The 41,397-nt window shown below is 70.9% G+C and carries 38 protein-coding genes, 1 rRNA gene and 1 riboswitch (1 of these 40 only partly in view); of the genes, 13 read left to right on the forward strand and 26 right to left on the reverse strand.

Annotation, left to right across the window (positions count from 1 at the left end; translation table 11 throughout):
• Together ACFYW7_RS29700 and ACFYW7_RS29705 are read right to left on the reverse strand one after the other, a co-directional pair.
• On the reverse strand, positions 1-164 hold the beginning of the coding sequence (locus ACFYW7_RS29700) for a HipA family kinase (protein ID WP_389507890.1). 610 nt of this gene lie to the left of the window's left edge; the window shows 164 of its 774 coding nt (coding positions 1-164); its start codon is at positions 162-164; its stop codon lies off the left edge, out of view.
• Between the two features lie 219 nt (positions 165-383).
• A complete protein-coding gene (locus ACFYW7_RS29705; protein WP_389507892.1) occupies positions 384-1,364 on the reverse strand; it encodes a teichoic acid biosynthesis protein C in 981 nt (326 codons plus the stop codon).
• 282 nt (positions 1,365-1,646) lie between these two features.
• On the opposite strand from ACFYW7_RS29705, the gene ACFYW7_RS29710 reads away from it, so the two are divergent.
• A complete protein-coding gene (locus tag ACFYW7_RS29710) occupies positions 1,647-2,096 on the forward strand; it encodes a Rieske (2Fe-2S) protein (protein WP_389507894.1) in 450 nt (149 codons plus the stop codon).
• A gap of 11 nt (positions 2,097-2,107) precedes the next feature.
• Here ACFYW7_RS29710 and ACFYW7_RS29715 read toward each other — a convergent pair whose 3' ends face one another.
• Complete coding sequence (locus ACFYW7_RS29715; protein WP_389507896.1) at positions 2,108-2,746, reverse strand: cysteine hydrolase; 639 nt, start codon at positions 2,744-2,746, stop codon at positions 2,108-2,110.
• 225 nt (positions 2,747-2,971) lie between these two features.
• Here ACFYW7_RS29715 and ACFYW7_RS29720 point away from each other — a divergent pair, with 225 nt between their 5' ends.
• Positions 2,972-3,439 (forward strand): pyridoxamine 5'-phosphate oxidase family protein, encoded by a 468-nt coding sequence (locus tag ACFYW7_RS29720; protein ID WP_389507898.1) that lies wholly within the window; start codon positions 2,972-2,974, stop codon positions 3,437-3,439.
• A 22-nt stretch (positions 3,440-3,461) separates the two neighbouring features.
• On the opposite strand, the gene ACFYW7_RS29725 is transcribed toward ACFYW7_RS29720, so the two are convergent.
• Positions 3,462-4,364 carry a LysR family transcriptional regulator gene (locus tag ACFYW7_RS29725; protein WP_389507900.1) on the reverse strand — a complete coding sequence of 301 codons (903 nt, stop codon included), beginning with the start codon at positions 4,362-4,364 and terminating at the stop codon, positions 3,462-3,464.
• 75 nt (positions 4,365-4,439) lie between these two features.
• On the opposite strand from ACFYW7_RS29725, the gene ACFYW7_RS29730 reads away from it, so the two are divergent.
• On the forward strand, positions 4,440-5,375 hold the full coding sequence (locus ACFYW7_RS29730) for a DMT family transporter (RefSeq protein ID WP_389507902.1): 936 nt from the start codon (positions 4,440-4,442) through the stop codon (positions 5,373-5,375).
• A 42-nt stretch (positions 5,376-5,417) separates the two neighbouring features.
• On the opposite strand, the gene ACFYW7_RS29735 is transcribed toward ACFYW7_RS29730, so the two are convergent.
• The gene (locus ACFYW7_RS29735) at positions 5,418-6,749 is read right to left on the reverse strand and encodes an aminotransferase class I/II-fold pyridoxal phosphate-dependent enzyme (RefSeq protein ID WP_389507904.1); all 1,332 of its coding nucleotides are present in this window, start codon (positions 6,747-6,749) and stop codon (positions 5,418-5,420) included.
• Between the two features lie 35 nt (positions 6,750-6,784).
• Here ACFYW7_RS29735 and ACFYW7_RS29740 point away from each other — a divergent pair, with 35 nt between their 5' ends.
• The gene (locus ACFYW7_RS29740) at positions 6,785-7,474 is read left to right on the forward strand and encodes a pyridoxamine 5'-phosphate oxidase family protein (RefSeq protein ID WP_389507906.1); all 690 of its coding nucleotides are present in this window, start codon (positions 6,785-6,787) and stop codon (positions 7,472-7,474) included.
• A 271-nt stretch (positions 7,475-7,745) separates the two neighbouring features.
• On the opposite strand, the gene ACFYW7_RS29745 is transcribed toward ACFYW7_RS29740, so the two are convergent.
• From ACFYW7_RS29745 to ACFYW7_RS29755, 3 genes are all read right to left on the reverse strand, one after another.
• The gene (locus tag ACFYW7_RS29745; RefSeq protein ID WP_389507908.1) at positions 7,746-8,717 is read right to left on the reverse strand and encodes a DMT family transporter; all 972 of its coding nucleotides are present in this window, start codon (positions 8,715-8,717) and stop codon (positions 7,746-7,748) included.
• Between the two features lie 203 nt (positions 8,718-8,920).
• Entirely contained in the window at positions 8,921-9,931 is a 1,011-nt protein-coding gene (locus ACFYW7_RS29750; protein WP_389507910.1) for a DMT family transporter, read from the reverse strand.
• Positions 9,932-10,081: 150 nt separating this feature from the next.
• Positions 10,082-10,666, reverse strand: a complete 585-nt coding sequence (locus tag ACFYW7_RS29755; RefSeq protein ID WP_389507912.1) for a Clp protease N-terminal domain-containing protein — start codon at positions 10,664-10,666, stop codon at positions 10,082-10,084.
• Between the two features lie 300 nt (positions 10,667-10,966).
• Here ACFYW7_RS29755 and ACFYW7_RS29760 point away from each other — a divergent pair, with 300 nt between their 5' ends.
• Complete coding sequence (locus tag ACFYW7_RS29760) at positions 10,967-11,395, forward strand: SRPBCC family protein (RefSeq protein WP_389507914.1); 429 nt, start codon at positions 10,967-10,969, stop codon at positions 11,393-11,395.
• Between the two features lie 108 nt (positions 11,396-11,503).
• Here ACFYW7_RS29760 and ACFYW7_RS29765 read toward each other — a convergent pair whose 3' ends face one another.
• On the reverse strand, positions 11,504-12,151 hold the full coding sequence (locus tag ACFYW7_RS29765; protein WP_389507916.1) for a PadR family transcriptional regulator: 648 nt from the start codon (positions 12,149-12,151) through the stop codon (positions 11,504-11,506).
• Between the two features lie 309 nt (positions 12,152-12,460).
• Between ACFYW7_RS29765 and ACFYW7_RS29770 the strand changes: the two genes are divergently transcribed.
• Genes ACFYW7_RS29770 through ACFYW7_RS29780 form a run of 3 tightly spaced genes read left to right on the forward strand, consistent with a single transcriptional unit; the run spans position 12,461 to position 14,581 of the window.
• A complete protein-coding gene (locus tag ACFYW7_RS29770; RefSeq protein WP_389507999.1) occupies positions 12,461-12,823 on the forward strand; it encodes a MarR family winged helix-turn-helix transcriptional regulator in 363 nt (120 codons plus the stop codon).
• Positions 12,820-14,253, forward strand: coding sequence for an MFS transporter (locus ACFYW7_RS29775; RefSeq protein ID WP_389507918.1), 1,434 nt, complete (start codon positions 12,820-12,822; stop codon positions 14,251-14,253). The genes ACFYW7_RS29770 and ACFYW7_RS29775 overlap by 4 nt, the downstream gene beginning before the upstream one ends.
• Positions 14,254-14,287: 34 nt before the next feature.
• Positions 14,288-14,581 carry a DUF1330 domain-containing protein gene (locus ACFYW7_RS29780; protein ID WP_389507920.1) on the forward strand — a complete coding sequence of 98 codons (294 nt, stop codon included), beginning with the start codon at positions 14,288-14,290 and terminating at the stop codon, positions 14,579-14,581.
• A gap of 312 nt (positions 14,582-14,893) precedes the next feature.
• On the opposite strand, the gene rph is transcribed toward ACFYW7_RS29780, so the two are convergent.
• From rph to ACFYW7_RS29795, 3 genes are all read right to left on the reverse strand, one after another.
• Entirely contained in the window at positions 14,894-17,494 is a 2,601-nt protein-coding gene (gene rph, locus ACFYW7_RS29785) for a rifamycin-inactivating phosphotransferase (RefSeq protein WP_389508001.1), read from the reverse strand.
• Positions 17,495-18,217: 723 nt separating this feature from the next.
• Positions 18,218-19,090 (reverse strand): RNA polymerase sigma-70 factor, encoded by an 873-nt coding sequence (locus ACFYW7_RS29790; protein WP_389507923.1) that lies wholly within the window; start codon positions 19,088-19,090, stop codon positions 18,218-18,220.
• The gene (locus ACFYW7_RS29795; protein ID WP_389507926.1) at positions 19,087-19,662 is read right to left on the reverse strand and encodes a carboxymuconolactone decarboxylase family protein; all 576 of its coding nucleotides are present in this window, start codon (positions 19,660-19,662) and stop codon (positions 19,087-19,089) included. Before ACFYW7_RS29795 ends, ACFYW7_RS29790 begins: the two co-directional genes overlap by 4 nt.
• Positions 19,663-19,977: 315 nt before the next feature.
• Between ACFYW7_RS29795 and ACFYW7_RS29800 the strand changes: the two genes are divergently transcribed.
• Positions 19,978-20,787 (forward strand): PhzF family phenazine biosynthesis protein, encoded by an 810-nt coding sequence (locus tag ACFYW7_RS29800; protein ID WP_389507928.1) that lies wholly within the window; start codon positions 19,978-19,980, stop codon positions 20,785-20,787.
• A gap of 139 nt (positions 20,788-20,926) precedes the next feature.
• Here the strand turns inward: ACFYW7_RS29800 and ACFYW7_RS29805 are convergent, their stop codons facing one another.
• Entirely contained in the window at positions 20,927-21,727 is an 801-nt protein-coding gene (locus tag ACFYW7_RS29805) for a CPBP family intramembrane glutamic endopeptidase (protein ID WP_389507930.1), read from the reverse strand.
• A 184-nt stretch (positions 21,728-21,911) separates the two neighbouring features.
• Between ACFYW7_RS29805 and ACFYW7_RS29810 the strand changes: the two genes are divergently transcribed.
• Positions 21,912-23,678 carry a substrate-binding and VWA domain-containing protein gene (locus tag ACFYW7_RS29810; RefSeq protein ID WP_389507932.1) on the forward strand — a complete coding sequence of 589 codons (1,767 nt, stop codon included), beginning with the start codon at positions 21,912-21,914 and terminating at the stop codon, positions 23,676-23,678.
• A gap of 281 nt (positions 23,679-23,959) precedes the next feature.
• On the opposite strand, the gene ACFYW7_RS29815 is transcribed toward ACFYW7_RS29810, so the two are convergent.
• Positions 23,960-25,477: a glutamate--cysteine ligase gene (locus ACFYW7_RS29815; RefSeq protein ID WP_389507937.1), complete on the reverse strand. Its 1,518-nt coding sequence runs from the start codon at positions 25,475-25,477 to the stop codon at positions 23,960-23,962.
• 541 nt (positions 25,478-26,018) lie between these two features.
• On the opposite strand from ACFYW7_RS29815, the gene ACFYW7_RS29820 reads away from it, so the two are divergent.
• Both ACFYW7_RS29820 and ACFYW7_RS29825 read left to right on the forward strand, forming a co-directional pair.
• Complete coding sequence (locus ACFYW7_RS29820; RefSeq protein WP_389507939.1) at positions 26,019-26,603, forward strand: hypothetical protein; 585 nt, start codon at positions 26,019-26,021, stop codon at positions 26,601-26,603.
• A 373-nt stretch (positions 26,604-26,976) separates the two neighbouring features.
• Complete coding sequence (locus ACFYW7_RS29825) at positions 26,977-27,183, forward strand: DUF5999 family protein (protein ID WP_328556777.1); 207 nt, start codon at positions 26,977-26,979, stop codon at positions 27,181-27,183.
• Between the two features lie 134 nt (positions 27,184-27,317).
• Here ACFYW7_RS29825 and gcvP read toward each other — a convergent pair whose 3' ends face one another.
• Positions 27,318-30,203 (reverse strand): aminomethyl-transferring glycine dehydrogenase, encoded by a 2,886-nt coding sequence (gene gcvP / locus ACFYW7_RS29830; protein WP_389507941.1) that lies wholly within the window; start codon positions 30,201-30,203, stop codon positions 27,318-27,320.
• 178 nt (positions 30,204-30,381) lie between these two features.
• Positions 30,382-30,477, reverse strand: a riboswitch (glycine riboswitch).
• A 114-nt stretch (positions 30,478-30,591) separates the two neighbouring features.
• Here gcvP and ACFYW7_RS29835 point away from each other — a divergent pair.
• A complete protein-coding gene (locus tag ACFYW7_RS29835) occupies positions 30,592-30,963 on the forward strand; it encodes a PRC-barrel domain-containing protein (protein ID WP_389507943.1) in 372 nt (123 codons plus the stop codon).
• Here the strand turns inward: ACFYW7_RS29835 and ACFYW7_RS29840 are convergent.
• From ACFYW7_RS29840 to rrf, 11 genes are all read right to left on the reverse strand, one after another.
• Positions 30,885-32,390, reverse strand: a complete 1,506-nt coding sequence (locus ACFYW7_RS29840) for a DNA polymerase IV (RefSeq protein WP_389507945.1) — start codon at positions 32,388-32,390, stop codon at positions 30,885-30,887. The two genes, ACFYW7_RS29835 and ACFYW7_RS29840, sit on opposite strands and share 79 nt — an antisense overlap.
• Positions 32,391-32,464: 74 nt before the next feature.
• Positions 32,465-33,139 carry a MerR family transcriptional regulator gene (locus ACFYW7_RS29845; RefSeq protein WP_389507947.1) on the reverse strand — a complete coding sequence of 225 codons (675 nt, stop codon included), beginning with the start codon at positions 33,137-33,139 and terminating at the stop codon, positions 32,465-32,467.
• A gap of 218 nt (positions 33,140-33,357) precedes the next feature.
• Positions 33,358-33,831, reverse strand: a complete 474-nt coding sequence (locus ACFYW7_RS29850; RefSeq protein WP_006123076.1) for a bifunctional nuclease family protein — start codon at positions 33,829-33,831, stop codon at positions 33,358-33,360.
• 86 nt (positions 33,832-33,917) lie between these two features.
• A complete protein-coding gene (locus ACFYW7_RS29855; RefSeq protein ID WP_389507949.1) occupies positions 33,918-34,673 on the reverse strand; it encodes a MerR family transcriptional regulator in 756 nt (251 codons plus the stop codon).
• Between the two features lie 41 nt (positions 34,674-34,714).
• Positions 34,715-35,671, reverse strand: a complete 957-nt coding sequence (locus ACFYW7_RS29860; protein WP_389507951.1) for an FHA domain-containing protein — start codon at positions 35,669-35,671, stop codon at positions 34,715-34,717.
• A gap of 61 nt (positions 35,672-35,732) precedes the next feature.
• Positions 35,733-36,578 carry a DUF881 domain-containing protein gene (locus ACFYW7_RS29865; protein WP_389507953.1) on the reverse strand — a complete coding sequence of 282 codons (846 nt, stop codon included), beginning with the start codon at positions 36,576-36,578 and terminating at the stop codon, positions 35,733-35,735.
• Positions 36,579-36,583: 5 nt separating this feature from the next.
• Complete coding sequence (locus ACFYW7_RS29870; protein WP_006376801.1) at positions 36,584-36,916, reverse strand: small basic family protein; 333 nt, start codon at positions 36,914-36,916, stop codon at positions 36,584-36,586.
• The gene (locus tag ACFYW7_RS29875; protein ID WP_389507955.1) at positions 36,913-37,821 is read right to left on the reverse strand and encodes a DUF881 domain-containing protein; all 909 of its coding nucleotides are present in this window, start codon (positions 37,819-37,821) and stop codon (positions 36,913-36,915) included. Before ACFYW7_RS29875 ends, ACFYW7_RS29870 begins: the two co-directional genes overlap by 4 nt.
• A 98-nt stretch (positions 37,822-37,919) precedes the next feature.
• On the reverse strand, positions 37,920-40,415 hold the full coding sequence (locus ACFYW7_RS29880; RefSeq protein ID WP_389507957.1) for a sugar phosphate nucleotidyltransferase: 2,496 nt from the start codon (positions 40,413-40,415) through the stop codon (positions 37,920-37,922).
• A gap of 116 nt (positions 40,416-40,531) precedes the next feature.
• A complete protein-coding gene (locus tag ACFYW7_RS29885) occupies positions 40,532-41,140 on the reverse strand; it encodes a CDP-alcohol phosphatidyltransferase family protein (protein ID WP_389507959.1) in 609 nt (202 codons plus the stop codon).
• Between the two features lie 162 nt (positions 41,141-41,302).
• Positions 41,303-41,397 (reverse strand): 5S ribosomal RNA (gene rrf, locus ACFYW7_RS29890); the annotation flags it as partial.

A 41,397-nucleotide genomic window follows, 5' to 3' on the forward strand; every position in this document is an offset into this window, starting at 1 on the left:
AGTTCACCGCAGACGACCTCCGCGACAAGCGTCTTGCGCCCCTGCCCCGCGCCGGTGAACTTCATGACGTACGTCCCGAGGTCGTCGCCCTCGACGAGTCCCGGCAGCGAACCGCCCTCACGCAGGGGCGTGATGTAGCGGGTCGCGGTGACGCTTCTTAGCATTTTCCGGGGCCAATCGGCTCGACAGCCTGACAATCCACAACCGAATCCAAGCATGTCTGCGCCGGGGAATCGGACACGAGCGGCCGCGGGGAGATCCGGGGAGTCTCGACCGACAGCCGACACGCCCCCTCCCCGCGGCCGCCCGGCCCTCACGGTCCGTGCCCCCGCTTCCGGCATCCGGCACGAGGCGAGGGACAACCGCCGCCGGGCGGACCTGGCTCAGATCAGCACGTTCTTGTAGAAGATGCTGGAGCGTCGGTCCTTCTCCACGCCGGTGGCGAAGCCGAGGAAGAGACGTGCCTCGCCGGCGTCGGTGCGGTAGACCGCCATACCTTCGGGCTCGCGCCACCAGAGCGTGGAGCCGGCAGTGCTGGGCACCGGGCCCTGCTTCACGACGCCCGTGTTGATGTCGATGCTGTAGAGGAGGGTGTCGCCGTCGCCCACGGGTTCACCCTCGCCGGGGTAGTGGTCACCCGTCAGGAAGTACACGTACGAGCCGTAGAGGGCGTAGCCCTGCGCCTTGCCGGGGAACGAGGGCTGCGCGAAGTCGACCAGTGGCGAGGCGATGTTGCGCGTCTGGAAGTCGGAGAGGGGGTACACGGCGAAGCGCTTGCCGGCGGTGGTCCGGTAGCGCACGATCACGCGTTCGTAGACCGGGTCGACGTTGCAGGTGTACTCGCTGGCCCCGGAGATCGGCTGGTAGGCGGCCGAGGCGGCCGGCGAGCCCAGGGTGGTGCCGGCGGTGTAACGGACCGGCGTGAGCGCGGTGCCGAACCCGGTGTCGGCGTCCCTGGCGCACTCGACCCACAGGTCGGTGCCGGACCCGCTGGGCAGCGCGGCGAAGGAGACGCCGTGGCCGAAGCCGTCGAGGTGCATGTACGAGATGAAGTTCCCGTCGAAGTCCATCTTGTTGATGCACAGGTCACCGTCGAGTTCGGTGCTGCCCGTGCGCTTGGTCGCCACGAACAGGAACTTGTTCACCCAGTCGAAGGCGAAGCTCTGCTGGACGCGCGCACCGTGCGTGTCCTTGGACCGGAACAGGTCGTACGAAGGCTTCTCGAGATCGAACCGCTTGGTGGCGGCCACGGCGGCGGAGGCGGTCTGCGCGCCGACACCGAGCCCGGCCGCGGCGAGCACGGCGCCGGCGCCGGTGCGTATGAGTCCGCGGCGGGAGAGGGGGAGGTCGGGCATGCGGTTCATGGGGGGCCTCCAAGATCACGAACAACGTAGGAGCAGGTGATGCTATCCGGTGCGGTCCCGGACGTTCACCTGCCCGGAGCCCGGTGCGAAGCCCGGCCCCAGGCACCGAAGTTGACGATCGGGGACATCGCCCCGCCACGGCCGGCCGGTTCGTGGATCGCGCGGCCCCGCTGTGGAGAGGCTGTCGATCCGGTCAAGAAGTCTCCATGAGCTGAACAGCGCGCACGACAGGAACGTACTTCTGTGGAGATCCACATCGTGTCCGCTGAAGGGAAAGCCAGCATGACCAGCGAATCGCTTCACCCCGCACAGGCACCGGCCCGGCGCACCGTCGTGGCGGCCGTCGGCGCGGCGGGGATCGCCGTCGCGCTGACCGCGTGCGGGGCGGACGACAAGGCCTCCGACAGCGTGGGTCCCGGCAACGGCGCCGCGGGCAACGCGGCCGGCACGGAACTCGCCAAGACAGCCGACATCCCGGAGGGCGGCGGCAAGGTCTTCGCCGACCAGGGCGTCGTGGTGACCCAGCCGACGGCCGGCACCTTCAAGGCCTTCTCGTCCAAGTGCACCCACCAGGGCTGCGCGGTCAAGGGCATCGCGAACGGTGTCATCACCTGCCCCTGCCACCAGAGCGAGTTCTCCGTCACCGACGGCAGCGTGAAGAAGGGGCCCGCGACGAGCCCGCTGCCCGCCGCCGAGATCACCGTCGACGGTGGCTCGATCAAGCTGGCCTGACCGCGCGAACGTCAGCGGCGATGCCGCTCGAAGCAGGCGAGCACGTCGTCGGCCGTCGTGATCGTGGCGACCAGGGCGAGCGTGTTCCTGATCATGGCGGGGGTGTACTCGGCGGGCACCCCCGCGATGGCGTCCGCGGGCACGACGACCGCGTAGCCGCGGTTCACGGCGTCGAACACGGCGTTGGGGACGGCGATGTTGGCGGAGACCCCGGTCACGACGAGGGTGCGGCAGCCCAGGTTGCGCAGCAGCGGATCGACGTCGGTGCCCGTGATCGGCGACAGACCGTGCAGGCGCCGTACGACGATGTCCTCCTCGGCGACCTCGACGGGCGGCGCGATCAGCACCGCCGTCGTCCCGGTCAGCTGTCGTACGGGCAGCCGCTCGGCCGCGCGGAACAGCCGGGCGTTGTGATTGGCGCCGCGACCGTCCGGACGGCGTTCGGCGACCGCGTGGATCACCTGGACCCCGCACGCGTGCGCGGCGTCGACCAGCCGGGCGACCCGGGCGAGCGCCCCGGACGAGCGGGCCTCCTCGGCGAGTTCCGGTAGCGCGCTGTCCGGGCCCACGACACCCTGTTGACACTCCACGGTGAGCAGCACCGTGGTGGCGGGGTCGAGGAGTGCGCCGAGTTGCTCGAACGACGGCATGACTCTCCTTGTCGTCGTGGGTCGGGGCGGGCGAGGGTAACGACCATTGCGTGAGGACGGAAGACGCCTCATGCTTTTCTGACGGAACGTCAGAAGAACTCGACCGGTTCGGAACCGGCCGGTCCGTGGACCGGTCTCGACCCGGTCGGGTCGCGGGGCGGCCCGGGGCGGGCCGTCGGCACAGCTCGGCACGACAGGGCCGACACACAGAGGAAGAGGGACCGCATGGCCGTCACTCAGCGCAGGGGCCGGAAGATCATGATGACCCCCGGTGAACTGGACGAGTTCCTCACCACCCAGCGCACCTGCCGCGTCGCGTCCGTGTCCAAGGACGGAGTCCCGCACGTGAGTGCCCTCTGGTTCGCCTGGGACGGCACCTCGCTGTGGCTGTACTCGGTGGTGCGCAGCAAGCGCTGGGTGCAGCTGCGGAACGACCCGCGGGTCGCCGTGGTGATCGATTCCGGTGAGGAGTACGGGGAGCTGCGGGGCGTCGAGCTGTCCGGCACCGTGGAGTTCGTCGGCGAGTTCCCGCGCACCGGGGAGCTGTGCGCCGAACTCGACGTCCCGGAGACCCTGTTCGCCCGGAAGAACTTCGGTCTGGAGGAGATGCCGCACGACGGACGGCACGCCTGGATGCGGCTGACCCCGGACGCGATCGCCTCGTGGGACTTCCGCAAGCTCCCCCCGATGTAGCCGAACGGCCGCCCGGCCCGCCCTACTCGACGGCCTCACCGGCTCTGCGCAAGGCGTCCACCGCCGCCCTGATCGAGGGGCGGCGGTCGGCGTCGGCCCGCCACACGACGTAGACATGACGACGGACGCGCTGTCGCACCGGCACCGTCACGACCCCTTCGGGCATCGGCCGGCGCCCGAGGAGGGGGGCCACGCACACGCCGAGCCCGGCGGCGACCAGGGCGAGCTGCGTGTGCGTCTCCGCGGCACGGTGCCCGATGCGCGGTTCGACGCCCTTGGAACGCAGCGTGAACATCAGCCACTCGTGGCAGAACTCGCCCTCGGCCCAGGTGATCCACTCGTCGTCGGCGAAGTCGCCGAGGTCCACCTCCTCGCGGTCCGCGAGCCGGTGGCCGGCCGGCATCGCCACGTCGGCCGGGTCGTCGAGGATCGACGCCTTCACCAGGCCCTCGGGCAGCGGCATCGGCTTGTTGTGCCAGTCGAGCACGACCGCGAGGTCGAGGTCCCCGCGCACCACTCCCGCGACCCCGGCCTCCGGTTCCAGTTCGCTGGAGCGCACGCGCAGCCCCGGGTGCCGGGCGCGCAGGTCGGCGAGCGCGACCGGGAACAGTCCGCGCGCCGCGGTCGGGAACGCCGACAGCCGCAGCTCGCCGGCCACCTGACCGCGCTGCGCCTCCAGGTCGGACTGCGCGAGCTCGACCTGGGACAGGATGCGCGCCGCGTGCTCGGCGAGCAGCCGCCCGGCGTCGGTCAGGCGCACTCCCCTGCCGTTCTTCGCGAGCAGCCGCTGTCCCACCTCACGCTCCAGCTTGGACAGCTGCTGGGAGACGGCCGAGGTGGTGACGTGCAGCCCCTCGGCCGCGCCGCTCACCGAGCCGTGCCGGGCGAGGGCGTCGAGGGTGCGCAGACGCTCCAGATTCAACATGTAAGCAATGCTACGAGATATCGGTTGAATATTCTCGCTTGTGCTACGAGATTGTTCTGCCTCATTGTTGCCCCCATGAGCACCGTCACCCCTCCTCGAGCCGCCGCGCCGACCCGCGTGGAACCGCGCCGCCGCTCCGCCCTCGACTGGCGGATCCGTTTCGGCGTCCTCTCGCTGATCTGGGGCTTCAGCTTTCTGCTCATCAAGGTCGGCACGGAGGGCTACGCGCCCTTCCAGGTCACCTTCGGGCGGCTGCTGTTCGGGACGGCGGTGCTCGCGGCGGCGATGGCGGTGAAGCGCGAGCGGCTGCCGCGCGGGGCGCGGACCTGGGGCCACCTGGCGGTCGCGGCCTTCCTGCTGAACGCGCTGCCGTTCTCCCTCTTCGCCTACTCCGAGCTGACCATCCCCTCCACGCTCGCGGGCATCTGCAACGCGACCTCGCCGCTGTGGGGCATGGCCCTCTCCCTGGTCGCCCTCTCCGAGGACCGGCCGACCCGGGTCAGGGTCGCCGGTCTCGGCCTCGGTTTCCTCGGCGTCCTGACGGTGCTCGGCGTCTGGCAGGGCTTCCACGGTCTGGACGCCACGGGCACGGTGATGGCCCTGCTGGCGTCGCTCAGCTATCCGGTCGGCTGGATCTACATCCGCCGGACGCTGGCCGGAACCGGCGGCTCACATCTGTCGATGACCGGCGCCCAGCTGCTCCTGGCCACCGCTCAACTGGCTCTCGTCACGCCTCTGTTCACCACCCTGCCGAGCCATTTCGCCGTGGTGCCGCTGCTCGCGATCGTCGCCCTGGGAGCCCTCGGCACCGGTCTGGCCATGCTCATCCAGTACGGCATCGTCGCCGAGGTCGGCCCGACGACGGCCCAGATGGTCACGTACTTCATCCCGGTCATCGCCACCGCCGCCGGAGTCGCGATCCTGGGCGAGTCGCTGGCCTGGTCGACGCCGGTCGGCGCGGTGATCGTCCTCGCGGGAGCGGCCCTCACCCAGGCGAAACCGCGCCGCTGACCTCCCCGCTCCCGCCGCCCGGGCCCCGGGAGGGCCCGCGCCTCAGACGTAGCGGCGCGCGGGTGCCGGCCCCACGGCGGACGCGACGGCGTCCGCGAGCGGCCCGATGTCCTCGCGCCGCAGTGTCGAGACGGTGACCCGGACGCCCGGCCGCGAATGCATCCGGAACCGCGCCCCGGGCGCGACCGCCCAGCCGGAGTGCAGCAGCCGGGCGACCGCCCCGGTCTCGTCCGGGACGGGAATCCAGACGTTCATGCCGCTGCGCCCCCGCGCCTCGACACCGCGCGCCTCCAGCGCGTCGATCAGCGCGTCGCGGCGCCACCCGTACGCGCCGGCCACGGCTCCGGCGTCGACCGCGGCGGTGGTCCACAGCCGGACCACGGCCTTCTGCAGCAGACGGCTCACCCAGCCGGGGCCGAGCCGCTGCCGTCCGTGCACCCGGTCGACGGTGACGGGGTCGCCGGTGAGCACGGCGAGCCGCAGGTCGGGCCCGTAGGCCTTGGCGACGGAGCGCACGAAGGCCCAGCTGCGCGTGACCCCGGCGAGCGGATGCAGGGGCAGGTCGACGATCCGGTGGCCGTGGTCGTCCTCGATGAGCAGCGTCTCCGGATGCTCGGCGAGCACGGAGCGCAGGGCACGCGCGCGTTCGGCGGTGACCGCCGCGCCGGTCGGGTTCTGCGCCCGGTCGGTGACGATCAGGGCCCGCGCCCCGGCCGCCAGCGCGCGCCGCACGTCCTCGGGAAGCGGACCGTCGTCGTCGACCCCGACACCGACCGTACGCAGCCCGAGCGCCGGGGCGAGGTCGAGCAGGCTGCCCCAGCCGGGATCCTCCACGGCCACCGTGTCGCCGGCCTTGAGATGGACCATCAGCACTCTCTCGATGGCGTCGAGCGATCCGGAGGTGACGACCACGGGCCCCGCGGGCACCCCGTCCGCGTCGAGGCCGGCGCGGGCGAGCCGCGCCAGGTCCGGCTCGACCGCGTCCTCGCCGTACTGCACGGGACGCCGGTCGGACTCCCGGGCCGCCGTCGCGAAGGCCTCGGCGAGCGGGGGCAGCAGGGCGGGGTCGGGATTGCCGTCGGCCAGGTCCCGCACGCCCTCGGGGACCTCGACGCGAAGGTACTCGCGCCCGGTGGTGGCAGGCTTCGGGCGCACCCGGCTGCCCCGACGCCCGGCGGTCTCGATGACCCCGCGCTCGCGCAGCGTGCGATAGGCGGCCGCGACCGTGTTCGCGTTGACCCCGAGATCTTCGGCCAACTCCCGCATGGGAGGCAGCGGATGACCTGGTTCCAGCTGCCCCGCCCCCACCGCCCGCTCGACGCTGGCGGCGATGTCGGCTGCGCGACGCCCTTCGATCCGATACTCTCCTAGCACAAAATAGATTATGCACTAGTGCAATGGAGAAGGCAATGCCGGAGACGAGTACCCAGCCGAGGACGACGCCGTCCGCTGCCTACACGCCGACCGACCGCACCGTCCCCACCCGCTCCAAGGAGCGTGCCGCGTACGACCACGAGGTGGTGCACGCGATACTCGACGAGGGGTACGTCTGCCACCTCGGCTTCGTGCGCGACGGCGCGCCGGTGGTCCTGCCCACGCTGTACGCACGGGTCGGCTCGCGGCTCTACGTGCACGGCTCGACGGGTTCGCGCCCGCTGCGGATGACCGGCCAGGCGGATCACGGCCTCGCCGTCTGCCTGACCGTGACCCACGTCGACGGACTGGTGCTGGCCCGTTCGGCCTTCCACCACTCGATCAACTACCGCTCCGTCGTGGTGCACGGCACCGCCCACCAGGTGACGGACCCGCAGGAGCGGCGGCTGGCGCTGGACGCGCTGGTCGACCAGGCCGTCCCCGGCCGCTCGGGCGACTCCCGCCCGGCCAACGCCAAGGAACTCGCGGCCACCGCCGTCATCCGCCTGGACCTCGAGGAGGTCTCCGCGAAGATCCGCGGCGGCGGCCCGAACGACGAGCCCGAGGACCTCTCGCTCCCCCACTGGACCGGAGTGCTGCCGCTGGCCAAGGGGTACGGCGCTCCGATCCCGGCGGACGACCTGGCACCGGACATCGAGGTGCCCGGCTACCTGACAGCCCTGTGAGTCGCCGTCCGCCCGCCGGTCCGGTCCCCGGGCCGCCCGCCCGACGGCCCGGCAAGGCCTCGGCCGCCCGACCGCACGCCGGCCGGCCGGCCCGCCGCCGGCTCCAGGAGCCGCCCGCTCCCGCACGGCGGCGGCGGGGCGCGAGCCGATCGTCCGGGACCTGAGTCGGCGCATCCCGGAGGCGGGCTCGGGCCCGCCCCCGGGATCGGGCGGGCACCGGTCCTTGCCCGGACCGGCGTCCGTCCCACCTCGGACCGGCGCCCGTCCGTCCTCACACGAGCACGGACTCCTTCTCGGGCGCCGGGCGCCGTTCGGCCCCGGCGGCCCGGGTCTCCGCCACCGCGAGTCCGGTGACCGATCCGAGCATGAGCAGCGTGCCGGCGAGGGTCGGCGGCGTGAGTCGCTCACCGAGCAGACCGACGGCGAGTACGGCCGCGCTCACCGGCTCCAGGAGCATGATCACGGACACCGTCGCGGAGCGGACGACGGCGGCACCGGCGAAGAAGAGGGCGTAGGCCAGTGCCGTGGGGACAGCGGCGATGTAGACCAACAGGGCCAGCAGGTGGGCGGGGTGCGCGGCCTGCGGGACGAGCCCCTCGGCGAGCCCCAGCGGCAGCAGACAGACGGTGGTGACCGCGAACGTCCACACGGTCGTACCGGCCCCGTCGACGCGACCGTCACGCCCCCACCAGCGGGTGAGCAGCGTCATCGCGGAGTAGCCGGCCGCCGAGAGAACGGCGAGCGCGACCCCCGAGGGGCGTACCGTCGCCCCCTCTCCGCCGAGGACGAGCACGCCCAGTCCGGTCAGCGCCCCGGCGACGGCGACGCCCCCGCCGCGGCCGAGCCGTTCTCCCATGGACAGGCGGGCGCCCAGCGCGATGAGCACCGGGCCCGCGCCCAGCGTGACCACGGTCGCCACCGCGAGGCCCGTCGCCTCGACGGCGGCGAAGTAGGCGGTCTGGAAGACGGCCAGCCCGAGACCGGTCAGCCCGATCCGCGACAGCCTGCGGCGGATCGGCTCCCGCACGGCGGGGCGGACGGCACCCCGGCGCGGGCGCAGGCGCACGGCGAGCAGCAGGGCGAGTCCGCCCGCGCAGCGCCAGAAGGACAGGGCGATCGGCCCCATGTCACTGGCCCGGTAGACCAGCGACGCGGCCGCGCCCGCGGTGCCCCAGGCGGCACCGGCGACGATCAGATAGAGCAGGCCTCGCCCGACGGGCAGGCCGACAGCGGTGTTCGACACGTGTTCTCTCCGCAGATCCGCAGAAGTTCGGGAAGGGACCACGTCGCCGCCCGTGCCACGCGGGCAGGGGCGTACGGAAGGTCCTCGGACTTCTTCTGCGGGCGGCGCCGTTCCGCCCGGCACGGAGCCGGGCCGGGTGTCCGGTCCGCCCGCCTCAGGCGGCGGGAGGCGGAAGAACGAGCGTCATAGGCATGCCCAGCACCTTAGACCGCCGTTCCCTGAGCGGCCAACTCCCGCTCGGCGTCGTTCGGCCCACTGGCGACGGGCTCCTGCGAGGGCTTCGCCGGGGCCGACGACTGCGCGATGAAGGCGCCGAGCAGGACCACCCCGCCTCCGACGATCTGCGGCGCCGAGAGGTGCTCACCCAGCAGCACCCAGGCCAGGACGGTGGCGATCACCGCTTCGAGACAGGCCACGACGCCCGCGACCTGCGGGGAGAGCCGGCGCACGGAGAGGACGCCGGTGCCGTACGCGAGGACCGTGGCGATGAGCACGATCCAGCCGAGGAGCAGCGAGGCGAGCACGGACGTGCCGTTCATGTCGGCGCTGCCGCCGAGCACGGACCAGTCCATGGTCCAGGGGCGCGCCACCGCGGTCAGCACGAGCGTGCCGACGATCAGCCCGTACGCGATCACGCCCAGCGGATCGGGTGCCGCGTCCCCCGCGTCGCCGCCCTGGTCGGACAGGACGAAGTAGCCGACCTGGCAGCAGGCGGCGCCCAGCGCGAGCAGGAGCCCTACGGCGTCGAAGCTCAGCCCGGACCACACCTCCACCACGCAGGCGAGTCCGCCTACCGCGAGGACGACACCGAGGGCCGCGCCGCGGGTCACGGGCCGCCGCTGCACGAAGCGCACCCAGCCGAGGACCAGCGCGGGGGCGAGGTACTCCACGAGCAGGGCGACGCCGACGGGGATGCGGGAGATCGCTGCGAAGTAGCAGGCCTGGACGCCTGCCACGCCGAGCAGTCCGAACCCGGCGAGCAGCGCGGGGCGCCGTGTCACCAGCCCCCGGTGCCGCACGGCCAGCGGCAGCATGACGAGGGCCGCGCCCGCGACCCTCAGCCACACCACGTGGAGCGGGTCGAGGCCTGCCTCGATCAGCGGTTTGGCCGCGACGCCCGATCCGCCGAAGGCGACCGCCGAGCCGAGCGCAAGGCCCAGTCCGACGCCTCTTCCGCGGTTGCCCTGACTCCCCTGAGACGTATGCACGGGCACATGATGACAGGCGACGACATGACCGTCATCCCCGATGACACCTGTCTCATCGACTGGACTCCCGCATCCGGTCCCGACGAGGCCCGTCGGCCACGCGCGCGAGACCGCCGGTCCGGCCCGCCGGGACCCGGCTCCGCGCCCTCCGGAACCTCAGCGGCCCGCGTCGCCCGGGGCCACCCGCCCCGCACAGCCACGCTCGACGCGCTCGAGGAGCGGGGGGAGATCGACCCCGGCGCGCCGGAGCACCTCGACCGCCCGGGACCGGGGGTCGGAGACGAGCGCGGCGAGCAGGTCGAGACCACGGGCCCGTTCGTCGCCCCGCAGTACGGCGCGCTCGTACGACTCCCCCATGGCACCGGCCGCCACCGGGGACCAGCCCTCCTCCGCCACCGCGAGGGCGGCACCGGAGTCCTCGACGGTGCCCTGCCAGCGCAGCCCGTACCCGATGCTGCGCTGGACGAGGTAGCCGAGCAGCCGGGCGACCTGCGCCCCGCCGTCGAAGACGGCACGCACCTCGGGGTCCGACTCCAGCAGCGAGTGCAGCAGGTGGGCCGTGTCGATCTGCCGATCCCCGTCCCGGAGCGCCCTTCTGCGCGCGCCGGAGACGACCGGGGCCAGCTCCGCGCCGAGTCCGGCATCGACGTCGGGGCGGTTCCGGCCGCCGTCACGGGCGGACTGCCGGGGGATACGGGACGACACAGCCCCCACCTCATCAGTCACGCGATGCCGGGTCATCCCCGGCAGGCAGCATCTTCACGTCCCACGCAGGTTGGGCAACCCTGCGCGGATTCTCCTCCTTGCGGATGAGTTCACGCCGATTCCCCCCTTCGAGCGCGCGCCGCCTTGCCATCTCCCCCGCGCGCGAGGAAGGGGATGGACCGCCCACCGCTCGACCACGGCCTCGGCGCGTCCCCACCCGCCACCCTCCACCCGATTCTGACGGTTCATCAGTATTGAATGTTCCAGGGCCTGCGGCTACGTTCCGCGAGACCGTAGCTGCGCCGGGCGCAGCGCCCGACACGAAGAGGTGGTCGCATGGCCGAAGTCAGCGCGGAAGCACGCATCGAGGCGCCCGCCGAGAAGATCTGGGCCCGGCTGACGGACTGGTCCGCGTACGGCGAATGGAACGCGACGCACACCGGTTTCCCGAACGGCGGCCCGGAGAGGTTCGAGGTGGGCGGCACCTTCGCGGAGAACATGAAGCTCATGGGCTTCCCGGCCGAGGTCGCCTGGACCATCGAGGAACTGGAGCCCGGCCGCACGCTGGCCATCCGCGGCAAGGGCCCGATGTCGGTCATCGTCTTCACGCGCTACACGCTCACGCCCGACGGTGAAGCGACGTCCGTGCGCATGGACGGGGAGTTCACGGGTGCGGCCGTGTCGCTGATGGCCGGCAAGCTCAAGGACTCGGCGACGGCCGCCCTCGACGAGTCGCTGCGCAAGTTGGCCGGGCTGGTGGCCTGACCCTCCCCCGCCCGCGCGTCACGGGAGGCGGCACCCGACGCCCCGTACGCGGAGAGGCGCCCCGTGGAAACGCTTCCGCGGGGCGCCGGCAGATACCACAGCACGCCCTCAGTCCTCGTCGGCGAGGATCAGGTACAGCTTCTTGCGGGCTTCGTTGATGACCGCCAGCGCCTTGTCGCGCTGGCCCTTGCTGCCGGTCTTCCAGACCTGGCCGAAGGCCTCCATGAGACCGAAGCCGGCCTGCCGGATCTCCTGCAGCGACTCCCAGTCGACCCCGCGCCCGGCTTCTTCCCAAGGCGCCTCGGGGCCCTCGTCGGCCGCGCTGCGGCCGGACTCGGCGAGCGAGAACAGCTTCTTGCCGCCCTCGGCCTCGCTGGTGATCAGACCCTCGTCCTCCAGCAGCTGAAGGGTCGGGTACACCGAACCCGGACTGGGCTTCCACGCCCCGCCGCTGCGCTCGGCGATCTCCTGGATCATCTCGTAGCCGTGCATCGAGCGGTCCTTGAGCAGGGCGAGGATCGACGCTCGCACGTCACCGCGCCGCGCCCTCCCCCGCGGTCCGCCCCGGCCGCCGCGCCCACCCCAGGGACCCGGGCCGAAGCCGGGTCCACCGAAGCCGGGACCGCCGGGACCACCCGGCCCGAAGGGCCCGAAAGCCCCGCGCCGCCCCTCGAAGGGACCCCGGCCGCGATGACCGGGTCCGCCGTGATGTCCGTGTCCTTGTTCGTATCCGAAGTCTTCTCCACGGGAACGCATCGCCATCACTCCATTCCATCGTTGATCGGTCGCGATGCGTCAACGATATATCGGTACTGTTCTTATGGCAACCCTGCACGTCGTTGCGGGTTCATCGGCCAGGACCAGCGCGGCGGCGGCCTCCGAGACGTCACCGGCTCCCGGCGGTCGAGGCCGCCCGCACCGGTCGGCCATTTCCATAAACTATGAATATAAAAGGGCTATGCTTCGAGCATGAGTCGTCAAGACACCGCTCCCGGCGCGTCCGCCGCCATCGGGGCAGCCCTCTACGGCCTGGCCACCAGGGCCGCGAGACGCCTGCCCCGGGACATGAGCCTGACGTCCGCCGCCACCCTGGCCACCCTGGACCGGACCGGCCCGCGGCGCATCACCGATCTGGCCGCGGCCGAGGGCGTCACCCAGCCCGCGATGACCGCCCTGGTCCGGGTGATCGAGGAGTCCGGCCTGGTCGAGCGGCGGGGCGACGCGTCCGACAAGCGGGTCACGCTGGTGTGCCTGACCGAGGCCGGCGCCTCCTATGTCCGGACGCGGCGCCAGGCGGGCGTCCACGCGTTCGAGCGGTTGATCGGCGGGCTCAGCGGCGACGAGGTCGAGGCGCTGGTGGCGGCCCTTCCGGCGCTGAAGCATCTGGCAGAGCTCGAGAGCCAGGACCGCGAAGGGCCCAAGCAGTGACCGGGCAGCCGGTCGGCGGGGTCTCGGTGAAGGCGTTCCCGGTGGCGCGTTCCGAGACACGGCTGCTGGTCCCCGCCCTGACGTTCATCGCTCTGGTCGTGGCGGCGGTCGCCAGCCTCGGGACGCCGCTCATCACCAGCGTGGCGACCTCGTTCCACGTCTCGCTCGGCAGCGCGCAGTGGACGCTGACCGCCGCGCTGCTCAGCGGCGCCGTCGCCACGCCGGTCCTGGGCCGGCTCGGAGCCGGCCCGCACCGGCGGGCCACGATCCTCGCCACGCTGGCGGTCGTCGTAGCCGGCAGCACGCTCACCGTGCTGCCGCTGCCGTTCGCGTGGCTGCTGGCCGGCAGGGCGGCCCAGGGTGTCGGGCTCGGGCTGACGCCGCTGATGATGGGCGTGGCCCGGGACCACCTCCCCGAGGAGCGCGGCGCGGCCGTGATCGCCCTGATCTCGGTGGTCTCGATCATCGGGGCCGGCGTCGGCTACCCCCTGGCCGCGCTGCTCGCCGAGCTCGGCGGGGTACGGGCCGCCTACGGCCTCGGCCTGGTCGTCACCGCCGCCGCCCTCCTGACCGCGTGGCGCTCCGTGCCCGAAGCCCCCGAAGGGCGCTCCGCCCACGTGGACGTGGCAGGCGCGGTCGTCCTGGCCGCCGCGCTGCTCCTGGTGCTGTTCCTCGCCGGCGAACGGAATCTGTGGAGCCGGCACCTCGCCGTGGCGGCGGGCCTCGCCGTCGTCGCGGTGGTGCTGCTCTGCGTCTGGGCCGTCGTCGAGCTGCGCGGCACGACGCCCCTGGTCGATGTGCGGGCGGTGCGGCACCCGGCGGTCGCCGGGGCGAACGTCGCCATGTTCGTCGGCGGGATCGGCATGTACCTCCTGCTCACGCTCATCACCCGGTACGCGCAGACGCCGCACGGCGCCGGCTACGGCTTCGGGCTGACGACCTTCGTGGCGGGGCTGGTCCTCATCCCGTTCTCGGTGCTGGGGTTCGTCGCCGGCAAGCTCACACCGCGGGTCCGGACGCGGATCGCCGACCCCCTGCTCCTGGCCGGCAGCGCCGTCGTGGTCGGCGGCGGGTTCGCCCTGTTCGCGGCGGCCCGGTCGGACCTGGTCGAACTGTTCGCGGCGATGGGCGTGCTCGGCTTCGGCGTCGGCGGCTTCTCGGCCGCCATGCCCGGCGTCATCCTGGCCGTCACCCCCAAGAGCGAGACGTCGAGCGCCATGAGCTTCAACTACGTCGTCCGCAGCGTCGGGTACTCCCTGGGCAGCGCCATCGGCGGCCTGGTCCTCGCCGCGGGCACCGGCCCCGGCCACCTCTTCCCCGACGACAGCGCCTACACCACCGCGGCGCTGGTCGGCATCGGCGCCATGGCGATCACGACGCTGACGAGCCTCGCTCTCGCCCGCCGACGCTCGTCCGAGACCAACCCGTAAGTCAGATGCACTCATCCCGAACACTGGAGGTTCCATGCCCAAGGGCTACTGGGTCAGCGCCTACCGCACCATTTCGGACCCCGAGAAGCTGGCCGCCTACAACAAACTGGCCGGTCCGGCCGTCAAGGCCGGGGGCGGTCGGGTCCTCGTCCGTGGCGGTCGGGTCGTGGCACACGACGCCGGAACCGCCGAGCGCACCGTCCTGATCGAGTTCGACAGCTTCGAGCAGGCCGTCGCGGCGCACGAGAGTGCGGCCTACCAGGAGGCGCTGGCCACCCTCTCCGACGGCGTCGAGCGTGACTTCCGCATCGTCGAAGGCATCGGCTGACCGAGGTCCCGTCGGATCTTCGGTGAAGATCCGCAAGGAGGACCGCGCCGACCACGTCCACGGGGGCCGAGCGGGCGACGCGCCCTTTGCGGGCACGCGACAGGGGGCGTCCCCGGCACCGCCGCGAACGCGGGGCCGCACCCTGTTTCCCGCCCTCACCCGCGACGCCCGCGCCCCCGTCCGCCCCCGGCCCCCTTCGCCGACCCGCTGCCCTCCGACCCGCCGGCCCTCCGACCCGCCGGCCCTCCGGCCCTCCGGACGGGACGACCTTCTCCCGCCGGAAGTCACGGCCGGGGTCTCCCGCGCGGCCGGTCAGGGAAGGATCTCGACGTAGCCGTCGGTTCCGTGCACTCGGATCCGCTGCCCGTCCCGGATCAGCCGGGTGGCCCGCTCCACGCCCACCACGGCCGGCAGTCCGTACTCCCGGGCGATCACCGCGCCATGGGTCATCTGGCCTCCCACCTCCGTCACCAGGCCGGCGATCCCGACGAACAGCGGCGACCAGCTGGGGTCCGTGAAGGCCGTGACCAGGATGTCGCCCGCTTCGAGGTCGGCGTCCGCCATGTCGAGGACGACGCGGGCCCTGCCCTCGACCGTCCCGGCGGAGACCGCCAGACCGCTCAGGGCCCCGGCCGGCACGTCGTCGCGCCGGTACGCGCCGGTGAGTGCCTCACCGTCCGAGGTGAGAACCCTGGGCGGTGTGAGCGCGTGGTACGACCGGAACTCCTCCTTGCGCCGCTGGACGAGTCCGCCGTCCACCCGGTTCGAGCGCACGACGTCGTGGAGCTCGTGGAACGTGAGGTAGAAGACGTCTTCCTTCTCCTGGAGCACACCGGTCCGCACGAGGCGCTCGGCCTCCTCCAGCAGGGCTCGCTTGTAGACGAAGTAGCGGCTGACGATGCCGTACTTCGGGTACTCCCGGTAGCCGATGAAGCTTCTGACCTGGTCGATCATCCGCTTGACCTCGTCGGCCCTCCGGTCCCCGTCCGGCAGGTCCCGCAACCGCGCCAGGACGTCCTGCTCCTTCTGCCTCGCCTTCCGCCGCCCTTGCTCGAAGCGCCGCCCGGCGGCGCCCGGTTCGAAGTTCCTGACGTTGTCGAGGATCACGGGCACGAGCGTGGCGGGCCGCTCGCGCCAGCGCGGCCTCGTGATGTCGATCTCCCCGACGCAGCGCATGCCGTACCGGTCGAGGTAGCCCTCGATGGCGTCGCGCGCCGCGGACCCGCCCGGGAGCTTCGCCAGCTCGTCCAGGAAACCCTCGTCCTCGACGCCCTGGAGGAACTCGACCACCTCGGGGTGCGGGCGGATCACGTCGGCGACGTCGAGCAGCGCCAGACCCATCTCCGACGTGACGTTGTCAGGGGCGGACAGGGTGAGGGTGTCGGCCGCGTTCGTCTCGCCCAGCCACTCCCGCAGCCGGTCGTTCAGCCACCACGTGGCCTCCATCCCCGCCATGATCGCCTGAAAGTTCAGCGGATCGCTCAGGACCCTCCTGTGCTCCTCGAAGGCCTCCAGCAGGAAGTCGAACAGCTCCGGTCCGGTCCTTCTCCGGATGTCACGCTCGAGGGCGGCGACGGATGCCTCGCTGCGCCCGATCAGCTCGGCGACGACGGCCGGATCGACCTCGGCCGGGACGGCCGCGCCGTCGGCCGGCGGCGCGCCGGTACCCGCGGCGTCCGGCAGCGAGGGGACGAAGTCGCCGCGTTCGAGGACGGTCTCCAGCGCGTCCCTGACCAGCGGATCGCCCTTCCCCATGGCGTCCAGGAGCCCGGCGCGGCTCGCGGGCGAGGCCAGGCGCGGGGTGACGTCGACGAACAGCCTCCCACCGGCCTCGTGCATCGGCACCAGCGCCGTCAGCTGCCACATCGAGAACCCCAGGGGCTTCATGGGGTCGGTCATCATCTGCCCGTGGCCGACGGAGACGTAGACGCGATTCTCCTGGTCATCGCGCTCGGGGACGGGGAACAGCGTCGTGATGGGCCGGCTCTGGACGATCTGGAAGTCATCGTCGACCAGGCACCATTCGATGTCCTGCGGACGGCCGAAGTGCGCTTCGATCCGCCGCCCGAGCCCGACGAGCCGCACGGCCTGCGCATCCGTCAGCGCCGGCTGTTCCTGCCGCTCCGCGTCGACCGCCACCTCCCGCGTACCGCCGTCCGGCAGGGCGTGAACGGCCCGCTGCTTGGCGGCGATCGTCCTGGCGACGACTTCGCCGTGTCGCACCTTGAAGACGTCCGGGTTCACCAGACCGGAGACCACGGCCTCACCGAGACCGAACCCGGCGTCCACGGTGGCGACCTTCCGGTCGCCCGTGACGGGGTCGGCCGTGAACAGGACGCCGGCCGCCTGCGGGAAGGCCATCCGCTGCACGACCACGGCCATGTGGACCGCGCGGTGGTCGATGCCGTTCCGCCTGCGGTACGTCACGGCCCGCTCGGTGAACAGCGAGGCCCAGCACCGGCTGACGTGCCGGAGGATCGCCGTCGGTCCCATGACGTTCAGGTAGGTGTCCTGCTGGCCGGCGAAGGAGGCCGTCGGCAGGTCCTCCGCCGTCGCGCTGGATCGCACGGCGTACGCGGCCCGCTCGCCGGACCGACCGAGCGCGCGGGTGATCGCGGCCGCGAGATCGTCCGGGACTGCAGTCTCTTCGACGGCCCGGCGGATCCGCGCGCTGAGCGTGCGGGTCGCCTCCCGGTCGTCGGGGTCCGAATGCGACAACCGATCGAGCAGCTCGTCGACCGACGGCACCTCCGCCATGATCCGCCGGAAGGCGTCCGTGGTCACGCAGAAGCCACCGGGCACACGGACTCCGTCGACGCGCGACAGCCCACCCAGGTGCGCGCCCTTGCCGCCGACGACCGCCACCCGCGTCTCGTCGGCCTCTTGGAGATCCCACACGTACGGCTCGATCATCGCGATACCTCCGAGGCCCTCGTACTCCGTCGCGCTGCGGTGGCCGATCGGATCACCGGCGTCTCCCACTCTTCCCGACCTCTCGTCGAACACGTCGTCATCCCCGGGTGTGCTCCCTCCGCCGGGCCGGCCGACGGCTCGGGCCGGCGCACCGCCACCCTCCCGCGCCCGACACCCTGGGCCGCACGGCCGGGCCCACCACGGGCCCTGCGCAGGCGCGTCCCTCGTACCTCGACAACAACTCACGCACGTCGTGCCCTCATATCCGCAGCTTGTGGCATCGGCCGGCCATTCTGCGCCGTGACCCGGGCCTTGCGGCAAGCCCCCCGGCGCGCTATAAGTTGAGAGTGGCAAGGAGAGACTTCTCCCTGCCTTTTCCTTTGCCGTCAGGCGGCCCTGATCCGGGACTCCTCGTCCACCGGGTGGCCGTCCCGCGGTTCCTCCGCCCCTTGACACGGTGAACCTCCGTTCCCGCAGGGCGAGTTCACGTGATGTCCCCGGGGCGCACGATGTCGGGGCACCCCGCGCACCGATGGGTGTCGGCGATCACGCGCACCACAGCATGACGGGGCGTCACTCCCGCCCCGGCCGTTCGGCCATACGGCCCGGCACCCCCGTCGGTCCGCCGGCCGCGGCCCCCGGATCACGCAACGCCCCGAGCCTGCCTCGACAGCCGCCTGGACGAGGTGACCCGAGCCGCCCAGCACCCGGACCGGCCGGGGCCTACCTGGCGAGGGTCGCCACCTCATCGAGGCTCGTCAGCTTCCCCGGGTTCCTCACCAGGTAGACCCTGGTGACCAGCCCGTTCTCCACCACGAGACTCAGCGCGGTGGCCAGTTCGCCGTCGATCTCGATCCGGCCCGCCGGCGCGCCGTTGAGCCACACGAGCGTGGCCTCGACCACGGCCGCTCCCGGCCGGTTCGCGCGCGCCAGCACCCTCGCCACCGGCTCGACTCCGTGGATCGGGGCGGCCACGGCGGCCGCGATCCCGCCGCCGTCGGCGATGAGGACCACGTCGGGAGCCATGACCTCCACCAGCTCCTGCAACCGCCCGGTGCGCAGGGCCGCGAGGAACCGCTCCACCACGGCCTGCTGCTCCGTCCTGGTCACGCGCATTCTCGGCTGCCGGGCCGCCACGTGCTCGCGCGCCCGGCGGGCGATCTGCCGCACGGCGGCCGCGGACTTCCCCACGGCTTCGGCGATCTCCCCGTACGGCACGTCGAAGACCTCACGGAGCACGAACACCGCCCGCTCCGTCGGACCGAGGGTCTCCAGCACGGTCAGCATCGCGATCGAGACGCTCTCCGCGAGTTCCACGTCCTCGGCGACATCGGGGCTGGTCAGGAGCGGCTCCGGCAGCCATTCTCCGACGTAGTCCTCGCGGCTTCGCGACAACGACCGCAGCCGGTTGAGCGCCTGCCGGGTGACGATCCGCACGAGGTACGCCCGCGGGTCACGCACCTGCGACGGGTCGACGCCGGCCCATCGCAGCCAGGACTCCTGCACCACGTCCTCCGCGTCGGCCGCCGAGCCGAGCATCTCGTAGGCGACCGTGAACAACAGGCTGCGATGGGCCACGAACGGGTTCTCGGTCATGCCCGCGACACCGTGCCGGGCTCGGAACGCGTGGCCAGGGGGATCTCGCAGGAGTCGGCGAAGCCCTGCGACTCGATCCCGTTCGCGTTGTTGTTCCTGGTCGCCATGTTGACGAAGGCGATGAACGCGGTGAGTTCGACCATCGCCGCCGGTCCGAGCCGGTCGAGCAGGCTCGCGTACAGCTCGTCGGTGACGGTCAGCGGTGTGTCCGACATCGCCTCGGCGTACTCCAGCACCTCCCGCTCCAACGGCGTGAACACCGACGACTCCCGCCAGTCGGGCACCTGGCTCGCCTTGACCTGATCCAGGTCCTGGTTCAGCGCCTGGAAGTAGCCGACGTCCAGGCACCAACCGCACCCGACTTTTGCCGCGACGGCCATGTGGGCGAACGACTTGAGGCCGGCGTCGGCCGCGTCCCACCCGCCCACCCGAGCGGAGAACTCCAGGTTGGACCGGGCGACCTCGGGACTGTGCCACACCACCTCCACCGGCGTCGGCACGGCACCGAGCTGCTTGATCATGCTCTCGCTGAGTTCGGCCGGGAGTTCGGCCTTCGGAACGCGAATCACCATCGTGTCCTCCTCGGACGTCTGCCTTCTCGGCATGAAGACACCACCGCTCCGTCCGATGTGACATCCCCCCGTCCCCACCGCCCGGACACCTGTGCCACCCCTGAGACCCTGCCGCCCATCACCCCTCGGCCGTCCGCGGCTCCCGAGCAGCCCGTGTCTCCCCTGACTCCCGGGATTCCCGAGCCGCCTGCGCCGGTCTCGCGGCGCCTGCCGGTCCCTTCCCCGGCCGGATTCACCTCCTCCCGGACCGACAAGAGGCCAGCACCCCGGAATTGGCCTTGTCCCGCGGCTTCCCCCGGCCGCTAACTTCGGGACATGCGCATTCGTATCGTCGACGCCTTCACCGACCGTCCCTTCGCCGGCAACCCCGCCGGGGTCCTCCTCCTCGACTCCTTCCCGGACGACACCTGGCTCCAGAACGTGGCCCAGGAGGTCAACCACGCGGAGACGGCGTTCACCCACCGTCTTCCCGGCGGCGGCGAGGCCGACTGGGCGCTGCGCTGGTTCACCCCCACCACCGAGGTCGCCCTGTGCGGGCACGCGACCCTCGCGGCGGCGCACGTCCTGCACACCACGGGTGCCCACCGGGGCCCGGTGCGCTTCGCCACGCGCAGCGGCGTCCTCATCGCCACCCCCGAGGCGGACGGCTCCATCACCCTGGACTTCCCGACCGCGCCGCTCACCCCCGTCGAGATTCCCGACGGGGTCGCCGAGGCGCTCGGCGCCAAGCCGCTCTCCACGTTCGACACCGGCCCGAACACCGGTGACCTGCTGGTCGAGCTGGCCGACGAGCAAACGGTCCTGGGGCTGGCCCCGGACCACAAGGCGCTCGCCCGCTACTCCGAGCGCGGCATCATCGCGACCGCACGGGCCGAAGACCCCACCCGGGGACACGACTTCGTCTCCCGCTGCTTCTTCCCGAACGTCGGCATCGACGAGGACCCGGTCACCGGCAGCGCCCACACCGCGCTCGCCCCGTTCTGGTCCGAGCGCCTCGGCCGCCCGGTTCTCACCGGCCTCCAGGCCTCCTCGCGCTCCGGACTGGTCCGCACCGAGGTGCGCGGCGAGCGCACCCTCCTGTCGGGACACGCGGTCACGGTCATCGAGGGCGACCTGCTCGCGTGACCGGTCCGCGGAACGCGTGCGTCGGCCCACGGCGTCCGCGTACCGGCCCGCAGGACGCGCGCGACAACGCGCGCAGGGGCGTACGACAGTGCCGTACGCCCCCGCAGCGATCAGCCGCCGCTCGGCCGGCGCGCTCCGCTCACGCCGTCGGCAGCCACCCCACCCTGCCCGCGAGCAGCGCGTACCCGACGAAGGCCCCGATGTCGAGCAACGAGTGCGCGACCACGAGCGGTCCGACCCGGCCCCACCGTCGGTACAGAAGGACGAAGACGACGCCCATCGCCATGTTGCCGACGAACCCGCCGATGCCCTGGTAGAGGTGGTAGGAACCCCGCAGCACCGCACTCGCCATCAGCGCGGTGCCCGGTGTCCAGCCCAACTGCCCCAGTCTGCGCAGCAGGTACCCGACGACGATGACCTCCTCCAGCACCGCGTTCTGCACGGCCGAGAGAATCAGTACCGGGAACTTCCACCACACGTCGGGCAACGCCTCGGGCACCACCGTGAGGTTGGCTCCGAACCCACGGGCCGCCAGGTAGAAGGCGATTCCCGTACTGCCGATCACCGCGGCGACCACGGCACCCCGCCCGAGGTCCGGCCAGGGGCGCGAGCGGTCGAAACCGATCACCCGCATGCCCTGGCCCTCGCGCATCAGCAGGTGGGCGACGAGCGCGACCGGCACGAGAGCCGACGCGATGCCGAACAGCTGCCAGGCCAGGTCGAGCCAGGGACGGCCCGGCGCCGCCGAGGCGTTGAGGGTGGCCGCCTGGTCCTTCAGACCTCCCGGCTTGGTGACCGACCCGACAAAGCTGATCAACGCGGACACGCCGCTCGCGCCGAGCGACAGAGCCAGGACGAGCAGCGTCTCGTCCCGGAGAATCCGTCGCGCCAGTCCCTCCTTCGGAAAGGAATCGGCCACCGACCCAGCCTCCACCTGCACTCCCGCCTCCAGTTGGGTATTCCCGTCTCATCCCCGTCTTCGCCCCGCTAGGGTCTCGAAAGAAGTTGCGAAGATCGCGCGCGACAGGCCGTCGGGGGATGGGCACCGTACGGGGTGTACTTCCCCTCTGCCTGTTCTACGGCTGTCTCAGAACTCAGGCTCATCTGGGAGGGACATCACCGTCATGGGACGTCACAGCTTGCCCGACGCGCACCGGGCGGGCTCCGCCGGCCCCCGGATCCGCGCACGCCGCCGCAACCTGGCCATCGCCACGGCGCTCGTCCTCACCGTCGCCGGAGGGACGGCGGCGGCCCTCCGCGGCGGGCTGCCGTCCTTCGGCGAGTCCTGCCAGGACGACGCCGTGCACATCGAGGTGGCCGCCTCGCCGGACATCGCGCCCGCGCTGAGGGCCGCCGCCGAGGACGCCCGGTCGAAGAACATCACCTCCGACGGCCGTTGTCTCGACGTCGCCGTGCGGGCTCGTACGTCGTACAAGGTCGCCGGCGCGCTCCGGTCGGGGAAGAGGTCCGACGTTCAGGTGTGGGTCCCGGACTCCGACGTGTGGGTGCAGCGCGTCTCCGACACCACCACCGCGACGCAGGTCACCAGTGTCGGCAACGTCGCCTCCTCGCCCGTCGGTGTCGCCATGGTCCCGTCGGCCGCCAAGGGGCTGGGCTGGCCCGAGAAGACGTACAGCTGGACCGAGTTGCTGGGGGCGACGACCAAGGCCGAGGGGCTCAGGCTGGGCGCCGCTGATCCCGTCCGCAGCTCGACGGGACTGCTCGCGCTCACCCGGCTCAGCGCCGCCGCCTCGCAGGTCAAGGGCGGGGACACCCGGGCGGCCGCCATGGCCAAGACCCTGTCCCGGCGCACGTCGGCCAGCGAGAGCCAGGCCCTGGACACCCTGTCCCACGACTCCTCCGGCCGCGCGGACAAGGCCCCGCGCAATCAGGCGCTGCTCCTCTCCGAACAGGCGGCGTTCGCCCACAACGCCGCGCAGGAGGGGGGTGCCGGGCTCGACCTCTTCTACCCCAAGGACGGCGCTCCGCTGCTCGACTATCCGTACACGCTGGTCGACGAGCCGCGGCTGAGCACGGACGAGAGCCGTGCCGCCCTGCGGTTCATGACCTTGCTCGACGAACCGGCGCCTCGGCAGTTCCTGCGCATGTTCGGTTTCCGCACGGACGCGGAGAATCCGTCGGACACCCTGGTCGGCGAAGCCGGCGGACGGCCGCCACAGCCGTACGCGCGGGTCCTGGCCGAGCCATCGTCCGAGGAAGCGGTGCAGGAGGCCCTCGGCATGTGGACGATCACGGTGGCGAGCGCCCGGATCACCACGGTCGTCGACGCCTCCGACTCCATGTCCCAGACGGTGCCGGGCAGCGACCGCTCCCGGATGGAGGTCACCAGGACGGCGCTGCTCCAGGCGCTCGACACGTTCACCCCCGAGGACCAGATCGGGCTGTGGAAGTTCTCCACGAAGCTCGACGGCGCCAAGGACTACCGCGTGCTCGTACCGACCGAACGGCTCGGCGACAGCGCGGGCCGTGGTACCCAGCGCGCGAAGCTCTCGGCGGCCTTCAAGTCCCTGAAACCGGTCCCGGACGGGGACACCGGCCTGTACGACACCACACTCGCCGCCTACAAGGCGGCGATGGCCTCCTATGTGAAGGGCCGGTTCAACGCGGTCGTCGTCCTGACGGACGGGGTCAACAAGGACCCGGGCAGCATCTCCCGGTCCGAACTGGTCGAGGAACTGCGGAAACTGGCCGACCCGGGACGCCCGGTACCGCTGATCGCCATCGCGGTGGGGCCCGACACCGACAAGCGGGAGGTCGACGAGATCGCCAAGGCGACCGGAGGCTCGGCTCAGCGGGTCAACGAGCCCTCGCAGATCCACTCGGCGATGCTCAAGGCGATCGTGGCGGCCGGCGCGAACACCCCGGGCTGACCACCACCGACCGCCCGCCACCCGGCCGGCCGGCCACCTGGTCGGCCGGCCGAACCGCGCCTCCGTACGCCTGTCCCCGCCGGCCGACCCGACCACGGCCGGGCCTGCGCCGCCGGGACCGTGCGTGGATCGGCGCCCCGGCGGGGGACCTCGGCCGACGGCGGATCGGCCCGCCGTTCACCCCCGAGGCGCCGACCTCCGAGCCGCTCTTTGGCACACCGCCACCCGGCACGGAGTCCGGCGCCGTGTGCCGCCGTGGCGCGCGGCCGCCCACCCTCGCCTCACCCCAGCGGAACCGGCTCCGGCAGGCCCACCGGCCAGGTGTGCACCGGCTCCCCCAGATGCATCAGCTCGCCGTACCGCCTCGTCGTCGCGGCCAGCGCGGCATCCCGTCCGAGCCCCTTCTCCAGGGCCCGGTGGAAGGTGGCCGCCTGCCAGGTCGCGCCGTTGGTGCGCAGCCGGCACCGGTCCTCGATCACGCCCAGATAGAGGTCCCGGTCGGCGGGCTCGATGCCCCACGCGTCGAGCCCGGCAGCGGCGAGCGGCAGCAACTCGTCACGGACCAGGTTCGCGGCGTCCACCTGTGTGGTCCCGCCGTAGCGGCCCCGTCGCGGCCACTCCAGGCGCGCGTCGATGCCGTGCCGGCAGGCCGCGTCGAAGTTGGCGGCGGCCGCCTCGAAGGACAGCCGCGTCCACACGGGCCTCGGTTCCTCGGCGAGCGCGCGGACCAGCCCGTAGTAGAAGGCGGCGTTGGCGATGACGTCCGTGACCGTCGGGCCCGCGGGCAGCACCCGGTTCTCGACGCGCAGGTGCGGGACGCCGTCGGCGATGCCGTACACCGGCCGGTTCCAGCGGTACACCGTGCCGTTGTGCAGCACGAGTTCGGCGAGCTTGGGTACGCCCCCGAGGTCGAGGACGCCGAGCGGCTCCTCCTCGTCGCAGATGGGCAGCAGCGGCGGGAAGAACCGCAGGTTCTCCTCGAAGAGGTCGTACGCCGACGAGATCCACCGCTCCCCGAACCATGTGCGCGGCCTGACCCCCTGCGCCTGCAGTTCCGGCGGCCGGGTGTCGGTGGACTGCTGGAAGAGCGGGGGCCTCGACTCCCGCCACAGCTCGCGCCCGAACAGGAAGGGCGAGTTGGCCCCGACCGCCACCTGCGCCGCGGCGACGGCCTGCGCCGCGTTCCACACGTCCGCGAACCGGCCCGGCGTGACCTGGAGGTGCAACTGCACCGACGTACAGGCGGCTTCGGGGGCGATGGACCCCGACCGGCAGACCAGCCGCTCCACACCGTCGATGTCGAGTTCGAAGTCCTCTCCGCGCGCGGCGACGATCTGGTCGTTGAGCAGCGTGTAACGGTCGACGTCCGACAGGTTCGAGGACACCAGGTCGTCCTGTCCCAGCGTCGGGAGAATACCGATCATCACGATTCCGGCGTCGACCTCGCTGGCTTTCCGATGCGCGTAGGCGAGCGAGGTGCGGATCTCCTCGGCGAGCCGGTCGAATACGCGGCCGCCCAAGCGGTGTGGGGCTATGTTGACTTCCAGGTTGAACATGGCGAGTTCTGTTTGGAAGTCGCGGCTCGCAATCCTTTCCAGAACTTGCCCATTCATCATTCTGGGCAGGCCGTCGGGCCCTGCGAGATTCAATTCGATCTCCAGCCCCATCAGGTTCTTCGGGCGATCGAACCTCTTCTCCTCCAGCAGTCGCTCCAGCCCCGTCAGACACTGCCGGAGCTTGTCGCGGTAGCGCTGCCGATCGGACAGGCCGAACGTTCCTGCCACGACCTTCTCCCCCATCGAAGCGTCCCTCCTCGGATGGGCAGGCCGATGCTCGGCCCTGGGCGTCCCGGGTCACGGAGGATGATGCCCAGGCAACACGATCCATAACGTCCCGCCCGCGCTCTTCGGCCGCTACGCTGGACTCCGGCCCCCGGGCACATTCACCAGGCATGAAGCAATACGCAAGTTTACCGCCTGTGATGATCTCGCGAAAAGCACCGACGTGAATCGGCCGTCCGCTGCCGCGCAGTATTCCGAGGTCATCGCGATTCGATCGCACAGAATCGGGATGAACCTCTCGTTTCATCGACCTAATTGAGCCTTGCGCTTCATATTCGGGCCGCCTAGACGAAACACCGGCTGAACACGCGTCGTATAAACTCCGCTACCGAGGCAGAGAGTTGGCGCTCGCGGTCCTAGGTCCTGTCGTCTCGGTCACGACGGCAGGCGACAACCTGTCGGCAGATCCAGACCCCTCGCCCCTCTGACCCGAGAGCTGACAGCGCCGTCCGCCCCCGCCCTCGCGCCACTGTGCCTGTCGAATGAGAGGCGACCCACCATGCCGCTGCACGTACCCCCGGCTCCCGCGCCCGCCCTGCGCACCGTCCTCACGGCACTCGGTTCCCCCACCGCTGTCCGCGAAGCCCGAACCCCGTCCCTGCGCCTGGCACAGGGACCCGCCACCCCCGAACTCCCGCTGCCCGTCCACGTCCTGGATCGCATCACTCCCGAAGGCGCCTCCACCACCCGGCTCGCCGGGTGGCGTTTCCTGATCCGTTGCGGCGACCGCGCGGTGGCCGCGGCCGACACCATGCTGACCCCCGACGGCTGGGCCTTCTCGCGCTTCTTCGAAGGCCCCTACATCGCCGCCACCGAACGTGCCGTACGCCAGGCCGAGACCATGCAACAGCCTTACCAGGCACGCCTGTTGTCCGTACCCGAGCTGTACATGCTGACCCTCTGGCTGCACGGCGACTGCACGGCGGACGGCGCCACCGGCCACCCGGCGGCGACCGACCTCCTGGTCCCGCTCGCACCCGCCCCACCCGGCATCGCCGCGCACCGCCCGCACCGGGTCGCCGAACTGCTGCCCGTCCTCACCCACCGGGTCACCCCCGCCCCCTTGCTCAGCTCACCCGCCTGAGCCTTCACACCCGTGCCCCGCGGCCGTCACCCGGCCGCGGGGCACACTGCCGCGCCGGCCCGGGAACCCGCTCGCTCATCAGGGGCCGACACCGCTCGTACGAGGGGAAACCCGCCCCGGGCCCCACCGGACTAGTCCCATCCGGCCAGCTCGAACCACCCGAAAGGACACCGCAGTTGAGGTGAACCCTCCGCACGGGTGCTGCGTCATCAACCTGTGAGAAGCGGTGCCCTCAAATCCCTGCGGATTCACGCCCGTGGGGCAACACTGGGTCCAGACCACACATCAACGGGGGGCGGCCATGAGCACTTCAAGCCGCGAGACAGACACCACAGCCATCACTCACGACTCGACCCAGCGAAAGATCCCATCCATGTGCCAGCACCAGCCACCGTGTCCCTCAGCCGAATCAGCCGACCGGGAGTCCGCCCGCCTCGCGGCGCACCACCCGGAGCAGGGATGGAGCCTGCTGTGCAACGGCGTTCTGCTTTTCGAGGACACCGGTGAGCTCCTGCCCGACGGCCAGATCATCGCCCCGCACCGCCCGCTGGGCGGCGCACAGGTGATGACGGCCGCCTGAGCCGCACGACCGGGTGGCCCCGACAGGCCGCCCAGACACACGAGGGGCCGGCCCGGAGACGTACTCTCCGAACCGGCCCCGACGCATGCCCGAGGACGACTACTCAGGGTAGGCGTCCACGTTCCGAGCGCTGATCAGTCCTCGTAGGCGTCCAGCGGCGGGCAGGAGCAGACGAGGTTCCGGTCGCCGTACGCCTGGTCGATGCGGCGCACCGGCGGCCAGTACTTGTCGGCGGCCGAGACACCGGCCGGGAAGACGGCCTCCTCGCGGCTGTACGGGTGGTCCCAGTCGCCACCGAGCGCGGCGGCCGTGTGCGGCGCCCCGCGCAGCGGGTTGTCGTCCGCCGTCCACTCGCCGGAACCGACCTTCTCGATCTCGGCGCGGATCGCGATCATCGCGTCGCAGAACCGGTCGAGTTCGCCCAGGTCCTCGGACTCGGTCGGCTCGATCATCAGCGTGCCGGCCACGGGGAACGACATCGTCGGCGCGTGGAAGCCGTAGTCGACGAGGCGCTTGGCGATGTCGTCGACGCTCACGCCGGTCGCCTTGGTGAGCGGGCGCAGGTCGATGATGCACTCGTGCGCGACCAGACCGCCGGGGCCGGTGTACAGCACCGGGTAGTGCGGCTCCAGACGCTTGGCGATGTAGTTGGCGGAGAGCACGGCCACCTGTGTGGCGCGCTTGAGGCCCTCGCCGCCCATCAGCCGGACGTACGACCAGGAGATGGGCAGGATGCCCGCCGAGCCCCAGGGAGCGGCCGAGATCGGGCCGACACCGGTCTTCGGACCGGCCTCGGGCTGGAGCGGGTGGTTCGGCAGGTACGGCGCCAGGTGGGCGCGCACACCGACCGGGCCGACGCCCGGGCCGCCGCCGCCGTGCGGGATGCAGAAGGTCTTGTGCAGGTTGAGGTGCGAGACGTCGCCGCCGAAGTGGCCCGGCTTGGCGAGGCCCACCAGGGCGTTGAGGTTGGCGCCGTCGACGTAGACCTGACCGCCCGCCTCGTGCACCTGGGCGCAGATGTCGGCGACGTGCTCCTCGAACACACCGTGCGTCGAGGGGTACGTGATCATCAGCACCGAGAGCTCGTCGCGGTACTGCTCGATCTTGGCGCGCAGGTCCTGGACGTCGATCTCACCGTCGTCCGCCGTCTTCACGACGACGACCTTCATGCCGGCCATCACGGCGCTGGCGGCGTTGGTGCCGTGCGCGGAGGACGGGATGAGGCAGATCGTGCGCTGGTCGTCGCCGTTGGCGCGGTGGTAGCCGCGCACGGCCAGCAGACCGGCCAGTTCGCCCTGCGACCCGGCGTTGGGCTGGAGCGACACCTTGTCGTATCCGGTGACCTCGGCGAGCTGGTCCTCCAGCTCGTGGATCAGGGTCAGATAGCCCTGGGCCTGCTCGGCGGGCGCGAAGGGGTGCAGCTGCCCGAACTCGGGCCAGGTGACCGGTTCCATCTCGGTGGTCGCGTTGAGCTTCATGGTGCAGGAGCCCAGCGGGATCATGCCGCGGTCGAGCGCGTAGTCGCGGTCGGAGAGCCGGCGCAGGTAGCGCAGCATCGCCGTCTCGGAGCGGTACTGGTGGAAGACCGGGTGCGTCAGGTACTCGTCGGCGCGCAGCAGCGCCGACGGCAGGGTGTCCGCCGTGGTCGCGTCCAGCGCCTCGACGTCACCGTCGACACCGAAGGCGGTCCACACGGCGGCCAGCTGGTCACGGGTGGTCGTCTCGTCGCACGAGATCGACACGTGGTCGGCGTCGACGGGGTGGAGGTTGACGCCGTGCTCACGGGCGGCGGCCACGATCTCGGCGGCCCGGCCCGGGACCCGCACGGTGAGCGTGTCGAAGTACGCGCCGTGCACGACCTCGACTCCGCCCGCGGTCAGGCCGGCGGCCAGGACCGTGGCGTAGCGGTGGGTACGCCGGGCGATGGTCCGCAGGCCCTCGGGACCGTGGTAGACGGCGTACATGCCGGCCATCACGGCGAGGAGCACCTGGGCCGTGCAGATGTTGCTGGTCGCCTTCTCGCGACGGATGTGCTGCTCACGCGTCTGCAGGGCGAGTCGGTACGCCTTGTTCCCGTCGGCGTCCACGGACACACCGACCAGCCGGCCGGGGAGGCTGCGCGCGAACTTCTCGCGCACCGCCATGTAGCCGGCGTGCGGACCGCCGAAGCCCATCGGCACACCGAAGCGCTGCGTCGTGCCGACCGCGATGTCCGCTCCGAGCTCGCCGGGCGAGGTCAGCAGGGTCAGCGCGAGCAGGTCGGCGGCGACGGTGACGACCGCGCCCAGCTCGTGCGCCTGCTCGATGACCGGCTTGAGGTCACGTACGGCACCGGAGGCGCCGGGGTACTGGATCAGCACACCGTTGATCTCGCGCCCGGCGAGGTCCGCCGGGATGCCCTCGCCGAGGTCGGCGACGACGACCTCGACACCGGTCGGCTCGGCCCGGGTCTCTATGACGGCGACGGTCTGCGGCAGCGCGTCCGCGTCGACCAGGAAGAGGCCCTTCTTGTTCTTGCCCATACGGCGGGACAGCGCCATCGCCTCGGCGGCGGCGGTGCCCTCGTCGAGCAGCGAGGCACCGGAGGTCGGCAGTCCGGTCAGCTCGGCGACGACGGTCTGGAAGTTCAGCAGCGCCTCGAGACGGCCCTGCGAGATCTCCGGCTGGTACGGCGTGTACGCGGTGTACCAGGCCGGGTTCTCCATGACGTTGCGCAGGATCACCGGCGGCGTGAACGTGCCGTAGTAACCGAGGCCGATCATCGAGCCGAGCACCTGGTTGCGGTCGGCGAGGGAGCGGAGCTCGGCGAGCACCTCGGCCTCGGTGCGCGCGGCCGGCAGCTTCAGTGCCTCGGCGTTCTTGATCACGTCCGGCACCGCGGCGGCCGTCAGCTCGTCGAGCGAGCCGTATCCGACGTGCGCGAGCATCTTGGCCCGTGCTTCGGAGTCGGGCCCGATGTGGCGCTGCTCGAAGGGGATTCCCTGTTCGAGCTCGGAGAGCGGAATGCGATGGGCGGTCATTTGCGGAGGCCTCCTGGTCTGACGCGACCTTCGAGGGGCACCCCGGCACGGGTACCCCGACGGCCTCCCCCTCTGTCATCTCGACCTGAGAGCTTCACCGGACCGTCCGTGGACGACCCGGCTTTCACCGTCGGTGAGAGCGGAGGCAATCGACACCCGCTCTGCTTTCCAGAGTGACCTCGTCCGTGCGGTACGTGAGCCTGAGAGATTCTGGGGAGGATTTGCTCCTTCGGCGCCTCCGGTGAAGTCTGGAGGACTCTCCCGCACGGGATCAGCAGCCACCGCCAGCCTACCAGCGGGGACAAGACACCGGCCTTCGAGTGGCCGCCTTCCCCAATGTGCTCTTTTGTAGTGCTTACGGATGAGTTTTGCGACACGTGGAGGGCCCGTGCAGACCGACATCGATCCGCGCAACCTGATCGGCCGCAAGGCGTTCGACCGCAACGGCACCAAGATCGGCACGATCGACGAGGTCTATCTCGACGACGCGACCGGCGTACCGGAGTGGGCCGCCATACGCACCGGGCTGTTCAGCAGGGACGCCTTCGTGCCCCTGGAGCCCAGCGAGGTCGTCGAGGGGACCCTGCGGATTCCCTTCGACCGCGCCCTGATCAAGGACGCCCCCGACTTCGGCGTGGGCCGCCATCTCTCCCCCGAACAAGAGCTCCAGCTCTACCACCACTACGGTCTCGACGTGGCGTCCCCGCCCCCGCCGCCGGACCGGGACTTCGGCCGGCTCGCGGGCTCGGAGGACGCCTGAGACCCCGGATCGGGAACCCCCGTCCCGAGGTCCGGCGCCGTCGGCCCGGACCCCTCCGGCGGCCCCTGGGCCTCCTCGGGTCTCCACTCCACCAGGGGCAGCGGATCCGCCGGTACGAGTCGTGGATCGTCGGTCCGGAACGTGCGCACCCGCCCCGGTTCGGAGTACGGCGTCTCGAACCGCACCGTGACCCGCCCCAGCCCGCTCCCCTGCACCCACCCGTGCCCGTGCTCGGCGTGCCGGACGTCGTGCCCCGAGGGCCAGCGCCGCTCGGCGGGCTCCTCCTCCGCGGGAGTCCGCTCGGCCGGCTCGTCCGCGGACTGCTCGTCGGCAGGCGCCTCCCCCAGGGCGGAGGCCTGGGCCTGGGCGAACAGGTCCTCCTGCGTGTAGTCCGCGAGTCCGGAGACCCCGACCCCCAGCAGGCGGACGCCGCCGGTCGTGTCCACCCCCTCGAGCAGCCGCCCGGCGGCCTCCCGTACGACCCCGGGATCGTCCGTGGGTCCCCGCAGCGTCTCGGACCGGGTCAGCGTCGAGAAGTCGTACCTGCGCACCTTCAGCACGATGGTCCGCCCCGACAGCCCGGCCCCGCGCAACCGCCGCACACACCGGTCGGCGAGCCTCGCCACCTCCAGCTCCACCCGGACCCGGTCGTGGATGTCCACGTCGTAGGTGTCCTCGACCGACACCGACTTGGTCTCCCGCTCGGCCACCACGGGCCGGTCGTCGTGGGCCAGCGCCATCGCGAACAGCGCGTGCCCGTGAGCCTTCCCCAGCATCCGTACGAGCTCGTCCTCTCCCGCCTCGGCGAGTTCCCCGACGGTGGTGATCCCGGCCCGCCGCAGATGGTCGCCCGTGGCGGGCCCGACGCCCGGCAGCGTCCGCACCGACATCGGTGCCAGCAGCGCACGCTCGGTACCCGGTTCGATCAGCACGAGGCCGTCGGGTTTGGCCTGCTCCGAGGCGATCTTCGCCAGCATCTTGGAGGCGGCCAGCCCCACCGACCCCGTGAGCCCCGTGACCGCCCGGATGTCCGCGCGCAGTCTTGAGGCGGCCAGCCGCGCCGAGACCTCGTCCCAGGCCGTCCCGCCCGCCTCCAGGTCCACGAACGCCTCGTCCAGGCTCAGCGGCTCCACCAGCGGCGACAGGGCCCGCAGCAGGAGCATCACCTGCTCGCTGACCTCGCGGTAGAGACCGAAGCGCGGGACGAGATACGCCGCGTTCGGAGCACGCCGGCGGGCCTGGGCCATGGGCATCGCGGAATGCACCCCGAAGACACGTGCCTCGTACGAGGCCGTGGCCACCACTCCGCGGGGTCCGAGCCCGCCCACGACGACGGCCTTCCCCCGCAGGCTCGGCTTGGACGCCTGCTCCGCCGAGGCGAAGAAGGCGTCCATGTCGAGATGCAGGATCGTCGGCGCGGTTCTCACATCTCCGATGCTGCCCTACGCCACTGACAATGCCCCGGCACGCCGGGGCATCACGTCATCGAAGGTCCCCCGCGTCACACCGCGCGGTTGCGGCGCCGTGCCAGTTCGTCGGTGGGGTTGTGCCCGAGGAGGGTCTCACCGGTGTCCACCCGCTCCCCGTGCAACTGCGACAGGGCACCCTCGACGTCCCGCCACACCACACCGACGGCGATTCCGAAAACCCCTTGGCCACCCTGCAACAGCGCGTGGACCTCGTCGGGCGAGGTGCACTCGTAGACCGTCGCGCCGTCGCTCATCAGCGTCATGCGCTCCAGGTCCTGGAAGCCGCGCTCCCTCAGGTGCTGGACCGTGCTGCGGATGTTCTGCAGCGACACCCCGGTGTCGAGGAACCGCTTGACGATCTTCAGGACCACCACGTCGCGGAAGCTGTAGAGGCGCTGCGTCCCCGACCCGTAGGCGGCTCGCACACTGGGTTCGACCAGTCCGGTCCGCGCCCAGTAGTCCAACTGCCGATAGGTGATGCCCGCGGCGGCGCACGCCGTGGGTCCCCGGTAACCGACCTCCTCGGGAACAGCCTCACCCTCTCCGGGCACTGCCGTCGGCCGCCGCGGAACGTGATCGGCCGCGCCGCCATGATGGGGATGCCCCCTGCTCGTGCCGAGCCGAGAGCTTGGGGGAGGGTACGGGCCGCTCTCCCCCAGACCGTGTCCGGGGGCACCCCCAGCCGTACCGTCGCCGCTGCTTCGCACGCCGACCTCCGTCCTTGACCTGCCTTCTCGACGGTAGGCAGTCACCAGGGGCGCGTCAACGATCGCCACACTCGGCACGCCGAGTGATAATCACCCTAAGAGTGGTTTCCCGTGCCCTACCGCGGGGAAAGGCTAGCCGAATGCTCTCGGCGCGGCCTGCGGCACACCACACTGGCCGCGGGCAAATGCCACCCGGAGCGACCCTCCGTTTCCCGGCCTCACTGGCTGTTGGTGCCGAAGTCCTCGGGCGAGATCTGGTCGAGGAACTCGCGGAACTTCTCCACCTCGTCCTCCTGCTCGTCCGGGATCGCGATGCCCGCGTCGTCGAGCACGCCGTCGCTGCCGTAGATCGGCGTCCCGGTGCGCAGGGCGAGCGCTATGGCGTCGGACGGCCGGGCACTGACCTCGACCCCGCTGGCGAAGACGAGCTCGGCGTAGAAGACGCCCTCGCGCAGATCCGTGATGCGTACTTCCGTGAGCTCCTGGCCGACGGCCTCCAGCACGTCCTTGAACAGGTCGTGGGTCAGCGGTCGCGCGGGGGCCATGCCCTGCTGAGCGAAGGCGATCGCGGTCGCCTCCCCCGGTCCGATCCAGATGGGGAGGTAGCGGTCGCCTCCCACTTCACGCAGAAGCACGATCGGTTGGTTGGAGGGCATTTCCACCCGGACACCTACGACATCGAGCTCGTTCACACAGCAACCCTAGGCCGTGCCCGGGACGTTTGGGTAGTCGGGCACAGAACGGGTGGGCGATCCCCGGCCCGCACCGGTGTCCCGGATCAGCGCAGCCGTACACCCAACGCGGTCTGCACGAGTGCCGCGTGCAGCTTCACCGTGAGGCCCGCGAGCTCCTTCGTACGGGCCTCCGCGTGCGCCCGCGTCTGCGGATTGCGGTGGCGCCGCAGCGGGGCGACCACCTGGTCCACGAGCCCCGCGTCACGCTCCGCCGCCGCCTTCATCGCCCGCAGATGGCGCGGCTCGATCCCGAAGCGTCCCAGCTCGACGACGAGCGCCGCGACGGTCACCGCCTCGGCGTCGTAGACGCCGTCGGGCAAGGGCCCGATCAGCCCGTACGACTCCCACTCCTGGAGCTGCTGCTCACCGATCTCCGCGGCGGCCAGCAGTTCGGCCCGGCCCACCCGGGCCGCCGTGGGCTCCTCGGGCTCGCCGTAGAACCCGCCCAGGGGTTCTCCCTCGCCCGAGTCGCGCTGGCGTCCCACGGAGGGCAGACGCACCTGCTCACCGCGCTCCAGGGCGTCCAGGTGCTCGCGGATCACCTTCAGCGGCAGGTAGTGGTCACGCTGCATCCTCAGGACGTGGCCGAGGCGCTCGACATCGTCGGCGCTGAACTTGCGGTACCCCGAAGGGGTCCGCCGCGGCTCGACGAGCCCCTCCGACTCCAAGAACCTGATCTTGGAGATGGTGACTTCGGGGAACTCGTCGCGCAGCACGCTCAGCACCGCGCCGATGCTCATCAACTCACTGTCCGCGGCGGCGGTGCCGCTGCCGGCACCGCCGCTCGGTGTTTGAAGCATGGACATTCCCTCGGTGGCCCCCCGGACGGATTGGGGGAGGGTCAGATGCCCTGCTGGCTCGCGTAGAACACCAGCCGGTACTTACCGATCTGCACCTCGTCACCGTTGGCCAGAGGCACCTGGTCGATCCGCTCCCGGTTGACGTACGTGCCGTTCAGGCTGCCGACATCGGCGACCGTGAACGATCCGTCCGCGACGCGACGGAACTCCACATGACGGCGCGACACGGTCACGTCGTCCAGGAAGATGTCGCTCTGAGGATGACGTCCGGCCGTGGTCAGCTCGCCGTCCAGCAGGAAGCGGCTGCCCGAGTTCGGACCGCGGCGCACCACCAGCAGCGCCGAACCGACCGGCAGCGCGTCGACCGCCGCCTGGGCCTCCGGGGAGAGCATCGGCGAAGGCGTCTGACCCGTCACCTCGGCGTCGTAGGCCTCGATGCCGGAGATGGAGATCGTGGACGTCGTCTCCGACGGACGCTCCGGTACACCCCGCAGCGGCGCACCGCAGTTGGAACAGAAACGGCTGTGCTCCGCGTTGCGGTTCCCGCACCTCGTACACACCTGGGCCGACATGGACGGATCCTCCTGCCGCGGCTGCCCACCAGGGGCCTGGGACGCATACGGATCGGAGGCGAACCCTCCACCCGTGCTTGAGGCTGACGGTTCTCCGAAACCTATGCGGCCGGGCTGGGCAGGGTCAACAGACGACGCGCCCTGACCACCGGGACCACTGACCTGGTCCCGGAACAGCGGGCGGTCGCCGCCCTGGGCCTCCGCGTCTCCCTGGCGCGGTGCGCGATGACGGGCGGTCTCGTTGTCACCGCTGCCCTCTCGCGTGCTCTTGCCGAACAACTTCGCAAACAACTTCACGGGCGATTCCCCTTGACCGAAACAGACCCGCCCGTGGGGCAGGACGAACCCTGATTGAACACACCGGTCGACCCGGACATCCTCACAACGTCCGTATCCACCAGACAGTTTCCACCACGCACCACCCATTCGGTGCGCCGACCCCCCGCAACCTCCTGCCCTGGCCCGGCGACCCCCATACGACCCCCGTTCACCGGGAGGACGACCGAGCGTAGTCAGGCCGCTCCGCCGGTCGCAAGGCGTCTACGACGATCTTCGTCGAACGGTCCACCGTGACGGTGGCCTGCTCCTTCTCCAGTGTCTGCACCACGCCTCCCGGGATGTTCAGCGCCGGCTCGAGATCCTGCGGCTTGCCGATGACCTTGAAACGATAGGGCTGGGTGATCTTGTTCCCGTCGACCTTCACCCCGCCACCGGAATCGGCGAGATAGGTGTCGGCGACCACGCGTACGCCGTTGACCTGGATCGCCTCCGCGCCGGCGGCGCGCAGCTCCTGGATCGCGTCGAGCAGCATGTCCGCCTTGACCGTGCCCTTCGTGTCGTCGATCGTCAGGGTGACGCCGGGGCCCTGGGCCGCCACGGTGCCCGCCAGGATGCCGAGTTGCTTCTCCTTCTCGACCGTCTGCTTACGGGCCTCCTCGGCCTGGTCCGAGCTGTTCTCCAGCTCGGTGCGCTGATCCTCGAGTCCTTGCTTCTCGTCCTCAAGACGCTGAGTTCGGCTGTCGAGTTCATCGAGGATGCGCACGAGATCCTCTTGACGCGCGCCGCGCAGGGCGCTGTCCCCGTCACTGTTGGACGCCACCTGGACGGCCAGGCCGAAGCCGAGGCCGAACAGCAGCACCGCGACGATGAGTTGGGCGCGAGACAGGCGCGGCGGCCACAGCCCCTGGGCCAGCCTCTGGCGGCCTGACAGCGACGGTTCGGTGCTGACCTCGGAGGTCTCCGGTTCGGGCTCCTCCGCGACAGCGGGGACCTCTTCCGGCAGCTCTCTGCGCAGCGGGTTCTCGGGGACTTCGTCCTCGTTGTCCTTGGTCATCGGCCTCACGCCCGGAACACGTGCCGACGGATGGCCGCGGCATTGGAGAAGATGCGGATGCCGAGGACGACCACGACACCGGTGGAGAGCTGGGCGCCCACACCCAACTTGTCTCCCAGGAAGACGATCAGCGCGGCGACGACCACGTTCGACAGGAACGAGACCACGAAGACCTTGTCGACGAAGATGCCGTCGAGCATCGCGCGCAGACCGCCGAACACGGCGTCGAGCGCCGCCACGACGGCGATCGGAAGATAAGGCTCGACGACCGCCGGAACCTCGGGCCGGACCAACAGTCCAGCCACGACTCCCACGACGAGGCCCAGTACGGCGATCACGATGTGCCCTTCTCTGTTCTCGGCTCTGCTGTACGTACGATCACGCTCGGTGCGGCGGACAACCGGATGTCGCCCTCGGTGGAAATACCGGTCCGGATGCCGTAGTTCTCCTGCAGGGCATGCAGATACAGCCCGTCGGGGCTGTTCTGGAACCTGGTGCTGAGCCGTTGCCCGTCCCCCACCGCGAGCACCGTGTACGGCGGCACGAGCGGCTTGTTGTCGACCAGTATCGCGTCACCGGCGGCCCTGATGGCCGACAGGGCGGTCAGCCGCTGTCCGTTGATCGAGATGGCCTCGGCGCCCGATTCCCACAGCCCGTTGACCACGCGCTGCATGTCACGGTCCCGGACCCGTCCGGTGTCGGAGAAACCGGACGTCTCGCGCGGATTGCTGCTGTCACCGCCCGAGCTGGCTTCCTTGGCGTCGTCCACGACGAGCTTCACGCCCGGTCCGTGGACATCGGTGGCACCCGACAGGATGCTCACCAGGTCGGCCTGCTCACCGCCGCCGTCCGTCTTCAGCGCCTCTCGCTGGCGGGCCGACACGTCGGCCCGCAGGGTGTCGACGCTCTCCTCCAGCTTGTCCGCGGCCGCCGTCTCGTCCTCGACCCGGTCGATGAGCTCCTGGCGCTCCTTGGCGACGACGGGTGCCGCTATCCGCGCGTTCGCCGCGCCCAGGGTGACCACGAGTGCCGCGAGCACCAGACCAGCGGCGAGCCCCAGCTTGGCCCGGAGCGTCTTCGGCATGCCGACGGCGCCCTCGGCCTCCCTGCGGGCGGCCGCCTCGGCGTACCCGTCGTCGAGACTGTGGTCCATGACGTTGGTGAGCAGCGACATGGAGGCGTCCGGGCGCGAGGGGCGCGGAGCGCTGCTCCGAACGGGGGGCTGCTGCGGCATGCCGCACATCGTCGCACGTCGCGGGTGCTACCTCCGAATGGCCCCACCAGCGTGCCGGACAGGCCCCCTTGGAGGCACTTGTCCGACACGCACGAGTGAAGATCGTTTCAGCGGCCGGCGCTGTCCACGACAGCCGACCATTCGTCGAGCAGAGCCTCCGCGGAGGCGTCGTCCGGACCTTCCGCCCACAGGTGGGTGACGGCCTCGGCCGGATCGGGCAGCACCATCACCCAGCGTCCGTCCGTCTCCACGACCCGTACGCCGTCCGTCGTGTCCACGAAGCGGTCTCCCGCCTCCTCCACGACCCGGCGCATCACCAGTCCCTTCACGGCCCACGGAGTCGCGAGGTCCCGCTTGAGGACGTGTGCCCTCGGGATCCGTGCGTCGATCTGGCTGAGCGTGAGCTGCGTCCGCGCCACCAGGCCGATGAGCCGTACGAAAGCCGCCGCCCCGTCGAAGACACTGCTGAACTCGGGAATGATGAAGCCACCGCGCGCGTCGCCGCCGAAGATCGTCGACTCCTCGCGGCCGACCCTCGTCAGGTCGTCGGGCGACGTCGTCGTCCACTCCACCTGCGTGCCGTGGTAGGCCGCCACCTGCTCGGCGATACGCGTGGTCGTGACCGGCAGCGCCACCCGCCCGCTGCGCCGCTCCGCGGCCACCAGGTCGAGCATCACGAGCAGGGCCCGGTCGTCCTCGATGATCCGCCCCTTCTCGTCGACGAGCGAGAGCCGCTCGCCCACCGGGTCGAAGCGCACTCCGAACGCGGCCCGCGCCGAAGCGACGATCTCGCCCAGCCGCACCATGCCGGCCCGCCGCGTCTCCGCCGTCTCGGTCGGCCTGGACTCGTCGAGACCGGGATTGATGGTCAGGGAATCGACCCCGAGCTTGCCCAGCAGACTGGGCAGCACCAGTCCGGCGCTGCCGTTGGAGGCGTCGACGACCACCTTCAGCCCGGAGTCCGCGATACCGGTGGTGTCGACGTTCCGCAGCAGCGATCCGGTGTACGAGTCGAAGACACTGGCCGGGAAGTGCAGATCCCCGATCTCACCGGGGAAGGCACGCCGGTACTCCTGCCGCGCGAACACCCGGTCCAGCTTCCGCTGCCCGCCCTGCGACAGGTCGGCACCCTGCCCGTCGAAGAACATGATGTCGACGGAGTCGGGCACTCCGGGCGTCGTACGGATCATGATTCCGCCCGCACTGCCCCGGGCCGTCTGCTGCCGGGCCACCGGCAGCGGCACGTTCTCCAGGTCGCGTACGTCCATGGCACTGGCCTGCAACGCCGAGATCACGGCCCGCTTCAGAGCGCGAGCACCCCGGGAGTGGTCACGGGCCGTGGTGACGGTCGAACCCTTCTTGAGGGTCGTCGCGTAGGCCCCGGCGAGGCGCACGGCCAGCTCCGGGGTGATCTCGACGTTCAGGATCCCGGAGACACCACGGGCACCGAAGAGATGGGCCTGGCCTCGCGACTCCCAGATCACCGACGTGTTGACGAAGGCGCCGGCCTCGATGGTCTTGAAGGGATAGACGCGGACGTTTCCCTGAATGATCGATTCTTCACCGACGAGGCACTCGTCGCCGATCACGGCGCCGTCCTCGATGCGGGCGGCGCGCATGATGTCGGTGTTCTTCCCGACCACGCAGCCGCGCAGATTACTGTGCTGGCCGATGTACACGTTGTCGTGCACGACGGCCCGGTGCAGGAACGCGCCGCTTTTGACGACGACGTTGGAGCCGACGACGGTGTGTTCGCGGATCTCGGCGTTCGCCTCGACCTTGGCGTAGTCACCGATGTAGAGCGGCCCGCGCAGCACGGCGTCGGGATGGACCTCCGCGCCCTCCGCCACCCACACGCCCGGAGAGATCTCGAACCCGTCGAGTTCGACATCGACCTTGCGTTCGAGAACATCGGCCTGGGCCTTCACGTAACTCTCGTGGGTGCCCACGTCTTCCCAGTAGCCCTCGGCGATGTAGCCGTAGACCGGCTTGCCTTCCTTCATCAGCTGAGGAAAGACGTCACCGGACCAGTCGACGGAGACATCGGCCTCGACGTAGTCGAAGACTTCGGGCTCCATGACATAGATGCCCGTGTTCACCGTGTCCGAGAAGACCTGGCCCCAGGTCGGCTTCTCGAGGAAGCGCTCGACCTTGCCTTCCTCGTCCACGATGGTGATACCGAATTCCAGCGGATTCGGGACGCGCGTCAGGCAGACGGTGACGAGCGCGCCCTTCTCCTTGTGGAAATTGATGAGTTCGGTGAGATCGAAGTCGGTGAGAGCGTCCCCGGAGATGACCAGGAAGGCATCGTCCTTCAGCGCCTCCTCAGCGTTCTTGACGCTCCCGGCAGTACCGAGTGGCTTCTCCTCATTGGCATAGGTCAGCTCCATGCCGAGCTCTTCACCGTCACCGAAGTAGTTCTTGACCAGGGAGGCCAGGAACTGGACGGTGACGACGGTCTCGTTGAGCCCATGCCTTTTGAGCAGCCTGAGCACGTGCTCCATGATCGGGCGGTTCGCCACGGGCAGGAGCGGCTTGGGCATGCTCGAGGTCATAGGGCGAAGGCGCGTGCCTTCGCCTCCGGCCATCACGACGGCCTTCATGTCGGAAGCGTCCTCCTTGAAGAGACGACGGTACAGCCGACTTCACCCGTCCCGATTGTCCCGCAGTTCTGGAGCGCGGGCCATCGGAGCACTCCAGCCGCGCAATCGGGCCGAGCTCAATCGGCCATGGTGTCCGCCCGGATCAACCGGCGGACCTGCACCACGTAGAGGACTCCTGCCCACCAGTAGAGGGTTGTACCCCATCCGGCGAACGCCCATCCGAAAATAGCGCCGAGTGACGCGATCCAACCGCTCGCGTCACTGAGCAGCAGCAACGGGAAGGCATACATCAGGTTGAAGGTGGCGGCCTTACCGAGGAAGTTCACCTGCGGGGGCGGATAGCCATGACGCCGGAGAATCCCCACCATCACCAGCAGAACCAGTTCGCGTGCCAGCAGAGCGGCTGTCAGCCACAGCGGAAGGATCTCGCGCCAGGTGAGACCGACGAGAGTCGACAGAATGTAGAGCCGGTCGGCCGCGGGGTCGAGCAGCCGGCCGAGGCTGCTGACCTGGTTCCAGCGCCGGGCGAGCTTGCCGTCGAGATAGTCGCTGATACCGCTCAGCATGAGGACGAGCAGCGCCCATCCGTCGCTCTTCGGGCCGCCGAACTCCGGCCAGAGGATCAACCACAGGAAGATGGGTACGCCGGCGAGGCGCGCCATGCTGAGGATGTTCGGGATGGTGAGGACCCGGTCCGTCTGAACACGGGTCTCCTGGACCTCCACCCGGGGGCCTCCTGTGGGAAACGAGCCAATGATGCCCTTGACCTTACCCGTAGCCACGAGGCCGCAGCGCAGAGGGGGGAGGCTTCGCCGGAAAACTCTTCCGAAAAACAAAAAAGCTCCGGCTCTCGGGAAGAATTCCCGAGAGCCGGAGCTCTAATTTTAGTTCGGCGGCGTCCTACTCTCCCACAGGGTCCCCCCTGCAGTACCATCGGCGCTGTGAGGCTTAGCTTCCGGGTTCGGAATGTAACCGGGCGTTT

Origin of the sequence: Streptomyces sp. NPDC002580, assembly GCF_042889485.1 — a bacterium.
Classification (GTDB): domain Bacteria; phylum Actinomycetota; class Actinomycetes; order Streptomycetales; family Streptomycetaceae; genus Streptomyces.

What these genes read in the sequence shown, in the direction of transcription:
- ACFYW7_RS29790 (WP_389507923.1), bottom strand. Translation starts at nt 19,090, where the DNA reads ATGACCGAGAACCCGTTCGTGGCCCATCGCAGCCTGTTGTTCACGGTC.
- ACFYW7_RS29825 (WP_328556777.1), top strand. Translation starts at nt 26,977, where the DNA reads ATGTGCCAGCACCAGCCACCGTGTCCCTCAGCCGAATCAGCCGACCGG.
- ACFYW7_RS29880 (WP_389507957.1), bottom strand. Translation starts at nt 40,415, where the DNA reads ATGAAGGCCGTCGTGATGGCCGGAGGCGAAGGCACGCGCCTTCGCCCT.
- ACFYW7_RS29770 (WP_389507999.1), top strand. Translation starts at nt 12,461, where the DNA reads ATGAGCCTGACGTCCGCCGCCACCCTGGCCACCCTGGACCGGACCGGC.
- ACFYW7_RS29755 (WP_389507912.1), bottom strand. Translation starts at nt 10,666, where the DNA reads ATGACCCGGCATCGCGTGACTGATGAGGTGGGGGCTGTGTCGTCCCGT.
- ACFYW7_RS29710 (WP_389507894.1), top strand. Translation starts at nt 1,647, where the DNA reads ATGACCAGCGAATCGCTTCACCCCGCACAGGCACCGGCCCGGCGCACC.
- gcvP (WP_389507941.1), bottom strand. Translation starts at nt 30,203, where the DNA reads ATGACCGCCCATCGCATTCCGCTCTCCGAGCTCGAACAGGGAATCCCC.
- ACFYW7_RS29810 (WP_389507932.1), top strand. Translation starts at nt 21,912, where the DNA reads ATGGGACGTCACAGCTTGCCCGACGCGCACCGGGCGGGCTCCGCCGGC.
- ACFYW7_RS29875 (WP_389507955.1), bottom strand. Translation starts at nt 37,821, where the DNA reads ATGTGCGGCATGCCGCAGCAGCCCCCCGTTCGGAGCAGCGCTCCGCGC.
- ACFYW7_RS29820 (WP_389507939.1), top strand. Translation starts at nt 26,019, where the DNA reads ATGCCGCTGCACGTACCCCCGGCTCCCGCGCCCGCCCTGCGCACCGTC.
- ACFYW7_RS29765 (WP_389507916.1), bottom strand. Translation starts at nt 12,151, where the DNA reads ATGCGTTCCCGTGGAGAAGACTTCGGATACGAACAAGGACACGGACAT.
- ACFYW7_RS29715 (WP_389507896.1), bottom strand. Translation starts at nt 2,746, where the DNA reads ATGCCGTCGTTCGAGCAACTCGGCGCACTCCTCGACCCCGCCACCACG.
- ACFYW7_RS29720 (WP_389507898.1), top strand. Translation starts at nt 2,972, where the DNA reads ATGGCCGTCACTCAGCGCAGGGGCCGGAAGATCATGATGACCCCCGGT.
- ACFYW7_RS29860 (WP_389507951.1), bottom strand. Translation starts at nt 35,671, where the DNA reads ATGGGTGGTGCGTGGTGGAAACTGTCTGGTGGATACGGACGTTGTGAG.
- ACFYW7_RS29730 (WP_389507902.1), top strand. Translation starts at nt 4,440, where the DNA reads ATGAGCACCGTCACCCCTCCTCGAGCCGCCGCGCCGACCCGCGTGGAA.
- rph (WP_389508001.1), bottom strand. Translation starts at nt 17,494, where the DNA reads ATGATCGAGCCGTACGTGTGGGATCTCCAAGAGGCCGACGAGACGCGG.
- ACFYW7_RS29865 (WP_389507953.1), bottom strand. Translation starts at nt 36,578, where the DNA reads ATGACCAAGGACAACGAGGACGAAGTCCCCGAGAACCCGCTGCGCAGA.
- ACFYW7_RS29725 (WP_389507900.1), bottom strand. Translation starts at nt 4,364, where the DNA reads ATGTTGAATCTGGAGCGTCTGCGCACCCTCGACGCCCTCGCCCGGCAC.
- ACFYW7_RS29740 (WP_389507906.1), top strand. Translation starts at nt 6,785, where the DNA reads ATGCCGGAGACGAGTACCCAGCCGAGGACGACGCCGTCCGCTGCCTAC.
- ACFYW7_RS29760 (WP_389507914.1), top strand. Translation starts at nt 10,967, where the DNA reads ATGGCCGAAGTCAGCGCGGAAGCACGCATCGAGGCGCCCGCCGAGAAG.
- ACFYW7_RS29705 (WP_389507892.1), bottom strand. Translation starts at nt 1,364, where the DNA reads ATGAACCGCATGCCCGACCTCCCCCTCTCCCGCCGCGGACTCATACGC.
- ACFYW7_RS29780 (WP_389507920.1), top strand. Translation starts at nt 14,288, where the DNA reads ATGCCCAAGGGCTACTGGGTCAGCGCCTACCGCACCATTTCGGACCCC.
- ACFYW7_RS29815 (WP_389507937.1), bottom strand. Translation starts at nt 25,477, where the DNA reads ATGGGGGAGAAGGTCGTGGCAGGAACGTTCGGCCTGTCCGATCGGCAG.
- ACFYW7_RS29795 (WP_389507926.1), bottom strand. Translation starts at nt 19,662, where the DNA reads ATGGTGATTCGCGTTCCGAAGGCCGAACTCCCGGCCGAACTCAGCGAG.
- ACFYW7_RS29855 (WP_389507949.1), bottom strand. Translation starts at nt 34,673, where the DNA reads ATGCTTCAAACACCGAGCGGCGGTGCCGGCAGCGGCACCGCCGCCGCG.
- ACFYW7_RS29800 (WP_389507928.1), top strand. Translation starts at nt 19,978, where the DNA reads ATGCGCATTCGTATCGTCGACGCCTTCACCGACCGTCCCTTCGCCGGC.